This is a genomic window from uncultured Salinicola sp. (assembly GCF_937921195.1).
Lineage (GTDB): Bacteria > Pseudomonadota > Gammaproteobacteria > Pseudomonadales > Halomonadaceae > Salinicola.
The window spans coordinates 1-53,290 of record NZ_CALFQK010000033.1; the positions used below are offsets into that span (position 1 = coordinate 1).

At 58.5% G+C, this 53,290-nt stretch carries 63 protein-coding genes, 3 tRNA genes and 1 pseudogene; 61 read left to right on the forward strand and 6 right to left on the reverse strand.

What is annotated here, in order from left to right; genetic code table 11:
- Window positions 1–273 precede the first annotated feature (273 nt).
- The 48 genes from Q0602_RS02855 (at window position 274) to Q0602_RS03090 (ending at window position 37,090) form a co-directional block, all read left to right on the forward strand.
- Window positions 274–349, forward strand: a tRNA-Asn gene (locus Q0602_RS02855).
- A 27-nt stretch (window positions 350–376) separates the two neighbouring features.
- Window positions 377–452: transfer RNA gene (locus Q0602_RS02860), tRNA-Asn, on the forward strand.
- Window positions 453–486: 34 nt separating this feature from the next.
- Window positions 487–562, forward strand: a tRNA-Asn gene (locus Q0602_RS02865).
- Window positions 563–634: 72 nt separating this feature from the next.
- Window positions 635–1,507: a ParA family protein gene (locus tag Q0602_RS02870; RefSeq protein WP_298838632.1), complete on the forward strand. Its 873-nt coding sequence runs from the start codon at window positions 635–637 to the stop codon at window positions 1,505–1,507.
- Window positions 1,497–2,903, forward strand: coding sequence for a replicative DNA helicase (gene dnaB / locus Q0602_RS02875; RefSeq protein WP_298838635.1), 1,407 nt, complete (start codon window positions 1,497–1,499; stop codon window positions 2,901–2,903). Before Q0602_RS02870 ends, dnaB begins: the two co-directional genes overlap by 11 nt.
- Window positions 2,900–3,454, forward strand: coding sequence for a hypothetical protein (locus tag Q0602_RS02880; protein WP_298838638.1), 555 nt, complete (start codon window positions 2,900–2,902; stop codon window positions 3,452–3,454). The genes dnaB and Q0602_RS02880 overlap by 4 nt, the downstream gene beginning before the upstream one ends.
- Window positions 3,451–3,651 (forward strand): hypothetical protein, encoded by a 201-nt coding sequence (locus tag Q0602_RS02885; RefSeq protein ID WP_298838641.1) that lies wholly within the window; start codon window positions 3,451–3,453, stop codon window positions 3,649–3,651. The genes Q0602_RS02880 and Q0602_RS02885 overlap by 4 nt, the downstream gene beginning before the upstream one ends.
- On the forward strand, window positions 3,644–3,874 hold the full coding sequence (locus Q0602_RS02890; RefSeq protein WP_298838644.1) for a type II toxin-antitoxin system HicA family toxin: 231 nt from the start codon (window positions 3,644–3,646) through the stop codon (window positions 3,872–3,874). Before Q0602_RS02885 ends, Q0602_RS02890 begins: the two co-directional genes overlap by 8 nt.
- Window positions 3,871–4,212, forward strand: a complete 342-nt coding sequence (locus Q0602_RS02895) for a hypothetical protein (protein WP_298838647.1) — start codon at window positions 3,871–3,873, stop codon at window positions 4,210–4,212. The genes Q0602_RS02890 and Q0602_RS02895 overlap by 4 nt, the downstream gene beginning before the upstream one ends.
- On the forward strand, window positions 4,209–4,898 hold the full coding sequence (locus Q0602_RS02900) for a DUF2786 domain-containing protein (RefSeq protein WP_298838650.1): 690 nt from the start codon (window positions 4,209–4,211) through the stop codon (window positions 4,896–4,898). The genes Q0602_RS02895 and Q0602_RS02900 overlap by 4 nt, the downstream gene beginning before the upstream one ends.
- Window positions 4,891–5,394 (forward strand): hypothetical protein, encoded by a 504-nt coding sequence (locus Q0602_RS02905; RefSeq protein ID WP_298838653.1) that lies wholly within the window; start codon window positions 4,891–4,893, stop codon window positions 5,392–5,394. Before Q0602_RS02900 ends, Q0602_RS02905 begins: the two co-directional genes overlap by 8 nt.
- A gap of 2 nt (window positions 5,395–5,396) precedes the next feature.
- Window positions 5,397–7,439 carry a ParB family protein gene (locus tag Q0602_RS02910; RefSeq protein WP_298838656.1) on the forward strand — a complete coding sequence of 681 codons (2,043 nt, stop codon included), beginning with the start codon at window positions 5,397–5,399 and terminating at the stop codon, window positions 7,437–7,439.
- Window positions 7,436–8,050 (forward strand): DUF2857 domain-containing protein, encoded by a 615-nt coding sequence (locus tag Q0602_RS02915; RefSeq protein WP_298838659.1) that lies wholly within the window; start codon window positions 7,436–7,438, stop codon window positions 8,048–8,050. Before Q0602_RS02910 ends, Q0602_RS02915 begins: the two co-directional genes overlap by 4 nt.
- A complete protein-coding gene (locus Q0602_RS02920) occupies window positions 8,050–9,276 on the forward strand; it encodes an STY4528 family pathogenicity island replication protein (protein ID WP_298838662.1) in 1,227 nt (408 codons plus the stop codon). The genes Q0602_RS02915 and Q0602_RS02920 overlap by 1 nt, the downstream gene beginning before the upstream one ends.
- Window positions 9,277–9,352: 76 nt before the next feature.
- Window positions 9,353–10,120 (forward strand): PFL_4669 family integrating conjugative element protein, encoded by a 768-nt coding sequence (locus tag Q0602_RS02925; RefSeq protein WP_298838663.1) that lies wholly within the window; start codon window positions 9,353–9,355, stop codon window positions 10,118–10,120.
- A 187-nt stretch (window positions 10,121–10,307) separates the two neighbouring features.
- A complete protein-coding gene (locus Q0602_RS02930) occupies window positions 10,308–10,595 on the forward strand; it encodes a hypothetical protein (RefSeq protein ID WP_298838668.1) in 288 nt (95 codons plus the stop codon).
- Between the two features lie 36 nt (window positions 10,596–10,631).
- Complete coding sequence (locus Q0602_RS02935; RefSeq protein ID WP_298838671.1) at window positions 10,632–11,096, forward strand: DUF3158 family protein; 465 nt, start codon at window positions 10,632–10,634, stop codon at window positions 11,094–11,096.
- A 109-nt stretch (window positions 11,097–11,205) separates the two neighbouring features.
- Complete coding sequence (locus Q0602_RS02940) at window positions 11,206–11,697, forward strand: single-stranded DNA-binding protein (protein ID WP_298838674.1); 492 nt, start codon at window positions 11,206–11,208, stop codon at window positions 11,695–11,697.
- Window positions 11,694–12,095, forward strand: a complete 402-nt coding sequence (locus Q0602_RS02945) for a hypothetical protein (RefSeq protein ID WP_298838677.1) — start codon at window positions 11,694–11,696, stop codon at window positions 12,093–12,095. The genes Q0602_RS02940 and Q0602_RS02945 overlap by 4 nt, the downstream gene beginning before the upstream one ends.
- Before the next feature lie 3 nt (window positions 12,096–12,098).
- Entirely contained in the window at window positions 12,099–12,686 is a 588-nt protein-coding gene (locus Q0602_RS02950; RefSeq protein ID WP_298838680.1) for a PH domain-containing protein, read from the forward strand.
- A 19-nt stretch (window positions 12,687–12,705) separates the two neighbouring features.
- On the forward strand, window positions 12,706–13,284 hold the full coding sequence (locus tag Q0602_RS02955) for a hypothetical protein (RefSeq protein ID WP_298838682.1): 579 nt from the start codon (window positions 12,706–12,708) through the stop codon (window positions 13,282–13,284).
- A 165-nt stretch (window positions 13,285–13,449) separates the two neighbouring features.
- Window positions 13,450–15,492: a DNA topoisomerase III gene (locus Q0602_RS02960; RefSeq protein WP_298838684.1), complete on the forward strand. Its 2,043-nt coding sequence runs from the start codon at window positions 13,450–13,452 to the stop codon at window positions 15,490–15,492.
- An 812-nt stretch (window positions 15,493–16,304) separates the two neighbouring features.
- Window positions 16,305–16,838, forward strand: coding sequence for an STY4534 family ICE replication protein (locus Q0602_RS02965; protein ID WP_298838686.1), 534 nt, complete (start codon window positions 16,305–16,307; stop codon window positions 16,836–16,838).
- Between the two features lie 128 nt (window positions 16,839–16,966).
- A complete protein-coding gene (locus Q0602_RS02970) occupies window positions 16,967–17,209 on the forward strand; it encodes a hypothetical protein (RefSeq protein ID WP_298838688.1) in 243 nt (80 codons plus the stop codon).
- 274 nt (window positions 17,210–17,483) lie between these two features.
- Entirely contained in the window at window positions 17,484–18,068 is a 585-nt protein-coding gene (locus Q0602_RS02975; protein WP_298838690.1) for a hypothetical protein, read from the forward strand.
- 75 nt (window positions 18,069–18,143) lie between these two features.
- Complete coding sequence (locus tag Q0602_RS02980; RefSeq protein ID WP_298838692.1) at window positions 18,144–18,386, forward strand: hypothetical protein; 243 nt, start codon at window positions 18,144–18,146, stop codon at window positions 18,384–18,386.
- A 79-nt stretch (window positions 18,387–18,465) separates the two neighbouring features.
- Window positions 18,466–19,260, forward strand: coding sequence for a hypothetical protein (locus Q0602_RS02985; protein ID WP_298838694.1), 795 nt, complete (start codon window positions 18,466–18,468; stop codon window positions 19,258–19,260).
- A gap of 142 nt (window positions 19,261–19,402) precedes the next feature.
- Window positions 19,403–20,026 carry a PilL N-terminal domain-containing protein gene (locus Q0602_RS02990; protein WP_298838699.1) on the forward strand — a complete coding sequence of 208 codons (624 nt, stop codon included), beginning with the start codon at window positions 19,403–19,405 and terminating at the stop codon, window positions 20,024–20,026.
- Window positions 20,027–20,029: 3 nt separating this feature from the next.
- The gene (locus tag Q0602_RS02995; RefSeq protein ID WP_298838702.1) at window positions 20,030–20,815 is read left to right on the forward strand and encodes a hypothetical protein; all 786 of its coding nucleotides are present in this window, start codon (window positions 20,030–20,032) and stop codon (window positions 20,813–20,815) included.
- A gap of 17 nt (window positions 20,816–20,832) precedes the next feature.
- Entirely contained in the window at window positions 20,833–21,555 is a 723-nt protein-coding gene (locus Q0602_RS03000; protein WP_298838817.1) for a TIGR03759 family integrating conjugative element protein, read from the forward strand.
- A 62-nt stretch (window positions 21,556–21,617) separates the two neighbouring features.
- Window positions 21,618–22,355 (forward strand): hypothetical protein, encoded by a 738-nt coding sequence (locus Q0602_RS03005; protein ID WP_298838705.1) that lies wholly within the window; start codon window positions 21,618–21,620, stop codon window positions 22,353–22,355.
- A 19-nt stretch (window positions 22,356–22,374) separates the two neighbouring features.
- Window positions 22,375–22,950, forward strand: a complete 576-nt coding sequence (locus tag Q0602_RS03010) for an integrating conjugative element protein (protein WP_298838708.1) — start codon at window positions 22,375–22,377, stop codon at window positions 22,948–22,950.
- A gap of 22 nt (window positions 22,951–22,972) precedes the next feature.
- The gene (locus Q0602_RS03015; RefSeq protein WP_298838711.1) at window positions 22,973–23,443 is read left to right on the forward strand and encodes a hypothetical protein; all 471 of its coding nucleotides are present in this window, start codon (window positions 22,973–22,975) and stop codon (window positions 23,441–23,443) included.
- Window positions 23,433–25,574 carry a type IV conjugative transfer system coupling protein TraD gene (gene traD / locus Q0602_RS03020; protein ID WP_298838714.1) on the forward strand — a complete coding sequence of 714 codons (2,142 nt, stop codon included), beginning with the start codon at window positions 23,433–23,435 and terminating at the stop codon, window positions 25,572–25,574. Before Q0602_RS03015 ends, traD begins: the two co-directional genes overlap by 11 nt.
- A gap of 3 nt (window positions 25,575–25,577) precedes the next feature.
- Window positions 25,578–26,282, forward strand: a complete 705-nt coding sequence (locus Q0602_RS03025; protein WP_298838716.1) for a TIGR03747 family integrating conjugative element membrane protein — start codon at window positions 25,578–25,580, stop codon at window positions 26,280–26,282.
- A 266-nt stretch (window positions 26,283–26,548) separates the two neighbouring features.
- Window positions 26,549–26,908: an RAQPRD family integrative conjugative element protein gene (locus tag Q0602_RS03030; protein ID WP_298838718.1), complete on the forward strand. Its 360-nt coding sequence runs from the start codon at window positions 26,549–26,551 to the stop codon at window positions 26,906–26,908.
- Complete coding sequence (locus Q0602_RS03035; RefSeq protein ID WP_298838721.1) at window positions 26,908–27,123, forward strand: DUF3262 family protein; 216 nt, start codon at window positions 26,908–26,910, stop codon at window positions 27,121–27,123. Before Q0602_RS03030 ends, Q0602_RS03035 begins: the two co-directional genes overlap by 1 nt.
- A gap of 92 nt (window positions 27,124–27,215) precedes the next feature.
- A complete protein-coding gene (locus Q0602_RS03040) occupies window positions 27,216–27,599 on the forward strand; it encodes a TIGR03745 family integrating conjugative element membrane protein (protein WP_298838724.1) in 384 nt (127 codons plus the stop codon).
- Window positions 27,600–27,611: 12 nt separating this feature from the next.
- Window positions 27,612–27,989, forward strand: coding sequence for a TIGR03750 family conjugal transfer protein (locus tag Q0602_RS03045; protein WP_298838727.1), 378 nt, complete (start codon window positions 27,612–27,614; stop codon window positions 27,987–27,989).
- Complete coding sequence (locus tag Q0602_RS03050; protein ID WP_298838730.1) at window positions 27,986–28,639, forward strand: PFL_4703 family integrating conjugative element protein; 654 nt, start codon at window positions 27,986–27,988, stop codon at window positions 28,637–28,639. Before Q0602_RS03045 ends, Q0602_RS03050 begins: the two co-directional genes overlap by 4 nt.
- Entirely contained in the window at window positions 28,636–29,541 is a 906-nt protein-coding gene (locus Q0602_RS03055; protein ID WP_298838733.1) for a TIGR03749 family integrating conjugative element protein, read from the forward strand. The genes Q0602_RS03050 and Q0602_RS03055 overlap by 4 nt, the downstream gene beginning before the upstream one ends.
- On the forward strand, window positions 29,538–31,010 hold the full coding sequence (locus tag Q0602_RS03060) for a TIGR03752 family integrating conjugative element protein (protein ID WP_298838738.1): 1,473 nt from the start codon (window positions 29,538–29,540) through the stop codon (window positions 31,008–31,010). Before Q0602_RS03055 ends, Q0602_RS03060 begins: the two co-directional genes overlap by 4 nt.
- Entirely contained in the window at window positions 30,997–31,437 is a 441-nt protein-coding gene (locus Q0602_RS03065; protein WP_298838820.1) for a TIGR03751 family conjugal transfer lipoprotein, read from the forward strand. The genes Q0602_RS03060 and Q0602_RS03065 overlap by 14 nt, the downstream gene beginning before the upstream one ends.
- The gene (locus Q0602_RS03070; RefSeq protein WP_298838741.1) at window positions 31,437–34,361 is read left to right on the forward strand and encodes a conjugative transfer ATPase; all 2,925 of its coding nucleotides are present in this window, start codon (window positions 31,437–31,439) and stop codon (window positions 34,359–34,361) included. The genes Q0602_RS03065 and Q0602_RS03070 overlap by 1 nt, the downstream gene beginning before the upstream one ends.
- Before the next feature lie 26 nt (window positions 34,362–34,387).
- A complete protein-coding gene (locus tag Q0602_RS03075; protein WP_298838744.1) occupies window positions 34,388–35,131 on the forward strand; it encodes a hypothetical protein in 744 nt (247 codons plus the stop codon).
- On the forward strand, window positions 35,128–35,658 hold the full coding sequence (locus Q0602_RS03080) for a DUF2726 domain-containing protein (protein ID WP_298838747.1): 531 nt from the start codon (window positions 35,128–35,130) through the stop codon (window positions 35,656–35,658). Before Q0602_RS03075 ends, Q0602_RS03080 begins: the two co-directional genes overlap by 4 nt.
- Window positions 35,658–36,314 carry a hypothetical protein gene (locus Q0602_RS03085; RefSeq protein ID WP_298838750.1) on the forward strand — a complete coding sequence of 219 codons (657 nt, stop codon included), beginning with the start codon at window positions 35,658–35,660 and terminating at the stop codon, window positions 36,312–36,314. Before Q0602_RS03080 ends, Q0602_RS03085 begins: the two co-directional genes overlap by 1 nt.
- Window positions 36,311–37,090: a DsbC family protein gene (locus Q0602_RS03090; protein ID WP_298838753.1), complete on the forward strand. Its 780-nt coding sequence runs from the start codon at window positions 36,311–36,313 to the stop codon at window positions 37,088–37,090. Before Q0602_RS03085 ends, Q0602_RS03090 begins: the two co-directional genes overlap by 4 nt.
- Window positions 37,091–37,105: 15 nt before the next feature.
- On the opposite strand, the gene Q0602_RS03095 is transcribed toward Q0602_RS03090, so the two are convergent.
- Complete coding sequence (locus Q0602_RS03095) at window positions 37,106–37,558, reverse strand: hypothetical protein (protein WP_298838755.1); 453 nt, start codon at window positions 37,556–37,558, stop codon at window positions 37,106–37,108.
- Between the two features lie 79 nt (window positions 37,559–37,637).
- On the opposite strand from Q0602_RS03095, the gene Q0602_RS03100 reads away from it, so the two are divergent.
- Genes Q0602_RS03100 through Q0602_RS03120 form a run of 5 tightly spaced genes read left to right on the forward strand, consistent with a single transcriptional unit; the run spans window position 37,638 to window position 42,388 of the window.
- On the forward strand, window positions 37,638–38,075 hold the full coding sequence (locus Q0602_RS03100) for a TIGR03757 family integrating conjugative element protein (protein ID WP_298838758.1): 438 nt from the start codon (window positions 37,638–37,640) through the stop codon (window positions 38,073–38,075).
- On the forward strand, window positions 38,072–39,040 hold the full coding sequence (locus Q0602_RS03105; protein WP_298838761.1) for a TIGR03756 family integrating conjugative element protein: 969 nt from the start codon (window positions 38,072–38,074) through the stop codon (window positions 39,038–39,040). Before Q0602_RS03100 ends, Q0602_RS03105 begins: the two co-directional genes overlap by 4 nt.
- 2 nt (window positions 39,041–39,042) lie before the next feature.
- Entirely contained in the window at window positions 39,043–40,488 is a 1,446-nt protein-coding gene (locus tag Q0602_RS03110) for a hypothetical protein (RefSeq protein WP_298838764.1), read from the forward strand.
- Window positions 40,485–40,862, forward strand: a complete 378-nt coding sequence (locus tag Q0602_RS03115) for a hypothetical protein (protein ID WP_298838767.1) — start codon at window positions 40,485–40,487, stop codon at window positions 40,860–40,862. The genes Q0602_RS03110 and Q0602_RS03115 overlap by 4 nt, the downstream gene beginning before the upstream one ends.
- Entirely contained in the window at window positions 40,859–42,388 is a 1,530-nt protein-coding gene (locus tag Q0602_RS03120) for a conjugal transfer protein TraG N-terminal domain-containing protein (protein ID WP_298838770.1), read from the forward strand. Before Q0602_RS03115 ends, Q0602_RS03120 begins: the two co-directional genes overlap by 4 nt.
- A 26-nt stretch (window positions 42,389–42,414) precedes the next feature.
- On the opposite strand, the gene Q0602_RS03125 is transcribed toward Q0602_RS03120, so the two are convergent.
- The 5 genes from Q0602_RS03125 to Q0602_RS03145 all read right to left on the reverse strand — a co-directional run bounded on the left by Q0602_RS03125 (window position 42,415) and on the right by Q0602_RS03145 (window position 47,315).
- On the reverse strand, window positions 42,415–42,747 hold the full coding sequence (locus Q0602_RS03125) for a hypothetical protein (protein WP_298838773.1): 333 nt from the start codon (window positions 42,745–42,747) through the stop codon (window positions 42,415–42,417).
- Window positions 42,748–42,876: 129 nt separating this feature from the next.
- Window positions 42,877–43,191 (reverse strand): helix-turn-helix domain-containing protein, encoded by a 315-nt coding sequence (locus tag Q0602_RS03130; RefSeq protein ID WP_298838778.1) that lies wholly within the window; start codon window positions 43,189–43,191, stop codon window positions 42,877–42,879.
- Window positions 43,188–43,532: a toxin gene (locus Q0602_RS03135; RefSeq protein WP_298838781.1), complete on the reverse strand. Its 345-nt coding sequence runs from the start codon at window positions 43,530–43,532 to the stop codon at window positions 43,188–43,190. Before Q0602_RS03135 ends, Q0602_RS03130 begins: the two co-directional genes overlap by 4 nt.
- A gap of 339 nt (window positions 43,533–43,871) precedes the next feature.
- On the reverse strand, window positions 43,872–46,538 hold the full coding sequence (locus Q0602_RS03140; RefSeq protein WP_298838784.1) for a TrlF family AAA-like ATPase: 2,667 nt from the start codon (window positions 46,536–46,538) through the stop codon (window positions 43,872–43,874).
- 54 nt (window positions 46,539–46,592) lie between these two features.
- On the reverse strand, window positions 46,593–47,315 hold the full coding sequence (locus tag Q0602_RS03145) for a hypothetical protein (RefSeq protein WP_298838787.1): 723 nt from the start codon (window positions 47,313–47,315) through the stop codon (window positions 46,593–46,595).
- 636 nt (window positions 47,316–47,951) lie between these two features.
- Here Q0602_RS03145 and Q0602_RS03150 point away from each other — a divergent pair.
- The 8 genes and pseudogenes from Q0602_RS03150 to Q0602_RS03185 form a co-directional block, all read left to right on the forward strand.
- On the forward strand, window positions 47,952–48,176 hold the full coding sequence (locus Q0602_RS03150) for a hypothetical protein (RefSeq protein ID WP_298838790.1): 225 nt from the start codon (window positions 47,952–47,954) through the stop codon (window positions 48,174–48,176).
- Window positions 48,177–48,280: 104 nt separating this feature from the next.
- Window positions 48,281–48,808 (forward strand): hypothetical protein, encoded by a 528-nt coding sequence (locus Q0602_RS03155; protein WP_298838793.1) that lies wholly within the window; start codon window positions 48,281–48,283, stop codon window positions 48,806–48,808.
- An 84-nt stretch (window positions 48,809–48,892) separates the two neighbouring features.
- Window positions 48,893–49,285, forward strand: a complete 393-nt coding sequence (locus Q0602_RS03160; protein WP_298838796.1) for a hypothetical protein — start codon at window positions 48,893–48,895, stop codon at window positions 49,283–49,285.
- Between the two features lie 106 nt (window positions 49,286–49,391).
- Window positions 49,392–50,546, forward strand: a complete 1,155-nt coding sequence (locus Q0602_RS03165; RefSeq protein WP_298838800.1) for a DUF3275 family protein — start codon at window positions 49,392–49,394, stop codon at window positions 50,544–50,546.
- 75 nt (window positions 50,547–50,621) lie between these two features.
- Window positions 50,622–50,900 carry a hypothetical protein gene (locus Q0602_RS03170; RefSeq protein WP_298838803.1) on the forward strand — a complete coding sequence of 93 codons (279 nt, stop codon included), beginning with the start codon at window positions 50,622–50,624 and terminating at the stop codon, window positions 50,898–50,900.
- A gap of 84 nt (window positions 50,901–50,984) precedes the next feature.
- Entirely contained in the window at window positions 50,985–51,575 is a 591-nt protein-coding gene (locus tag Q0602_RS03175) for a hypothetical protein (protein WP_298838809.1), read from the forward strand.
- A gap of 15 nt (window positions 51,576–51,590) precedes the next feature.
- A pseudogene (locus Q0602_RS03180) lies at window positions 51,591–52,691 on the forward strand (DUF6094 domain-containing protein); the annotation flags it as partial.
- Between the two features lie 170 nt (window positions 52,692–52,861).
- Window positions 52,862–53,290 (forward strand): SNF2-related protein (locus tag Q0602_RS03185; protein WP_298838813.1); only part of this gene is annotated, 429 nt, incomplete at its 3' end.

Sequence of the window (53,290 nt, forward strand, 5' to 3'; positions counted from 1 at the left end):
GAGCACATCACTCATAATGATGGGGTCCCCTGTTCGAATCAGGGCGTAGCCACCAACGCTTATCCTCCCTATTCCCGCGAAACCGTCTCCGCGAAATCCCTTCGTTCGCCCGGATGCGCTCTGCACGGTCATCAGGCCTGTCGAGGAGGGGAGAGGGGATGCGCAGCGTATTGATTGTGTTCGATTATTCCTTTCCGGCAATTCGAGAAATCCTGTACCCCGGCCTTGACGCAAAAGACTCAACGCGTATACTACGCCGCGTGCTGAAGATGGTCCCCGATAGCTCAGTTGGTAGAGCAAATGACTGTTAATCATTGGGTCACAGGTTCGAGTCCTGTTCGGGGAGCCAACATCATCAGCCAGCGGTGAACGACGATCCCCGATAGCTCAGTTGGTAGAGCAAATGACTGTTAATCATTGGGTCACAGGTTCGAGTCCTGTTCGGGGAGCCATCGCTATCATCGCGTCGAAAAGTGCTCACATCGATCCCTGATAGCTCAGTTGGTAGAGCAAGCGACTGTTAATCGCTGGGTCGCAGGTTCGAGTCCTGCTCAGGGAGCCAACTCCTCCGCAATACAACGCCTCTGCATGCCCTGCACTCGCTCCATTCATGGTTTGGACGAGGTGCGAGTCAATGCGTGTTCTTGCAACAGTTTGTTCCAAAGGTGGCGTCGGTAAAACCACCGTCACAGCCAATCTTGGCGGCCTTTTGGCCGATGCGGGCTTCCGGGTACTCCTCATCGACCTGGACTCCCAGCCGACCCTCTCTACCTACTACGACATCACCGATACCGCGTCCGGCGGGGCCTACGAACTGCTCGCCACCGACCTGGTGGATCTCGATCAGATCATCTCCCATACCGCCATTGCCAACCTCGACATCATCATGTCGAACGACCACCAGAGTCAGTTGCAGCAGTTATTGCTCAACGCCCCCAATGGTCGCTTTCGCCTGATCGGGCTACTGGAACGGTTCGCCGAACGCTATGACACCATCCTCATCGACACACAGGGCGCACGCTCTGTCGTCCTCGAGATGGCCGTCATGGCCGCCCACCAGATTGTCTCTCCCATTGTTCCTGAGTTACTGACGGCTCGTGAGTTCGTGCGTGGCACGCAGGGGTTGATGAAAGAGCTGCAGGAACTGTCGCAGTACACCCGATTTGACGTCCCACCCCTCGCGGTCCTGCTCAATAAAATGTCGGACCAGCTTCGCGATGCCCGAGAGATCGCGGGCAGTATCCGCAGCATGTTCGCCGAAGGTAATGATGCCGGGATCCGAGTTCTCAATGCGTCACTGGTTAACCTGTCGGCGTATCGCACCGCTGCCCTGAGAAGCCTGCCAGTCCACCGCATAGAGTCCACCAAACCCTATCGCCGTAAATCGCCCGCTTGTGGAGACCAGATCAAGGCCGTCGCCGCCGAGCTCTACCCCGAGTGGGCGGAGGCGATCCAAGCGGTCGGCGCGTCATCCAGCAAAAACACGGGGGTGGGTCATGTCCACTGAGACGTTCACTCCCGCGAATTCCACCGAATGGATGGGGCTGGTTCCGCCTCACAACATTGAAGCCGAGCAGTCCGTGCTGGGCTCGCTGATGCTCGACAACGATCGCTTCGATGAGATCGTCGAAATCCTGTCCGTCGAAGCGTTCTACGGCATCGCGCATCGCCGTGTTTTTGCCGCGATGCACGCGCTTGCCCAGGACAATCAGCCGATCGATGTGGTGACGCTTTCCGAACACCTGGAACAGGACGGCCAGCTTGAGAGCGTGGGTGGCCTGGCCTTCCTGGCCGAGTTGGCTCGCAACACGCCGTCAGCGACCAACATCGTCGCCTATGCCGGCATCGTGCGTGAGCATCAACTGCGCCGGCAGCTCGCCAAGATGGGCAGCACCCTCAACCAGTCAGCGACCGAGGGCAAGCTGCCTAGCAAGCGCTTGATCGAGGACAGCGAACGTCACCTATTCGAGTTGGCCGAAGATCGCCAACAGAAAGCCTTCGATCTTCGCGCGGCGATTTCGGGGGCAGTCGACACCATCGATCGCGCCTTCAATGCCAAGGATGGCATTACCGGCACCCCGACCGGCTTCAAGGATCTGGATGCACTGACCGGCGGCCTGCAGAACAGCGACCTGATCGTCATCGCTGGTCGTCCCTCCATGGGCAAGACCACCTTCGGGCTCAATCTGGTCGAGAACGCCTTGGTGCTGACAGAAGGGCGAAGCGACAGGGCGACCGCGCCGGCCTTCGTGTTCTCACTGGAAATGCCCGAAGACCAGTTGATGCTCAGAATGTTGGCCAGCCAGGGGCGGCTGAACCTGCGCGGTCTGCGCACCGGCAAGCTGGAAGACCATGAGTGGGACAAGCTGACGCTGGCCACCAACAAGATGCTGTCGTTCGAGAACCGCCTGGTGATCGACGACCAGTCAGGCTTGACCGCGACCTCACTCAAATCCCGCGCTCGCCGCCTGATGCGGCGTCACGGCAAGCCGTTACTGATCCTCGTCGACTACCTCCAGCTGCTGGAAGAACCCGGTAGCGAAAACCGCACCAACGAAATTTCCAAGGTGTCGCGCATCCTCAAGGCGACGGCCAAGGATCTCGATTGCCCGGTCGTCGCGCTCTCACAGCTTAATCGCGGTCTGGAGACGCGCCCCAACAAGCGTCCCGTCATGGCCGATCTGCGTGACTCCGGCGCCATCGAGCAGGATGCCGATGTCATCGCCTTCGTCTACCGCGATGAGGTCTACAACGCCCAGAACCCCGATAACCAGGGTTTGGCCGAGCTCATCGTCGGCAAGCAGCGCAATGGTCCGCTGGGCACTGTCCACTTGGCCTTTCTTGGAGAAAGTACACGCTTCGAATCCCTGGCGTGGAAGCAGACACAGGAGGGTGGGGCATGAGTTTCATCACCACGCATTCCGGTCTTTCGGTCCACATGGCGAGTCCCACGCCACACATGATCGATCCTTCCGACATCGGGCGGTCCCTGAGTCGTATCTGTCGCTTCGGTGGTCATACCCGTCAGCACTACAGCGTGGCGCAGCACTGCGTGCTCGCCAGTCAGTTCGTGCCGGCAGAGCACCAGCTCACCGCACTGATGCACGATGCGACCGAAGCCTATGTCGGCGATATGGTCTCTCCCCTGAAAGCCATGATCCCGGCCTTCAAGGATGTCGAGGAGCGCTTCTGGGCAGCCATCGCGGCGCGCTTTGGCCTGCCCGGCAGCATGGACCCGTGCATCAAGAACATCGACTTGATCTTGCTGGCCACCGAACGGCGCGACCTGCTTTGCGAAGGGGAGGCATGGGATTGCCTGGCGGGGGTGGTGCCGCTGCCCGTCCACATCCAGCCCTGGTCGATGGATCACGCCTACCAGCAGTGGATGGCGCGTTTCGAGGAACTCTCCTTGCGTCGCCAGGCCGACATGGCGGCAAGGAGGATGGCGTCATGACACTGGCAACCGACATTCAATCGTTGGATCTCCAACTGGTCAGGAAGAAAGCCGAGCTGGTGTCTCTGACGCAAGAGTGCCGCCAGATCCGGCAGGAACGAGACCGCCTGCTGCGAGCGATCGAGGGGCAATTGGATCTGTTTCGTCAGGAGATCACCGCTAGCGCTCGACGACTCGGGGAGGTGCGTCATGGCTGATTCACTCCCGATTCGCTGCTCGAACCGGTCCATGAAGCGTGTGGTGAGTTTCGCGGTGCATCACGGTTGGGACGTCGAGCGGACCCGAGGCGGTCATCTGCGATTCCTGAAAGCGGGCTGTCCACCGGTGTTTACCGGCTACTCACCCAGCGATGCCAGAGCCGAAAAGAACGTGCTGGCCAGGCTTCGCCGGATCCAGAAACAGCAGGAGGGCGAAGCATGAGTGATCAACGTAACGCGGCACTGGAAGCACTCTCTCCTCGGGTGCGGGGATTGTTGGCGGATCTGTTGCAACCCATGTGCACTTCCAGCAAGCCGATCTACGACTTGCCCAACTGCACGCGGCATTGGTACCGCGCACACCACGCGTTTCCGGGCATGCGCGGTCGATGTGCGTTAAGCGTCGATCAGATGATTGTTCTCAACGGTGACGTCAGAGACGTCCTGGCATTTCTTGGTATCACTCCGGAATGGATTCGTCAGCAGTTAGCAGGACGGTCACCCAGTGATGTTGAAGATCCTCTCGTCACGCAGAGCTATCCGGTGGGAGGTGGCCAATGACTTCCGACCGCATCCTTCGCAAGATCGAGCGCTGCCTGGCCCTATCCCGCTCGGCCAATGAGCATGAGGCGGGTATCGCCCTACGTCAGGCTCAGCGCCTGATGGTGGACCACGGCATCAATGAACTGGATGTTGCTGCGTCCACGATCGGGCGCGCCACCACGCAGGCGGCAGCGGGGCGCAAGCCGCCCAAGTGGCTCGATCGACTCGCGGCACTGGTCAACGCGGCGTTCGGCACGTTGGCCGTCTACGAGGCCAGGCCGACCTTCACGGGTTGGGAAGGTTTCTACGCCTTCCTGGGCGAGCAAAGTCATGCCCGCATCGCGGCTTACGCCTTCGAGGTGCTGCAGCGCCAACTCGTCACGGATCGGCGTGCCTTTCTGTCGGGCATGAGCAAACGCGCCAAGCGGATCACCAAGATTCGACGTTCCGATGCCTTCGCTTCGGCCTGGGTGCTGGGCGCCTACGAGCACATCGTGCCGGTCGAGATAGCAACCGACACCGTTACTGCGATCGATCACTACAAGCAGCGCTACTACACCACGCTCAAAGAAATGAACGCCATCGATCGAGGGCAGCAAGCGGCAGACCACAAAGCCATGTCGCGCGGCTTCGAGGCCGGTCGTCGGGCGCGACTGCACTCGAGCGTTGCCCAGGACGAACGGAGGGCCTTGTCCCATGGCTAGGATTCTCAACTTCCCTTATCGAGAGGCGACGGTGATGGGTGTCGAGCGCTACTTGGATCCCCGTGAGTGTTTGGTGCTGGGCGCGATGGACCCCTTCGCAGACTGGTCGCGTGTGCTCGACGAATGGTTCACCAACCACCCCGAGGTGTGTTCGGGACGTGATGATGACTCGATCCGTTCGCGACTCGCCGATACCTGGCTGGTGTTCCATATGGCCTGCGACAAGGCCAGCCAGTTGGAGATGCAGCCGCATCACAGCCTGCGCTGGACGCAGTGGCAGTATCACTCGCTCAGCGATTTCGAGCTGCTGGTGATCGTGAGTGACAACCTGTCCGATCTGCGTCGCAGCCTGACGGCGTTAGCCCAGCGTCACCCGCCCGAGACCCGACAGGACTTGAATCTTTTCCGTTTGATGCAGGGCATCGATCGGCTGAGTCGGCAGTTGGACCACCTGTTTACCCGTGATGTGTTCCCGTCACGGCAGCCGGAGCTTTGATCATGAGTAAGCACACAGTGACTCCCGACGAGATTACGGCAAAGCTCAAGCAGCCGGGACCGGCGCTAAATTCCAAGCCGGCGGATCGGTTGCCGGCCCCAACGGTCGAGATGTCGATGACGTTGACCCTGGACCAGTTGCGGCCCTACGACCGCAATCCCCGGACGCAGCGCAATCCCGCCTATGACGACATCAAGGCGTCGATCCAGGCGGTGGGACTCAAGCAGAAGCTGACCGTCACCCAACGCCCCGGTGACGACAAGTTCATGATCTCCGATGGCGGCAATACGCGCCTGTCGATTCTCAACGAGCTCTACCAGGAGACGGGGGACGAACGGTATTTCCGGCAGGACTGTCACTACATCCCGTGGCAGGGCGAGATCCACGTGCTCGCCGGTCACCTGGCCGAGAACGACAACCGGGGCCAGCTCTCCTGGATCGAGCGGGCGCGGGGCATCTTCGAGGCCAAGCGAATGATCGAGGAGACGGAAGGCAAGGCGGTGTCTCAGCGGGAGCTGACGAAACGCCTGCAGGCGCTGGGTTACACCATCAACCACAGCCATATCAGCCGGATGCTCTATACCATCGAGCATTTTCTGCCCACGATTCCCATGACACTGGAGAGTGGTTTTGGACAATCACAAGTACGGACTCTGATTTCCTACCGCCAATTCTGCGAAGAGTGCTGGGGCCGCTGCCGGGACTTCTGGCAGCGTCATCGGGACGACCCCGGTGAGGGACAGGCGTGGCTGGACAGCGTGCTCCACGGTGACTTTGCCCAGGCATGGCACGACGAGATGTCGCATCTCGATTATGAAGGACAGACCGAGTTTGCCTGGAACCTTGTCGAGGACCGCTTGAAGGGCATGCTCCATGAGCAGACCGGCCTGCACTTCAATCCGATCGACATGTCGTGGAAGAACTGGTTCACGGTGCGTAAGCATGGGCACTCGGCCAGCGAGGACGACAAGGCCGATATCTGGACCACGGTCGATGCCGAGCTCGAGCGCCTGCGCAACCCCATGGCCCGCCATCTCTATCCCCCCGTGCCGGAGAAGCCCAAGCCGGGTGTGGCACCGACCCCGCCTACCGGGAACGCGCCGGTGCTTCCGTCGCTGGATGCCGACGACAGCCGCGATGACAACGACGATTTCGGGTTTCCGAGCTTCGACGATGGCGAGACTGACCTCTCACCAGTCGACACGACACCCGCTCCCGACCGCCGCCCGGCGGTGCCCCGAGCCGGCGGCGTCGATGAGTCGTTGGAGATCAAGAAGATGCGGGCGCGCCTGGCGGAGCTGGAAGACCGCAACGCCGAGTTGGAGGAGCAAGCCGCGCTACCTCAACCCCAGGGTGGCCAGACCGAGGGGGGCGGCGCTCAGGATGATGGCTTTGGGGGACTGTTCGATGCCGATGGGTTGATGCGAGAGCACAATCCGCACCCGGAGCGATCGCCGGAAGAGCAGGCGACACTAGTCGATGACCTGACGCTGGATCCCTACAACGAATCGCCTGGACATCGCCAGCTTCGCCACATGATGGCGAGAGAGCATGGCGAAGACGCGATCGATTTCGAAGCCGCTGCCCTCAAGAGCGTGCCGCTGCAGTCGGGTGGCCCCGTGGCACCGATCACGGACTTGTGGAGCGTACCGGCCTGGCGGCGTAGCCCACGGGATCTGCGTGTCCAGATTGGCGAGATGATCAAGGCACTGGGCGAATGGGCAGGCATCGAGGTCAGTGGCACGAACACCGAGGCCGCCTTGCATCTCAATGCCAACCAGGGGCTGGGTTACGAGGTGAATCCCCTGGCCGGGGAAGCCTCGGTTCGCGCTCAACGGGTTTGGCAACTCCTGGCCGGACTCCAGGGCACCTTCGACCCCCAGATGCCGGCGGAAGTCTCACTGTTGGGCGAGCTGGTCGGCAGCCATGGTGAAGACACGCAAGCGTGTCTGCCGGACGGCCTGCTGATTCGGGTCTGGTGGCTCATTCGACTGATGCGGGTGTTGCGGCAGACGCCCGAGAACGCAGGGGAGAACGCATCATGATGACACCACAATTCAATCATGCGCTGTTTAACCAGGCGCTGATCCTGATTCGGGAAGGCGACATGCGCCGTGCTCGAGCACTGGGCTTCAATGATCAGGAGCTGCAACGTCTCAGCCGGTTGCAGGCCAGTCAGATCGAAGCCTTGATCCATGAGTTTCCTGCCGTGGCCCGGTTTGAACTGGATCACCAGACGTTCGATGCGGCGCTACGGCGTATCGATCGTGACCAGGATCGGGATGTGCAGGTCGATCAATGCATCACGCTGGGGGCCAGCGTCCAGATGCTCTCCACCTTCTTTGGCATGACACCGAACGACTGCTCGTCTCGGCGGGTACTGCTGGGCGTACCCAGTCGCCAAGGGCGTTTGCCCATGCCCGAAGAAGCGGTGGAACACGATGCCTGGAATCGGTGGCAGACGATCAGCCACGATCCCGCGAGTGTCGATGCGGTAGATGACTTGCGCGGCATGATCGTGCTGGCCGAAGAGACGGGATTGGCGCTGGCCGTGATCTGGAGCTTGATCAAGCAGTGGACCACGCCCGAGCAGGCCCGACAGGATAGCGTGCCAGCCGAGGAACATGAGGGTGTCATGCGCGTAGGAGTTGCCTGATGAAGCACTACCAGGCGCTCATTGGACGCGCCGCCTCCTCAATGACTCAGCGCCGTGGTGATGCTACGGCGTCTGACGTGGAAGGGCTCGACGGTCTGTTATTCATGGGCAACCCCCATGAGACCGTGCCGCGAGCCCTACTCCTCGATCGTCGGCTGGGGGCTGTCGACGTCCTCGGATGGCAGGTCATCCGGCTACTGTCCAACACCGATCGCACCACCGCCTTTCCCACCTACGACGAGCTTGAGCCACTACTGCGATCCGGTGCCAACCGCAGAGCATCGCGCAAGACGGTGGCACGCGTCATCGCGATTCTCCGATTGACTCGTTGGATGACGCTCGGCATGAAGGCCAGGAACACCGACAACGGTCGGATGATCGGCAATGTCTATGTACTGCATGACGAGCCCCTGGCCGCCGGTGAATCCCTGGCGTTGGATCCCGATTATCTGGCCTACGTCATCCAGTGCTCACACCACGGCAATCAGGCCGTGGCAGCGGTCGCCGAATGCGTTAAGCAGGAGCTGGCTGATAGCGGCGTGCTGGATACACCGACGCGGCTGGCCTGGCTCGATCGGCGGGCAAAGCAGCAAGTCGATACAGAGTTTCCTATGGAAACTCTGTCCCCCGAAGCCCAGTTTCCTATGGAAACTCAGCCAGATTCCCCCAGTTCCCAACGGAAACTCAGTGAGTTTCCCAGTGATGCGATCCCCAGTTCCCAGCGGAAACTCATGCGAAATTCAGTGGGTTACGACGCAGTTTCCGACGCATCGCGCGGTACTACAGTACGGTGTAATACAAATTCTGTTGGTAATACTACGGCGCGCGAGGCATCCGTGACGCCGCTGGTGTGGTCATGGCCGCTCGAACTGTCCGGTGATCAACGTGAAGCCGTGTCGCTCATGCTGACCGGATTGCCAAACGATGTTCGGCAAGCGGTAGTCGACGAGGCCGCCGGTCGTCTCGATGCCGGGAAGGTGAAATCTCCCATGGCGTTTTTGCACACGCTGGCCAAGCGCGCAGTGAGCGGGGATTTCCAACTCACCCAGTTTGGACAATCCGTCGCGGACAAGCGGCGTAGCGCGGCACCGCCCCAGCCGCGTCCCATGCCAAACCGTGTGGTGCCGTTGGCAACACCGCAGCCCCTGTCCGAAGAAACCGAAGCGAAGCGCCAAGCCATGCTGACGCGGCTGGGGATACGAAGAAACCCGACGAATTCCATTTAACGTTTTCCCTATGGTGTTGACCCGGTGTTCGTCAAGGATGGAGCCCCATCCAGTGCATTGACCGAGGTAAGGATCCATGGCCAGCACCGAGCCCCGTGTTGGGCAGCTACGAAGCAAGATCGAGATGACCCTGCATACCTACCCATCGGTGTTGCTATGGCACGGCCGGGGCGTCGAAAGCGGCAAGACCCAGATCATTGGGCTCAAGCAGTACCTGCTGTGGTGTGGGCGGATCCACATTGCCGCTGGCAAGGATGATCCTTATGCCGATGACTGGCTGCTACGCCTGGAACAGAAGCTCGATGAGACCAAGCAAGCGCTGGATCAGGTGCGACAGCGCGTCGACAACATCCTGGAAGCCATCCCGGAGGGATTGGACGTCAGCCGTAACATGAGCCAACAGCCGTACGTGACCCCAGTTTTCACGGGCGGGCAGTTTGGTTGGAAGGCCGTGATGCTACTGATGGATTACGACGGGATCGTCAGAGATGTCTTGCTGGCACATCACATTGGGCTCCTCGGCAACAACCAACGACAGCAGATGATCCGCGTGCAGGGCGGCCACGCCATGCGCTCCCTGTGCAACTTCCCGGTCAAGTTTCCTGGTTTCAGCGGCGCGACGAGAGATGACTTCGCTGCGAACAACGCCAAGGCGCGGGCGGCGCGAGAGAAATTTGGAGAGTTGCCCCAGGACATTTTGGAAGGCACACGGCGAAGCGAGTTTGCCCCAGCGATTCATCGGGACGGTGAGCAAATTGAGCCGATGGGGTTGCTTGGGGATGACTCAGACGAGGAGGCGGAGGCAACACCGGCCCAGCCTCAATCGGACGAATCCTCACGATGAGGCAGGTGTTGGCAGTGGAAACACTCCAGGACGATGAGGCAGGTGTTGGTGCCACCAACACGCCAGAACGATGGGCCAGGTGTTTCCAGTGGAAACACTCCAGGACGATGAGGCAGGTGTTGGTGCCACCAACACGCCAGAACGATGGGCCAGGTGTTGGCAGTGGCAACAAAGGAGGAACTATCCAATGTCCCCCAAGGACACGGAAACGACTGGTAGCGCCTCAAAGCCGATGATTGTCGGTGTGGTTTGCGTGGGAACACTCGGGCTGCTGATGGGCCTGCATTTCGGTTTTGCATGGCTTTACGACACCGCCGGACTGACAAATCCTGGGGACAGTCGGATTGCCAATGGCCGCCTGACGCTGGATAGAGAACAATTTCAGCGGTGGTTTTGGATGGTGTCTTTCCCGGCGTTTGTCATCACGCTCGGCCTTCTGGGGCTCGGGTATCGAATACTCAAAGTTGAGCACTGACGCAGCCAGCCTATTAACTCCCGACAGGACATGACCATGACCGCCACGCCTGCACTGGAACGATCACGACATTTTGCACTGAACCAGTACGCAAAGGGCCTTTTAAAACCCTTTAAGGGTAAGGGGGAGGTTCTTCGTTTTCGGGATGAGCTGTTGGATGAATGCCAGGCGTTGTGGCAAGAGTCAGCCGACATCGCCAATCGGCACAACCCAACCGTGGTCCAGGTCGGGCTGTGGCTGAAACCGCACAATACTCATGGCGGACGAGTCCGTCCCATTCAGTGGCGAGATAAAGCGCAGACCCAGATGGGGCGCAAGTTACTCGAGGCTGTTTTGGAGTACGGCGGCATCTCCAGCGGTATGCGCCGAAAGCTGATCGAGATCGAGACCGAACGTCTGGTCTTCAATGCCAAGACGGCGGCAGTAACCCGGCAAGTGACTCGCTTGAATCGGCTGATCAAGGAGATTGAGGCCGTCGAAACGATTTACGCCAAACACTGATAGTAGTGAATCAGTGCAGAAACCATGCCGATCCTGATTAACATTCTTGACTGATCGATGGGCAGGTTTTGGACACAGTGTCATGACACCCCCTTATCGAGGTTTTGTCATGAGCACCCGCTTCTACGGTGAAGGCAACATCGGCACCCAACCAGAATTGCGTACCTTTCCCGGTAACGGCAATGACGCTCCGAGAGCCTTGCTGCGTGTCAACGTCCGTTTCGACAATCTGGTCCTGACCGATTCCGGCATGGTCGATCGAGGGGGCTTCTGGGCCAACGTCGAAATCTGGCATCGCGATGCCCAAGCCTGGGCAAATCTGTACCAGCAAGGCATGCGGGTCATGGTGTCAGGGCGGATGGTGCAGGATACCTGGCAGGACCGCGAAACCGGCGAAGATCGCTCGGCCTTCAAGGTCCAGGCCGATCGCGTCGGGATCCTGCCTTACCGAGTATCACAAGTCGTCCTGGAGCCCGCTCAGGGACAGTCCACTCGACAACCATCTTCGCCAGCCACACAGCAGGGGGCTTATGCCAAGGCGGCTGGGCCGGAGGGCGAGTGGACGAATCCAGCGGGGAGCGGTCAAGGGGATGATGAATGACAGGTGCGGAAATTGGCTATTTCGTGGCGGTCATCTTTGCCCTGACCGGCCTTGCTCTCATCGTGTGCGGGTGCGTTCTCCGCTCCTGGCGCAACGCCGTTATGGGAGTTGTGATGATGGGACTGTCTGGATTCGGGGCTGAGGGAGTCTACGATTCCCAACCGTTGCCAAGGGCTGACGTTCGCCAAGCATCAATCGGTGACGGATGTGTCGCAAGAACTCTGCGATCGGGACTCGCGGAGCTCGATGAACCAATGACTCGCCAGGGGCTATCCGATATCGAGGATGACTGCGAGCGTCAGGCAAAGAGGTTGGCGAAGTCCGAGGCTAAGCAGGCGGTGTTGGAACAGCAGCGCCAGGCGGCTCATCAACCCGAGGCCGAGGTCGGCAAGGAGTGAACGGTGGACCCGAACCTAGTGGATCCCGACACCGATATGGCAAACCTGGTGGCAGGAAACTCGGCCACGCAGGAAGTCTCGCTCGTCACGGTGAAACCGTCGGTCAAAGTGCTGATCGCGCCATTCATCAGCTGGGTCGTGATGGGGGCGTGTCTGACCTTCCTGGTCCTCTATGCCCTGGGGGCGTATGGGTTTCTCGCTGACATGGCATCCGAGAGCGTGGTCGCCGGCTTGCTTATTGTGATCTGGGCTGTGTGCTTGCTTCCTGTGGCATTCCAGCTTCTTGTCCTAAAAACCTCCTCCTATGCGTTCTCCAATCAGCGTCTCGAGTACACGCGCGGCATCCTGAGTCGTCGGCGAGACCAGATCGAGCTGGTGCGGATCCGGGACATCACCACCAACCGCTCGCTAACGGAGCGTCTGCTCGGATTGGGGACGGTGGTTCTGGATACCGTCGACCGTTCTCATCCCATCTTGAAAATCCCTGCTCAGCCAAACGCCTATCAATTGGCCGACTGGATACATCAGCTCAATACCTCAGAAAAACACCGCCTCAACTATCGCGAGTTTGAAGGCACGCAAGCCCTCTAACTGGACGGGAGACACGGACATGGAAATCAAGATCGCGGGGATGGCTGTTGTGATTGGGCTGGCACTCTCTGGTTGTGCCGCCAAGGATCACTACTACTCCAATGGTGTCTGCGTGACCTGCATCAACAATCCGATCACGGGTGAGCCACTCAACTATGACCCTAACGAGACGCCGCAACAGGTGGCGACGAATGCTCAGGGCGAATCCGTGGATGTGAACGCGTTAGGGCCACAGCGAGGCTCGGTCGACGTGGAGAGCTCGCTGGATGTCGACACGGCTTATGCACGCATCAAGCCCGCCTTTGGATTCCGTGCGGAAGGCGATTTCGAGCAGGGGAACACGATGTCCAAATGGCAGATGGGGGATGCCGCATGGCGACATACCGTAACGCCAGGCTCGTTCTATGACCTGGGCGATTACGGCACCCAGACCCTCGGTGGCACGCAATATTCGATCCTGCAGCGGGTGCAGATTCAGAAGAACGGTTCGGGGTCCAGGATCCACTACAGTTGGGCACCGGCTGATGACCGTTTGCCTTACGATGGCAATGCCATGGAGTCAGCGCTGACCCAGCGACTGAATGCGACATTGAACTGACTGCCCATGCCCATGCCCATGATGTGGCGTCATTTCGGATTGGGGTGGGTATCTGCTTTACGGGAGAGTCATTTTGTCGCCATGGTGAGAATTAACGTTTTCTGCTGATTCGATCGGTCTTCTCCGTCACGCTGGGGACATACACATCCTGTGAGGCCCGGTGACATGTCTCGATTGTTCCTCTGCGAAAAACCCTCTCAGGCTCGCGATATTGGCGCGGTGCTGGGTGCGACCCGTAAAGGCAATGGCTGCCTTCAGGGCGATGGCGTGGTCGTCACCTGGGCTTTCGGCCATCTCCTTGAACAAGCTCCACCCGAAGCCTACGACCCGGCACTCAAGCGCTGGTCGCTGGACTCGCTACCCATCCAGCCCGCGCAGTGGAAGAACACGGTGCGCAAGGATGCCAGCAAGCAGTTCAAGGTGATCCAGGGGCTGCTCAAGCAGAGTAGTGAAGTGGTGGTGTCGACCGATGCTGATCGCGAGGGTGAAACCATCGGGCGTGAAATCCTCGACGCTTGTCGATATCAGGGCCGCGTCTCCAGGCTCTGGATCTCCGCGCTGGATGAGGCATCGATTCGAAAGGCGCTGGCCAGTATCCGTCCAGGAGAGTCGACGTATCCGCTGTATCAGGCGGGACTGGGCCGTTCCCGTGCCGACTGGCTGGTCGGCATGAATCTGACCCGCGCGTTTTCGGTACTGGCTCAGCAGCAAGGACACCAGGGCGTATTGTCAGTAGGGCGGGTTCAAACACCGACACTGGCACTGGTCGTGAGGCGCGACCAGGAGATCGCGAAATTCGTGCCGAAGCCGTTCTGGGAAGTGGTTGCGGACCTACAGGCGGAAGGTGGAGCATTCCGGGCGAAGTGGCTGCCGGCGAACGAGGACTGGCTCGACGAGGAAGGGCGTTGCATCAACCAGGATTCGGCGCGGGCGGTGGTGGCCCGCTGCCAGAACGGCCCGGCAATAGTGGCGTCGGTCCAAACATCACGCAAGCGCGAGGCGCAGCCGTTGGTGATGGACCTGGGTACGCTGCAGCAAGCGTGCTCGAAGCGTTTTGGCTTTGGTGCCCAGCAGGTGCTCGATATTGCCCAGTCACTCTACGAGACCCATAAGGCAACAACCTACCCACGTACCGACTGCCGCTACCTGCCGACGTCGATGCTCTCCGAAGTTGGGGTGGTCGTGAAGGCGCTCCTGCAGTCGGATCAGAAGCTCTCTCCGTTGATCGAACGTCTGGATCAGACGCTCAAGAGCCACGTCTGGAACGACAGCAAGATCACGGCCCACCACGGGATCATTCCTACCACGGCACCTTGCCGGATTGATCGCATGAGCGATGACGAGTTTCGGGTTTACGATCACATCCGGCGGCATTACCTGGCACAGTTCCTGCCCGCCCATGAATACGATCAGACCGATGTGCGTCTTGATCTATCCGGCGAGACATTCATGGCATCGGGACGCCAGGTGCGGGTCGAGGGTTGGAAAGCGCTATTCCCCCGAGGGAAGGGCAAAGGGCAGGACGGTGACGACGATGAGCAGGAGGGTGCCGGTGCGCAGGCGCTCCCGCCTCTCCGTCAGGGGGAGCGCTGTTCTGTCAGGGATATCCTGGTCAAGGATCGTCAGACTCAGCCACCCAAGCCTTTTACCGAGGGGGCGCTGATTTCAGCGATGAAGAATGCCGCTCGGTTCGTTACGGATGAACGGTTGCGAGCCCGCCTTCGAGAGAGTGCCGGCATCGGCACCGAGGCGACCCGTGCCGGTATCATCGAGACCTTGCTCAAGCGGGGGTTTATTCGCAAGAAGGGCCGGACCATCGTTTCTACCCCCGTAGGGCAGGGGCTGATCGCAGCGTTGCCGCCGCAGATCAGCAATCCGGGCATGACAGCGCTTTGGGAGCAAGCGCTGGACCTGGTGGCCGAGGGGCAGATGACATTGGATGATTTCATGTCACGCCAGACGGTGATGGTGAAGAAACTCGTCGACCTGGCGCTCCAGCGGCCTCAATTGAATCTCCCGGAAGCGCCGAGCGAAACCTGCCCGAAGTGTCAGGCCAAAATGCGCCAACGCAAGAGCAGCATTGGCCCCTTCTGGTCGTGTTCCCGCTACCCGGATTGCGATGGCACCAAGCCGATCGGGAAGAAGGGTAAGCGGAAAGGAGGTTCTCGTCAGAAGACCAAGACCACCACGGCAGGAAGAGGTCGATAACATCTTGTCAGGTAGGCAATGCTGCTGGATAATCAGAGCCGTACCCCGTTGCCGACTGACGGTTATCAGCCGGTCCCTTTGGATCCTCAGTGGTCCAATCCCAAAGCGCGACGCCTGGTGAGACCGCGTGCCCCCCGCAAGTTACTTTGCACTGTATTGGCGTACATAGGGCTCCAGGTTCATTGTTAGACAGGCCGACCGGTTGTCGGCCATCTCTTGTTCTTCCCGTTTTGACCGGTCAGCAAGGCATCTCTCCAGGGATGTCTTGCTGACCGGTTGGACTTTGTTTTTCATCGGCGAGGCCCATCGCCTGACCCCTGGGCTCCTTTTGTGCGGGGATCCGCGCACAATCCTACCGGTCCAACGCCATGAGTCGGGACTGGATGCTGTGGCATCGCGATGCATGTTTACGAGGGCATGCCTAGCGTGCTGGCATAATGGCAACCTGATCTCGCCGCCCGATACCGGTTTTGGTGGCACCCTTACGCGCAGTTCTGGTCCTCAATCCCAAGGCGAGGCGGGCGATCCTGATCGCTTGCCCCACCTTGCGATTGATGATCCTGGGTTGACGCCATCGATCGATGGCGTAATCTGATGGTGTACCACGTTGGCTGCTGACGGTAATAGCAGCGCCCTTAGCCCTTTGGGGCAATCCCAACGCCGCAACGCATCCTGAGACGCGGCGCTCGCAAGAGTTGGATGCTACCTCCAAATTCACGGCACTCGCCGTACCTCCCACCGGGGATTCACCTCCCCGATGGGGATGGTGTGTCTCCCGGATTCCGTCGACTCAATCCGAAAGGAGCAACACCATGTCTAACGATACTCAATTCTTCGACCTGCACATCACTGGCGTCGGTTACGTAAACCGGATCCGCGAAGTGACCCCGAAACGTGGCGATGCCTTCTGGGCTTGCGACATATCGGCACTCACCGGTCCTGCCGATGATGTGGACTATCGTCGCTTCGACTGCCGCGTTAGCGGTCAGGAAGCCCAGAAACTGGTCAAGAAGTTCAGCGCCACCGTGGCCGATCGTCAGGAGAAGGGGCTTGCTGAGCCCAAGATTCTGATCGGTTTCAAACTCGGTGATCTCTATACCGATACGTTCACGCGTACCAAGGGCGACCGCGCAGGTGAAACTGCCGTTAGCCTCAAGGCGCGTTTGCTGTTCATCAACTGGGTGAAGGTCGATGGCGAGAAAGTCTACGAAGCGCCCCGGCGCGACGAGACGGCCTCGATAGAGACCAACACTCAGCAGGATGAGGCTCGGTCATCGGATGCCGGCACTGCGCCGCAGACCGGTGACATGGGCTCGGTAGGGGCTGCCGAAACGGTCGCCGCTTGATCTCACCTTACTCGCCGCGCTGATCGGGAAGTTCGCTTCCCGTCAGTGTCGGTTTTCATTCCACCCGCTTGGGGATTCACTCCCCAAACGGGCGGTGTTTCTCCGCGCAGTACTCTGGAGATATGCCGATGAATCAAGATCCTTTGTTCCGCCTGCAGCTATGGCGAGCTCTGTCAGAGGCGCTTGAACGGATCGCATCAACCGTGCTGGCTGCTTGTGTCGTGGGTGCCGTGATTGGTCCCGCTGGGAGTGCCTTAAGCGGTGCTGTTGCAGGAACACTGGCGCTGGTCATTGCCTTGTTGAGCTGTTATGGCAAGGTTAGACTGGATCTACAAATTGCGGACACAGCCAAGGAGGCTGATGGTCAATGAGCAATTTCTCGTCTTACGCGCTTGTCATGCTGCCATTCCTTGTGGCATCGGCTGTCATCCTGACGGGTAGCTTCCGCGCTATCCATCGGGAAGACAATCGGCGCAAAGAACTCAAGACACAGTAAATCGGGAAGAAGCCACCAGGTTTCGCCCTCCCTCGATCAGAACGCCCCTTGGGGCGTTCTGTCGTTTCACACCCTTCATGACCCATCAGGGGAGATCGCTCCCTGTAGGGGACGTCTCTTCTGATGCAACCACACTCAGGAGAACTCCCATGGGCTGGACTGTCCCCTACACCACGACATCTCGCGACGAACTGGTTCGCCACATCTTCGATGAGCATAACGAGCCGGGACGATTCGAGATCATAGACCACTCCCTTCGGGGCAACGTGCTCTACCTGCTGTACTTCAAGCCGGAGCAGAATTACCGCTTTATCACGGTGTATCTGTTGTCGGGGCCATCTCCCTGCAGCCGTCGCGAAGGTGATCGAGGCTGGGGTTACAAGGACATGGATGAATCCATGCATCCCTACTACTACGACTGCCCGGAGCGGCTTTTGAAACAGTCCGACGTGCAGTCAGAGTTTGCTGTGGCATGGCGCGAGGCTTGCCGTCAGCATCGTCTGAAAATCAAACGTCAGAAGACGCTCGCTAGCGAGATGCCTGCGGGTACGGTGATTCAGATGGCGGCTGGCTGGGATGCCAATGGTCAAAGAACGACGCCGGTCACGTTTGTGCGTGCCCACACGGCGACGTTTTTCATTGGCAAGGATGGCGACGGCAAGCTATGGCGGTATCGCTGGAGCAACGTCGTTGGAGATCCGACCGAGAGCGCGTTGAAGTATAGCGCCGCCTAGCGGACTTAACATTATCCCTCCCACTCGGGGCCATTTCCCGGTGGGATGGCTCCGTTCTTCACTGGAGCCATCCGCATGAAACCTTACTGCCTGCAGATTTCGGCAAACGGTAAATCTCACAGCGTCTATGAAGGCGCTTCTGCCGGGCCAGCGTGTCCTATCGGTCACTTGCGCCAAGCGTACGACGTGGAACGTAAAGATGGTCACGGTCCCTGGATCGAGTTCGATACGCAGGATAGACCCTTCTCAGGGGATTCCCCTGAGAAGGCGCTCGATGCCTTCGCCACGCGTTCGATGACGCGGCTCACGCTGATTTGAATCTCATCTGAAATCATTCACCCAATCGGGGCCATTCCCGATGGGGTGGCTCCACCATTCGACATGAAGGAGCTACCTCATGTGCAAGTCTCTCAAATACACCCTGGCGAGCCTGGATATCGACGTCATTCTCGCCGCCCTGCGATTTCTGCAACGGGCACCGGAGGATGACATACCGTCGGAAATTCTGGAGATCGCGGGCGATAGCCTGCAGGTCGTCAACATCGACTACCTCTGTGAGGAACTGAACTGCGGTGGTGATGATCCCTTGGCCCCGACCGAGGATCAGGTACTGCTGCAGCGGATCCGAGCAGAGCTGTCTGGCGATGAGTGGGACAGTGAAACCCCTCAAAACATATACCACGCGTTGATCGATGGCGGTTATGCCCCGTTTCCATCAGACGAGGAGGGCTGGTCGTTGGCAGTGGTCGACAATGCCTACGCGGTCGTGGCTTTCGAGCATGGCCCATACAGAACCAACGCTCAGGCGTTAGCGGCCATCGCGCGGCAATGTGCTGCCGGTAGTCAATGGCACGGTGAGGTGCTGGATGTCGTGGGCTTGAGAGCCTGTGGATCCGTGCCTCCTGGGCTGGTTATCGCGGGGCGCGGTCCCAACGGCGATGCGATCGTGGCTAGCGCTGCCGATGCCCAAGCCAGTCTGGAGGTGGGGTATCGAGACGAGTGGAACATGATGGCGGTGTATGTGCGGCCACCAACCACCAATCTCGCGACATTCCTGAAGGACTTCAAGACGACCGAGCAGGCATTGACGTTCTGCGCGGGTTATCTCGGGTGCGGGTGGAGTGCCCGAAAGCCCCATGATCGGCAGATGATTGCGACGATAAACGACATGACGGAAGTGATCCCATACTGAATCCAGCGCCCTCCGGGGCGCTTTTTTTGTGCCTGCAAAAAGGACCGCTGGTGCAATTAACATTTCCCGTCGCAGCGTTTCCCCGCCTCCGGCACGGTGAACCTGATCATGATCATTCCGGTTTCCGCGCGAGGCTCCACCCATGACTTTCCCGAATAAAGCCCGGCTGTTCCCCTTAGCATTCCTCGTTGCGTTGATGGCTGGCTGTGCCCAGCAGCAAACGCAGCCACCTTCCGAAAGCGAGCGCCTCGCTGCGCAGTACCCCGATGCGGACAAGGTGACCATCGACATCACCAAGCCGGCCCAGCCTGGATCCTCCTCGCAGGTTGTCACGACCGGGATGGATCAGCCGACGCATGATGTCGAGCCGGATGTCTATAGGGATCGCCGATATAACCGTGACGATCGTGTCGAGGTGCTTCGCGGTGGACGCTACTCCCTGGTGTCGGCCAAGGCGACGTTGCAACAGCGTGAACTGCTGGAACAGGTCGTCGATATCTCGATTCCCGCGTCACTCAATCCCTCTGTCGAGGACGGAATCCGCTACACGTTGCAACACACGGGATTCGGCCTTTGCCGAGCGCAGGGAGAGCCACAGCAGTTGCTCTATAGTCGCCCGCTACCGGCTGCCCACTTCGACCTGGGGCCGATGCCGCTTCGCGAAGCGTTGCAGGTACTAGGTGGCCCGGCATTCGAGGTGCAGGCCGATCCGATTGCGCGGATGGTGTGCTACCAGGTTCGCGACCAGCGTCTGGTCAAGGGGTAAACCATGGCAGACAAGATCATTCCTGATATGCCCGAAGGCATGGAAGACACGGCGAAAACGCAGGGTTTCACACCTGTTGGCGAGCGCAAGACGCGTTTCGGTCTGATGCGCGTGTTGATCCTGGTTGTCCTGGTACTGGTCGTGTTGGGCGGGGTGTTTCTGTGGGTGAAAGGCAACGCTCAAGACACCGGGCCGACACTCTCATCAGTGGTGCAGGAGCAGCAACAAACGATCGACCAGCTTCGGGATTCCATCAACTCGCTGCAACAGGCGAGGGATGCCCAGGCACAGTCACAGCAAGACCTTTCCGGGGAGCTCTCTACCGTTCGAGATGCGTTGTCACAGCAAGCGGATCAGTTGGCGAAGACGCCGTCAGTGGATCTAGTGGATCTCACGGATGAGCTGAAAGCCTTGTCGCAACGCGTTAATGAGCTCTCGGCGTCGGTCGATACCCGTTTCGCAGCGGCGCTCGAGAAGCAGCAAGAGTTGGAGAAGGGCATCGAAGCGGTACGCAAACTGCGAGCGACGACCAAGCCCCGCCAATCGGCATCAACGCCAACACGCCAGCGGCGTCCCGAACCGCCTTCTCCTTCGTTCTCCATTGCCGGAAGTGAGCTGCGCGGCGGACGACACTACCTGGCGATTTCATCAGGACCGGCTGCCAGCCTTCGCGATCTGCGTTTGCTTGGGGTCGGGGAGCGCCTTGGGAACTGGCGTTTGTCATCGATCTCTGGCCATTCGGCTGCGTTTTCCATTAATGGCCAGACGGTCGTCATGCCCGTTCCATAAGGAGGATTCCCGTGTCGATGATTCCAAGGGTTCGGAGAGAGTGGATTGGCTCCATCGCCTTGCTGGCCGCCGTGTCGGTTCCAGTCTGGGCGCAACAAGGGCAGGAGACTCAGGCAACACGGATTGATCAGACACAGATCGACCAGAGTGCCCAACGCCCGGCACAAGCCTGGGGCCTCGATCAGCAAGAGTACCAGCGCTATCAGTCGATCATGCTGGGGCCGCGCGGCACCTGGTCCCCGGACTTGGATCCGCTGACCGCGCTGGGTCTGGAAGCGCAGAGCGACGCCGAGCGTCAGAAATATGCCGAGATGTTGGTCGAGGCCGAACGCAAGCGTGTCGAGGCCGAGCTGGCGTTTCAGCGTGCTTACGATGACGCGTGGACTCGTCTCTATCCCAACGACCGGCCGGTGCATCCGTTCACGACCAAGGGGGGGCAAGATGCAACGCAGTCGGTCTTCGGTTCCAGTGCTGGGGTGTCGTCGCAACGTTTGAATGTCGTCGTGGCCACGCAAGGGTGTGAGCAGTGCGTGGCCACGGTCAAGCGACTGATCAGCCGGGGCGCGGCCATGGATATTTGGGTGGTCGATGCTAACGGCGATGACCGCCGGATCCGCGCTTGGGCAGCCAAGGTGGGCATCCCTCCCGAGCAGGTTCGGGCAGGCGGCATTACCTTAAACCACGGTGGCTCGTTGGACGTTGACACGTCCGAGCTTCCGCGTGTCGCGCCGAGGGGATGATGAGATCACGGAAGGGGGGGCGTCTCGCGCTGTGTCTGATGGCGACAGCGGTAGGATTGGCATTGTCGACGCCTGCACTCTGCGCACCTCGCGTCGATATCCCATCGGCCTATGTCGTGGCAGCCGAGGATAATGGCATTCCCCCCGAAGTCCTTTATGCCGTTGCCAGTGCCGAATCCAAAACGCGTTTGGACGCCGGGGTGCGGCCCTGGCCCTGGACGTTGAACGTTGCCGGCAAATCAATGCGTTTCGGTGATCGTCAGTCCGCGTGTCAGGCGCTACGCGATGCGCTCGAGGCGACACAGATCATTGATGTGGGCATTGCCCAGCTTAACGTTCGCTGGCAGCCCCAGTTGTTCGGCCAAGGGCGTCGCTTCGCCGATCCCTGTGAGGGGCTGAATCCCTACGCGAACCTCGATGAAGCGGCACGGCTACTACGGCAATACCACGATGACTCCGGTGATTGGGTCGTTGCTGCCGGTCGCTATCACCGTCCGGCGGGTGGCAAGCCCGCCGCCCGCTATCGCGCCATCGTCAGCCGTGAGCTCGCGGCACTGGGTGCCACACCTTCCTTGCAAACGCCCTCGGTAGCCGTGCTGGTTGCACGGGCTCAGCCCTCATCCTCGGCTCGTGAGTCTGGTGGTTTTACGCCGCCGTCCAAGGTCGTTGCAGCACGTCGCTCGTCGGACCCCGACGATCTCACCTGGGTGACACCGGAACCCCTGGCCACCGATGACAGTGCCGTCACCTGGGTGACGCCAACACAGCGGCAGTGGATGGCCGAAGTCGCGAGCCGTTGATCTTTACAGGAGTGAAACCATGACCGTCAGGATCATGAAACGCCGCATCTGGCTCACGCTGGTGTTGATGTCGGGGCTCTCTCTGGCACACGCCCAAGCGCCGGTTCAACGTCCTCCTGGTCTCCCGGATCTTGAGGTAGTGGCCGATCATGGCGGTGAGCCGACACGTCGCTATTTTGCGCCGATTGGTGGTGCGGGTGTCTCGGCATCCGAGAGTTACTCACCTCAGATCGGTGTGACTCAACGGCGTACCCAGCCATTCAGCGAAGCGGACATGTTGCCTGTGGCGAGCGAGCGGCTGACGCCGGGCACCGTGACGCCCCGTGAGCTGCAACTGCCAGGAGGCTTCACGCCCATTTTCTTGATCGGTGACGACGCGCTCTCGCGCGACTGGTTAGCCCAGCGTGGAGACATCCTGCGTGACATGAACGCGGTGGGGTTGGTCGTTCAGGTCCAGGACGAGCCATCTCTGCAGGCGCTTCGCGCCGAGGCGGAGGGTCTGGAGCTGCGCCCTGTGTCCGGTGATGGTCTCGCCGGGCGATTGGGGTTACAGCATTACCCGGTGCTGATCAGTGCTCGCGGTCTTGAACAATAACTTTATCTAGGAGCTCAACGCGATGTCGGTCGTAAGCTGTTTTGTTCACGAGCGATGGCAGGATATCGATGCGCTCGCACTCATGCCTGGAGTGATCTTCCATCGAGACGGTAGGCTTTATGAGCTGATGGCGCCGGCTTACGTCAAAGGGGGCGTGACGCATCTGCCCGCCCAGGCTCTGCCCGCTGATGATGTGCCCATCAAGGTGATGGTCGGCGAGTTTGCCAAGGGACTCGATCATATCGGAATGGCCATGGATATGACGGGAGGGGACCTGCGTGAGTATGAAGGGGGCGATGCCCAGATCCTGAATCTGGAAGCCGGACCAGGCCATGTCTACTCGCCCCGATTGCCCTTGGCGCAGTTAGAAATCTTTTGCCAAGCCCATCTCAATGGCTACCAGGCGTTTTTCGACCAGCATGAGGTCTCTCTGGATCACGGTGAGGTCATTCCGATGGAGACCTGGTGGGAGGGGAATACGGATGAGCCATAACCACCCCCTGGAATCCCTGCTGCGACCTGCCGTCGAGCTCTATACCTTTTGGGTCTGTCTTGGCTGTGCCGCCTTGTCGCTGTGGGCTCCCTGGTCGTTGGCATTGGCACCTAGCGTGGGTCTCATTACCGCCGCCGGCTTTCTGGCGTTTGGCCTTTGGCGCTTACGCCAGGCATGGACCGTGCTGCGCTACCGCCGCAATATGCGTCGGCTGCCACGCTTCGCGCTCTCAAGCCGCCAGGTGCCCGTCAGCAAGCGCCATCTGTGGCTGGGCAAGGGATTTCAGTGGCAGGCGCGACATACGCAGCGCGTGCATGAAGCGCGACAGCCCGCCGCCGAGTCCTACGTCAAACCCAGCCCTGCCTATGATGCTGCACGACGTTGGGAACACCGTCTGCAGCGAAACCCTCTCGGTGAAGCCATTGCCCGAGTAATGAGAGCGGATACGCCCCTGAATCCGGTGCGGCCACTGCCGCCGGTGGGTGGCAGCCCTATTCTTCACGCGGTGGAGTGGAAGGAACGCGATGTCTGGTTGCCGCTGGGAGAGCGGGTAGGGCATACCCTGGTCGAAGGGACCACGCGCGTGGGCAAAACCCGCCTGGCCGAGATCCTGATTACCCAGGACATTCGCCGGGGCGACATCACCATCTGCTTTGACCCCAAGGGCGATGCCGACCTGATGATGCGCATGTACACCGAAGCGCAGAAGGCGGGGCGGGGTGATGAGTTCTATATCTTCCATCTGGGCTGGCCGGATATTTCGTGTCGCTATAATGCGGTGGGGCGCTTCTCTCGGCTATCCGAGGTCTCGACCCGCGTGACAGGGCAGTTATCGGGTGAAGGCAATAGTGCGGCTTTTCGGCAGTTCGCCTGGCGCTTCGTCAATATCGTGGCGCGCGCGCGCCACGCCCTTGGCGAGCGCCCGACCTATAACCAGATTCTGTCCGATGTGGTGAACATCGATGCGCTGTTGATGCAGTACGTCCAGACCACCCTCGAAGCGCAGATCGCTGGGGCCAATCAGACGATCACCGAGATCGAGGGCAAGCTCAACGATCGCAACATGCCGCGCAACATGGTGGGGCGTCACAAGCGGGTGGTGGCGATCGTGCAGTACCTGCAGCTCCCCGAGGTGATCGAGACGCTGACTGATCCGGTGCTGGATGGGCTCTTGTCGGCGGTGCGCTACGACAAGACGTATTTCGACAAGATCGTCGCCTCGCTGTTGCCTCTGCTGGAGAAGCTGACCAGCGGCAAGATCGCCGAGCTTTTGAGCCCCGATTACACCGATATCGAGGACGAGCGCCCGATCATCGATTGGCAGCAGATCATTCGCAAGAAGGGCATCGTCTACGTGGGGCTCGATGCCCTATCGGATTTCGAAGTGGCGCAAGCGGTGGGTAACTCCATGTTCGCCGACATCGTGTCGGTGGCTGGCCATATCTACAAGTTCGGGACCGAAGATGGCTTGCCGGGAACCGGAGGCAAGAAAGCCTCGATCAACCTGCATTGCGATGAGTTCAATGAGCTCATGGGTGATGAGTTCATTCCGCTGATCAATAAGGGCGGTGGTGCCGGTATTCAGGTCACGGCCTATACCCAGACGCTCTCCGATATCGAGGCGCGGATCGGGAATGCCGCCAAGGCCGGCCAGGTGGTGGGTAACTTCAACAACGTCATCATGCTCCGGGTCCGGGAGGAGAAAACCGCGCGCCTGCTGACCGATCAACTCTCCAAGGTCAACGTCAGCACGCGGTTGATGGTCTCCATGGCTAGCGACAATGCCGATGTGAACAGTGACCAGGATTTTTCCAGCTCGGCGGGCGATCGTATCGGCACCGAGTCCGTCGAGATGATCGTACCCAACGATGTGATCAACTTGCCCAAGGGACAGGCATTCGCGCTACTCGAGGGTGGGCAGTTGTGGAAGCTACGCATGCCGCTCCCGAAGTACGACAAGACCGAGGATCTACCCAAGGACGTCGCGGACATCGCTGCTCGCATGCGTGACCAGTACAGCACCGGCGAACAGTGGTGGGAACCGTTGCGGCCCGCGCCGATCGACCTCGACGCCTTGACTGACGAGGCGGCTTTGGCCGCGTTGGAGTCTGTCGTTGCACAGGAGGAGTGATTCATGGCAACAGAACAAGCTCCGGCGCAGCGGGCCGAGCAGAAGCGAACCGGCTTGGTCGGCACCCTGATCAAGTTACCGTTCACCCTGTTGTGGATCCTGATTCTCTCGATCCTGACCTCGATCGTGATCGAGTGGGTGGGGATCTATTTCGGCTGGTTCAGCCAAACTGGATCCGAGCATGCCCGAGAGACCATGGTCTCCGAGCTGGGTTACCTCGACAGCCAATTCACGCGCTCGCTGTTGGTCTCGTCACCGGTCCAGTTCGCGCAGACCTTCGTCGACACCACCTATCAGTGGTTGTTCGTCAAGACCGGCATCGCCGGCTGGGTCGAGTATGGCGCTGACGAGGTGGGTTGGGCGGGTACGTTCAAAACCTATCTGCAGGCGGCGATGTTCGTCACCCTGATGACGATGACGCGCTGCGTGATCCTTATTCTGACCTCGCCGTTGTTTCTTCTCGCGGCGGTGGTGGGGTTTACGGACGGCCTGGTGTCTCGCGATCTTCGGCGATTCGGCGCGGGGCGAGAATCCGCGTTCATCTATCATCATGCCAAGCGGCTTGTGACGCCGATCTTTTTGACCGGCTGGCTCATCTACTTGTCCTTGCCATTCTCGATTCATCCCAACCTGTTTCTACTGCCCTGTGCCTTGCTGTTCGGGCTGATGATTGCGGTGGCAACCTCGAGCTTCAAAAAGTATCTGTGACAGCCGTAAAGCGCGATGTCGACTTCCCCGTTTGGCCCTGCATTTGCGGGGTCTTTTTTATTCTGGTCTAGTGAGTGGGGAGGGGGCATTCGCAGCCCCTTTTCTCAGTGTTACCTGCATACGTTCCCGCTGGCTTGCCAGCGGGTTTTTTCTTGCTGTTCTCCTGAAAAATACCTATCCGATCGGCTTAACGTTTCCTGCTGATCCCATCGACTTTCCTCTCGACACTGGATCCATGTCGTCAACATCTTCGACGGGATCCCAACATGACGCTGCACTCGCAATTCCGACGCTCCTCCCGATGCCTGGCTGTCGCCACTGGGCTTGTGGTGGCTCTGGGCGGGCTGTCTCCCGTCTTCGCCAATGACATCGATGAGATCCAACGGCGTGACCTGGCGCTGATCCAGACCCAGATCGAGCAGATCAAGGTCGTGGTCGATCGCATCGATGCGCGTCAGTCCAATGCGGATCCCGCTACCACTCGCGTCTATTTCGACATCCCTCGTCTAAGAGTCGATCTCGAGGCCATTAGTCATGGCATCGATGGCTACCTCGCGCCGGATCGGCTGTTGCCGCGCGAGTTACGCCCGCTCGATGGCGACTATCTCGATGACCGGGGGCGCTGATGGAGGCGTTCGAAGCCGGGTCGGGTATGGAGGTTGGCCCGCTGTACTGGATGTTGGCGGGACTCGGCTGCGTGGCTGTCCTGCTGTGCGTCTCCTGGATTCTGATTTCGGCCTATCGCGGGTTCGCGAGAGGCCGCGTCGATGGCGACATCTTCGGCGTTGTTTGGTGGCGAGCACTGCTGCTGCTCGTGCTGTTTCTGTGGCTGTTCCTCTGACGAGAACGGCCAGGAAAACCCCAAGTTGGGGTCACGCCTTCGGGCATCGCAAGTCGTAACGGGCAAACACACCCTCAGTGAGGACATTCAAGATGCAACTTCGATCAGCACTCATGAAACCGGTCCAGTGGGCCAATCAGGGCGCTCGCCGCCTGGTGGTAGCATTCAGCGTGGCGACGACCCTGCCGAGCCTGGCGTGGGCGCAGGGTCTCCCTGAACTGGAAGAGCCGACGCAGGGGGGCGGGGGGATTCGTTCGACCGCCCAGGGCTATCTCTATGACTTTGCCATTCTGGGCGGGTTGATCGTGGCGACGGTCGCCTTCCTGTTCGTGGCCATTTCCGCCATTGCCGCCTTCCGTGAAGCCCAGGCACGCGGGGAGTGGAGCAAGTTCGGGATCACCTTCTGCGCCGGTGTCATCCTCATCCTCGCCGTCATCTGGCTGGGAACCGAGGCTGGCCCGATCCTCTCGCAGTAACGGGACGGGGCCATGGCGAGCATCGATTTTCTCCCGAAGCGGATCAACGATCCCCCGGTGGTTTTTCGAGGCATGACGATGCGTGAAGTCATGTTGATGGCGGGGACGGGCTTCCTTTCGTTTCTGGTGGTGGGGATTCCGGTTGCCATCGTCTTCGGGATGCCCGCCCTGGCTCCCTCCATTGCGGTATTGGGGATGGCCTGTGCGCTGGGGGCCGGCGGCACAATCATGCGCCGCCTGCGTCGTGGCAGGCCAGCTTCCCTGCTGTATCGCCAGATTTCCTGGAAGTTAGCTTCCCGTGGCATCTCGATGGGTGGCGAACGACTGATTACCCGTTCCAGCGTCTATCGCATCGGTCGAGAACGGCGGCCCCAAGGAGGACTTCGATGAGTCGTCATCGCAACGCGCAGTCCGCGCGAGACGCGCATATCTCGACCCTACGCGCCATTGTCGCGGTCCTGGCAGTGGCCTCTGGAGCCATGTGGTATGGCTGGCAGGCAGCACCCAAGGATCTCACGATCACCATCCCGCCGGACCTGAGAACGGGCTCGACCCAGAAGTGGTGGGAAAAGCCGCCATCATCGGTTTACGCCTTCACCACCTACGTGTGGCAACAGATCAATCGCTGGCCGACCGATGGCCAGAAAGACTACCGCCGCAATCTGTATGCCTATCAGCCCTTCCTGACACCGTCGTGCAAGGCCGAGCTCAACGAGGATTACCGCTACCGAAATCAACGCCATGAACTCGAAGGGCGTGAGCGCAGCATTTTCGAGATCCCAGGGCGAGGGTTTAGCAACGAGCCAACGGGGCCGGGATCCGTTGAGATCATCTCCCGTGACGAATGGATCGTGAATCTCGATCTCGCCGTCAAGGAGACCTATTCAGGCACGTCCATTCGCGATGTCTATATGCGTTTTCCGCTGCGTGTCGTGCGCGCCGACGATGATCCGCAGCACAACAAGTGGGGGCTCAAAATCGACTGTCTGGCTCGCCCCACCGAGCGCCTGGAAATCCCGGATCAGGAGGGGAACTCATGACTGGATTGGCCACAAAAATCTGGCGAGGCAGCGTGTGTGTGTCACTGCTACTCGTCGCCGCCCAGGCCCAGGCGGTCGAGATATTGCACTGGGATCGACGACCGTTGCCCATCGATCTCCCTGTCGGCCAGGAACGCGTGATCGTGCTGGATCGTAATGTTCGGGTCGGGTTGCCATCCGAGATCGCCGATCCCTCCGTGCTTCGGGTGCAGAGCGCCGGCGGGGCCATCTACCTCAAGGCTGACAAGGCATTCGATACGCAGCGTGTGCGCATTCAGGACGTCGAGACCAATGAGGTGGTGCTGTTTGATCTCACCGCCAAGACGACAGGGGCCAGCGATGAAGAGATTCAAGTGGTCATCCCGGAACAAAACGCGGGGGCTACCGACTCGCAAGCTGGCGCAACTGGTGGGGTTGAGAAGCCAAAGGCGGATGAAGGTGATGCACCGGCGTCGGGAACACCGCCCCCGGTCATTCTGACTCGCTATGCGGCGCAGTCCCTCTACGCGCCCTCCCGGACTATTGAGGCGGTGCCCGGACTCAACCGGGTCGCCATGCGTCTGCCTGACAGCATGCCATCCCTATTGCCGTCGCTACCGGTGAGCGCGACGCCATTGGCGGCCTGGAAACTCAATGGCTGGACAGTCACGGCGGTGCGCCTCACCAATCGCGATCCGTCGCGCACCTTCGAACTCGACCCACGCTGGTTGCAGGGCAAGCTCTATAGCGCTGCCTTCATGCATTCGACACTCGGGCGTCGAGGCAGTCTCGAGGACACCACCACGGCCTTCATCGTGACGCAGGGGACGAGCCTGTCCAAGGCGCTGCCTCTGTCGCATGAGGGAGGCAGTGCCTTCTCTGCCTCGTTTGAGGATGGCGTTCGCCTGGGAGGTGACTCATGACTTTGAAGGGGAACAAGCTGCTGCTGGTTGGCGTTCCCGTGCTGCTGTGTGTGGTGGGTCTGGTGCTGCTCAAGAGTTGTAGCGGCGGAGACAGTGGCGGTGCTTCGTCGCAATCGCCTGTTGATCCAACGCGGCAGCTCTCTCAGGAAGAGCTGGATGCCCTGGGCATCAGCGGTGACTCTCCCCGCGATACGGTGGCCACCCTGGTGGGCAAGATGAATGCCTGGGAAGCCCAAAAAGAGCGGGATGAGGCGCAGCGTCAACAGCTTCTTGAAGAGAACTCTCGGTTGGCCGACAAGGCCACCAATGTGGATAGCGCCGTGCAAGCCGCTATCCGTGAAGAGCGCCGCCGCGCGCGGGAAGAGCGCGAGCGCAGTGAGAAGTCTCTGGTGTCGCGGATCGAGCAGCGGGTTAACCGGATGTTGCCCGAGTCTTCCAACGATACCGCAGATGACGACCTGCCGATTGGGCTGGGTCTGGAAGGCGGTGGTGGTCCGAGTGGATCCTATAGCGGTGGCAGCAATCTCGCCTGGGTCGAACCGATGGATCGCCGTCAGGAGGAAGGCCGCTATGGCCAGCGACAGGAGGGGCCGGCGTTTCCGACATCATTCAAGGCCGCGAGCGGGGCGGTAGGGGATGCCGCGACGCGCACCGCCAATGCGGTCGAGTCGCGCGTGACCGGCAAGCCTGATGCCTCCACCGTGGATCCGGTCTACACCATCCCTGAAAACTCTACCCTGATGGGCTCTCTCGCCATGACCGCGCTACTGGGCCGGGTGCCCGTCGATGGCACGGTCAACGACCCCTATCCCTTCAAGGTGGTGATCGGCAAGGACAACCTGACGGCCAACGGGATCGAACTACCCGAGGTGCAGTCCGCTGTGGTCAGCGGCACCGCGACGGGGGATTGGACCCTATCGTGTGTGCGCGGAAATATCCGTTCGATGACCTTCGTCTTCGAGGACGGCACGGTTCGCACGGTGCCGACCCCGGATGACGTCGATCAGAACACCAGTAACCGAAGCAACCAAAACGATCAGACCTTCGGGGGTGGAAACTCCATTGGCTGGATCAGCGATCAATACGGCATTCCCTGCATCAGTGGCATGCGTCGTTCCAACGCTCAGCAATACCTGGGCACCCAAAGCCTGCTGACGGCGGCCGGTGCCGGGGCGGCCTCGCTACTCTCCGACGACGATTCCGGATCGGTCACCTCGATCGGTGCCGATGGCACGATCTCCCAGGCGGTATCGGGCTCCCAGGCCGTCGACCAGATCCTGACGCAGGGCGTTAACGACATGAGCGATTGGGTCAACAAGCTCTATGGCGAAGCCTTTGCCGCCGTCTATGTGCCGCCCGGTAAGACCGTGGCCATTCATATTAACAAGCAGTTGCCGATCGATTATGAAACCGAGGGGAGGAAGGTGCGCTATGACACGTCAATCGCGACCCAGCATGCGCTCGATTAAGGTCAGTGCGGCCATGGCGCTGGGCCTGGTCTTGCTCTCGGGCTGCGCAACCTCCAAGGATGAGCTGCTTCCGCACGGGGACGTCACCATGCAGCAGTTGTGGGAACAGGGCTCCTCGAGCGGCGGTAGCGCGATCGGCAGCGCCGGCAAGCAATCCGTGGCCGAAGCTCGGGGCCAACTGCGCCGTCCGATCGGTGATCGTCAGATGGTCGATGAGCGTACCCACTACACCCGTGACGCGGCCAACGAGATCCACAGTCAGTTCTCGCGGCTGCCCAATCCCGACCTGGTGATGTTTGTCTATCCGCATCTGGCCGGCGATGAGCAAGTGCCGATCCCTGGCTACTCCACGCTCTTTCCGCTCTACAGCCAGCCCCAATACGCGATGCCCGGTGAAAGCGCACGACCGGCTGGGAGGACGCGCTGATGTCGGCATTCGATTCCTTTATGAACGGGCTATTTCCGTCCAAGGACAAGGTAGGGGGAACCGGCCAGATAACCGCCAACGACAATGGTCCGCGCCATGAGGCCGTCAACGAGCGCACGTTGCTGACTGACGAGACAGGACGCCCGTTGTCGCTGCCTCGTGGCAAGGCGCCTACCATGGCAGATATCCGCGAGTCCTATCAGCGTGCGCCGTCATTTGCCAGCCGACTGCCTTGGGTGGAGTACCTGCCCGAAAGCGGTTGTTTTCTGCTGGAGGATGGTTTGTCTCTCGGCGTCGTGGCGGAGGTGACACCCGCGCCCTCGGAGGGGCGCTCCGCCGAAGCGTTAGAAGCCATTCGCGACCAGATCGAGTCGGCTCTCCAGGATAGCGTGCCGGAGCTCGACGAAAACCAATGGGTCGTCCAGCTCTACGTCAAAGACGATACCGATCCCCGCGAGGATCTCGAACGCATTCGCGAATCGATTCCTGCCGAGCTCAGAGAGACCGAATATACCCAAGCCTGGCTGGCCAGCATGGAGGCGCATTTCAAGGCGATCTCCAAGCCCGGCGGCATGTTCGTCGATGATGTGATTACCCAGACGCCGTGGCGAGGGCAGACTCGGCGAACGCGCCTAGTGCTCTATCGCTGGGCGGGCAACGGCAAGGCCAAACTCGGAGAGCGCCGTAGTCGTCTCTCCCCCGAAGACTTGATCAACCATGTCTACGGCAAACTTGAGGCCAAACTCGCCAGTGCTGGGCTACCCGTGCGTCGCTATGACGGTCGTGACTTTCATCGCTGGATGATGCCGCGCTTCAATCCGTGCCCCAAGTTCTCACCCAAGGATCCGCAGCGCTTCTACGACATCTTCGACTATCCCGGCGACGATGATGCGTTGTGGTCCTATGACCTTGCCGAGGGCATGCTGGCGAGCTCGCCTCGCGCCGATGCCGAGTCGGGGCTGTGGTTCTTCGATGACCAGCCGCAATGCGTGATTCCGGTTGAAGAGATCCGCAAGGTGCCGAAGGTCGGGCACCTGACGGCGGAAATCTCTCGCGGGCGAAACGCCATTCGCAACGCCACCTTCGATGTGCTACCGCTGGGCGTCGAAGCCTGTCTGACGATCGTCGCCATTCCCCAGGAGCCGCTCGAAAGTCATATCGACCTGCTGCACAAGAAAGCGGTCGGGGACAGTGTGCTGGCCGAGAACGTCCGAGAGGACTGCCAGCAGGCCCGCAAATTTCTGGGTAAGGACCACAAGATGTATCAGTCGGCCCTGGCATTTTTTGTCAGTGGTCGCGATGAAGCCGAACTGAGTCAGCGGGTCATGGACCTGACGACGCAACTGAGTACCGCAGACCTGAAACCGGTGGAGCCGGAGAACGAGGTGGCAGGTCTCAATACCTATCTGCGCTGGCTCCCCATGAATTTCGATCCCGAGATCGATCGCAAGAATCGCTGGTACACCCGTTTCAACTTCGTTCAGCATCTGGCCAACCTCGCACCGCTGTATGGCCGTGATCGCGGCACGGGGCACCCTGGCATCAGCTTCTTCAACCGGGGTGGTGAGACATTGACCTTCGATCCGCTCAACAAGCTCGACCGCGCCCAGAATGCACACATGTTCGTGTTCGGGCCGACCGGGGCGGGTAAGTCCGCCACGCTCAACTCGATCATCGCCCAGGTCACGGCCATGCGCCGCCCGCGTTGGTTCATCGTCGAGAAGGGCAACAGCTTCGGCCTGCTGGGCGATTATCTCGAGCGCATGGGACTCTCGGTCAACAAGGTCAAGCTCGCGCCGGGCTCCCAGACCCGCTTGCCACCGTTCGCCGACGCACACCGATTGCTGGATCCTGACGTCCTGGCCAAGCGAGCCGCGCGCGATCGCCAGGACTACGGTGAGTTCGATGAACCGGCCCAGACCCCGGATGATCTGCTCGAAGCCATGGGACCGATCACCGGAGACGAGGACGAGGACGTGGAGCGCGATCTTCTCGGCGAGATGGAGATGATGGCGCGACTGATGATCACCGGTGGCGATCCCAAGGAGGAGGCCGACTACCGCCGTGCCGACAATCGTATGGTCCGCGATGCGGTGATGATCGCGGCGGAGAAGGCCCACGACGAAGGGCGTCAGTGCCTCTCCCAGGATGTGCGTATGGCATTCCGGCAGATCGCTCAGGACGAGACGATTCCGGAGAAGCGCCGCGAACGTGCGTTCATGATGGGGGAGGGGATTGGCATGTTCTGCGATGGCTTCGATGGCCAGGTGTTCAACCAGCCGGGCGACGCGTGGCCGGAGTGCGATGTGACGATCATCGACCTGGCGCATTACGCTAATCCGGGCTACGAGGCGCAGTTGGCGCTCTCGGTCATGTCCATCACCAACATGATCACCACCATGGCGGAGCGCGATCAGTACAGTGGCCGCCCGATCGTTCAGGTCATCGACGAGTGCCACTTGCTGACGGCCAATCCATTGCTCGCACCGTTTCTGGTCGGTGTCGCCAAGATGGGGCGCAAGCTCAACCATTGGCTGTGGCTCGCCACCCAGAACGTCAAGGACTTCCCGGATGTGTCGGCCAAGATGCTCAACATGCTGGAGTGGTGGCTGCTGCTCAACATGCCGCCGAATGAGATCGAGGAAGTGCGCCGCTTCAAGACGCTGACCGAGGATCAGCGGCTGATGGTTGAATCGGCCACCAAAGCCTCGGGGAAGTACACCGAAGGCGTGGTACTGGGGGGGCGTCTTCAATCGCTGTTTCGTGTGGTGCCGCCGAGTCTCTACCTGTCCCTGGCGGGTACGGAGCCGGAAGAGAAGGCCGAGCGGGCTGAGATCATGCGCGAGTTCAACTGCAGTGAGTTGGATGCGGCGATCAAGGTCGCTGAGAAGCTCGACCGTCTCCGTGGGCTCGATGCGGCATGAGAGGGCGACCGCTCCCTGGCGTCAGCGTGATAGCGACCGCGAAGGGCGCGATCGCTATCCTGCTGCATGCACCGGTCTTGATCACCATCGGTTTGGCGCTGACGCTACTCTACAGTGCCGTACTCAAGTTCCACCCCAGCATACTCTGGTGGGCCTTCCCACCCGTGGCGTTTTTCCTGCAACTCTGGGCGACGGCGCTGACCCGTGAGGTCCGCACGTCCCGTCAGGCCACGCTCAATGACCTGCGAGCGTTGTGGCAGATGTTGGTGCTGTGGTGTGCCTGGGGCGCGGTGCTCCTGGCCATCGGTGGTGCGCTATTCGGGCTGCTGTTGATGGCGGATCCGGCCCAGCGACTGAGTGATAGCGACAGCCTGCCATTACCCCCTGGCGCAGGGAACGATGGTCTACCTCCGCTCTCCACGGTGACGCTTGCGCCATGGCACAAGGCGCATGCCGCGATGCTATTCATGATGGCGGCCTCGCTGGTCTGCTGCCGATGGGCCTGGGTAGCGGGTTACCTGGTCTTGACGTCTCGTCAGACCCTGGTCGGGCTCGTCAAGCAGTGTTGGCAGGCCAGCCAGGTTCTGCAGGGGCTTTTGGTGCCAGCCTGGGCGATTAGCGTACCTCTGGTCGTGTTGGCTCTGTGCTCAGTGCAAACACCGTGGTTATCCATTCCCGCCTTTCCGTTGCTGGCCTTCTTCGCCGCCTTTGCGTTTTCTCTAGGCGATAGGCTCTACTCCGATCCGAAGCTAAACGGAGAGAGCGCATGATCACTGAACTAGTCACCCTGAGTGTGTTGATTGCCCTGCTCGTCGCCAGCGGCCTGTGGCTGCTCAAGCGACAGATGAGCGGCAAGATCAAGCTACCGTACAAGCGTCGAGACACGCTCAACACCCCCATGGAGCGGGCGTTCTATCAAGCTGTCTCGCGTGCGATCGGTGCCGATTATTACCTTGCCTGCAAAGTCCGTATCGCGGACGTCCTGGACGTCGCGTTTCGCCAGCGTCATGCGAGGGATCAACGCTGGTGGCGTCATTTTCGGGTGATCAGCTCAAAGCACGTCGACCTGGTGGTCTGTGAGCCGGGCGGTGGACGCATTCTCCTGGTCATCGAGCTCGATGACCGCAGTCATCGGCGCGGCGATCGGAAGCGCCGCGATCGTTTCATTGATCGAGCCTTTTCATCGGCGAAGCTGCCGCTCCTGCGTTTTCCGGCGCAGGGGCGGTTCGATGTCGACGACATTCGTCAGCAGCTTTCGCCCTATCTTGCTAGCTCGAATACAGAAGGATCGGACTGATGCAGGATCTCTCTCTCCCTGACGCAGTGCGCGTTGATGCGCGGGAGCGCACGCTCCACTTGCTGCCGGTCCTGCAGGTGGATCCATTCGACCGCATCGACGTCGAGGACATCTCGTTGAGTGTATCCGTGAGTTGGCGTGACGACCCGATCTCTCCAGCAGACGGTTGGTCGATTCGCCAGCCCTATCCCAACCGGCTCTACTTCGTGGGCGGCTCTGCGGCGTGCCATCTGGGGGCGCTGATTGCGCTGCCGGCTGATACCGACCGTGGCGAAGTGACCTTCCGCTGGGCGGTGGCAGGGGAGGTGACGAAGCGGATGCCGGGGCGCTTTCAGGTGACGCACACACTCGACCTGACGTTTGGTGGCGGACCGGGCATGACCTATTCCATGGACGTGGCCAACTGGTGGGCATTGAGTGAATTCGCCGGGACGGGGAAGTCCCCGGAAATTGGCCGTAACCGCGTGTCTCGGCTACAGGCGACGGGCGTTTCCCCGACTCGCCAGGCGAGGGTCGAGAGCGGGTCTCGAGACGATGCCTGGCAGCTGAGCATACGGGAAGCGTTGACGCTTCCGGCGATCACGCTGGGAGAGTGTTGGACGCTGGAAACCTATGGCGGCGAAGCCGCCTTGTCATGCCTGGAGGCGCTGCAATGAAACGTCTAGCTAAGTCACTCTTGGCGGGGGTTGGGCTATCACTGGTCTTGATGGGGTCGGCTGTGGCCGACGAGAGTTCGCCGGTCGCTGCATCGTCATCGGCTGTCCCTGAGTCCTTTAAGACGCTCACGATCAATGGCCAGACCCTCACGCCAGATTCGGTGCGCTCTGTGCCGCTCGAGGGACCGATCTATGAGGTGCGATTGAAGAACGGCGATACGGTCTACAGTGATGCCGATGGACGCTACATGGTGCTCGGCAGTCTCTTTGATAACGCCCCGCAGGGACTGATCAACCTGACCGAGCAAAGTGATCGGGAAGCGCGGTTGGCTCAACTATCCAAACTGGATGCCAATGAGACGGTGGTGTTTCCGGCCCAAGGGGCGTCGATCGGCACGATCACCGTGTTCACCGATACGACCTGCCACTATTGCCAAATGCTGCATCAAGAGATCGATCAGTTGACGGCTGCCGGCGTCGAGGTGCGTTACGTGCCATTTCCTCGCGAGGGCAGCCAGTCCCCAGGCGCACGTCAACTGGCTCAGGTGATGTGTTCGACATCCCCCCAGGACGCCATAACCGCTGCTTTCCAGGGGCGAGCGCTGGAAGACACGCCGACGGAGAGCTGCTCGGCGGCTGTGTCGAGAGGCTTTGCGCTGGGGCAGCAATTTGGGGTGAAGGGAACTCCCTCGATCGTGCTACCGAATGGCGAGATGGGCGAGGGGTATATGCCCGCCGACAAGCTGGTGCAGGGGATTAAGAGCGCGGGTTCTTAGGCCGCTGTCGGGTCCTCAGTGGGCAAACCCAATTGCGGCCAATGCCATCACAAACATCCAGACCATGCCTATTTCCACAATCGCGTAAATGGCGATCTTGGTTATCACGTATTTTTTGTGGCTGGGTAGCTCGCGAAGGAACGCGGGGAGGTTATCCCGAAGGCCCTGCATCCCTTTTGACTCCAGCAAGGGCTTGAGTGGTTTTGGTGTTGAGGGGACTGGAACGACTGATTTGGCAAACGCCGTAACACTGGAAACCATGGCGTAAATAGCAATGGCCAATAGTGGGAGCAGAAGCAGCTTCAAAAAACACGAAATTGATGGCGTTGTCAGAGTGCGAAGTGCGAACGCGGTGACGGCGGAGGCACACGTCGCACGGGCCAGGAAACTATGAACGGCTTCATTGAACGGAGTAGTCAACGCTTTGGCTCCTTGCCGGGGAATGGCGTTAAACCCTATCCAATCCATTTAACATTCTCTACTGCCGACTCCCGCTCACCCCGGTACACCTGATGGCTGCATCCATCTGCTGCGCGTGGAGTCAGCCATGCCTCGATCACACCTACGGCGTCTGGCCGTTAGAACCCTTTGTTCTTTCACCCTCATGAGCCTGGCTGGCGCTGCGAGCGCCGGTGTCGAGGTATTCACCATCGCGGGTTTGCCCGTCACCAATGCACCGGAAAACACCCCTATCGTGGAGTTGGATGCGCCTGCCCGACTGGATGCGCAAATCTCCCAGGGACTGCCCGGTGATCCCGATCAGGCAAGACAGGCCATGAGGGAGCGGGTTTCCCGACCGGATTGGCCTGAGATGAAGGCCCGCTACCAATCCGCCTATACCGGTCTGACCCGTGCCTGGATGCTGGGTATAGAGAAGGTACCTGCCGTGGTCGTGGATGGTCAGTACGTGGTCTATGGCGAGCCCAATGTGGCAAGAGCGCTTTCGACCATCGACCAGGCCAAGCGCCAGGAGGCTGGCCAATGATCCATCAATGGCAACGCTTCGTGATGGGGTTCGGATTGGTAATGGTGCTCACCTTTGCTGGGGCGTTGTCTGCGCCGCCGGCCAAGGCGATTACGACACCGGAAATCGCGGCGTCCGCCCTGAGCTTCGATTGTCTCGAGTACGAAGTGATCGGTATCTGCGCGTGGCTGAATTGTGGCATCTGGGGCTGCACGGTCGTGACGTCGATTCGCGTCAAGAACTATGTGCCGGAAATGGTGGTGTCGTCTTACGAGAATACCGGCGATAACCCCTGGACGGAGATCGCTTACCTTTCCCCGCCACTGGGGGATGCACTAGGTGGTGGGCGTACCACCGAAGAGGCGGCGACGCGCCACTCGAATACGCACTTCAAGAATGTCGATGTGCTGGGGCATCCAGGGAATCCTGGGTTCTACAGCTACTTCCAGGGTAGTCCATATGACTTGGGCTACATGTGTAGCGGCCCGACTGTTCCGTTCAACCCCTACTTTATCTCGACGCTGGATGCGCTCGCCTGGCGATCGGGAATTCCCGAGTCAGCGTACCCCGAGGCGCTGACGCCAGGCGTGAGGGAGATGGGCGCGCCTGGCGATCTGTGGAGCCCGATCTACCCACGTAGTGGGTTTGTGTCGCAGTACCACGACTACAAGGTTGCGGCCACGACTGCCCAGCGTGCGGCGGACATCGTGACGCGAGAAGGGCAGCCTCATGTCTATCAGCCGCTGACCCCGCATGACTCCCCACAAAGCGGTTTCTGGGCACCGGATCCGGTGATGGAGGGAGATGACAATACTCACAAGTGGCAGCGCCTCGAACCCAATCTCACGATGTCCTGCTCGCTGTTCCCGGACGGTGGCCAGGACCATAACCTTCGCGAGCCCGGTGATTACGTGTGGGCATTGTGGCGTCCCTATCGGTGTTGCCAACGCCGGGGACAGGAACTGCTGTGGTTCACGGGAGAGTAACCATGAAACGACCTTTTCGACTGTCTCGTTGTGTTGTTCGCGCTTTGTCTCTCTCCGTGGCCCTGGGGGTGCCGACAGTCGCCGTGGCCCAATCCAATGACGCGCTCTATTACGACATCGGGTGCGCTGCACCCTTCGGTGCATCGGCAGGTCTGGGGCACAGCCCCAGCGTGACCGGAATCGGGGTGGGTTGGAACGTCAATGCCTCCTGCGGCAACTTTGATATTGGCTCGACGGTGAGCAACCAGCTTAACGGCGTGACCAACGGCTTTCAGGACATGATGGGGAATGTGGTTTCCAACGCCACCGGCGCGGTGGCGAGCCTTCCCGCGATGATCATTCAGCGCGCCAACCCGGCGCTTTACGACTTGCTGACCAACGGCGTCCTGCAGGGACGCTTGGACTTCGACAAGAGCAAGTTGTCTTGTCAGCGCATGGCGAATCAGTTGGCTGACGCTACCTTGGGCGACCGCATGCAGCAAGCCGCCATGGCGGAGAACTGGAAAGACGTCGCCTCATCCAATACCGATGCGGTGTCTGCTCAGGAAACCGTGGAAGAGGAAGCAGGCAACAATGGCCGCACCTGGGTCGGTGGCCAGCGCCGAGGCGGTGCTGGCCAGGAGCCGGTTCGCGTCGTCGAGGACACCGCCAAGGCCGGCTACAACCTGCTTTACGGTCGTACCGACCCGACATCCGACGAAGCCGTCTCGGGCGGCGGTGGTGGCTGGGGATCTGTCGCCACGTCCAGCGGTGACTGGATTGGGGGCGGCGGTATTTCTGGCGGCGGCGGCGGAGGCGGCGGCGGTGATTGCCAGGGCGGTATGTGTACGATCTGGGGCTCTCCCGAAGAAGCCGCCGAGTGGACCAAATCGATCGTGGGGGATACCGAACTTCGCACCTGTAACGGCTGCGAGAAAAGCCAGAGTGTCGCGGGGACGGGGCTGGTTCGTGAGCTTGAAGAGGAGCAGCAGGAGATCCACGAAAACCTGGTGGACATGCTCAATGGAGGCGAGATCACCCAGGCCAAGCTCAATGAGGTCTCAGCCGGTGATGGATTAGCCGTTTCCCGAGGCGTGATCGAGGCAATGCGTTCCGATCCCCAGGGCCGCCTGCTCGCCCAGCGTCTGGCGAGCGAGATGGCGCTGGCCAGGACGCTAACCAAGGCGATGTGGGGCCGACGCATGCTGATGGCCGGCACCAGCGATCCGGGGATCGAGAATAACGAGGAAGGGATGACGGCGCTCGATCGCAAGATCGACGGCTTCAATCGCGACATTGCCCTGCTCAAGAGCGAGATGGAGATTCGTCAATCCCTGGCAAGCAACGCCGCCATGTCGGCGCTCAAGCGTGCCGCGAATCGGGCGGTGGGATCCAGCCCGGATGAAACGACCCTGCCGACACCGGCACTCGATGAGCGAGGTCGTCCGACTGAGGGGGACGGTTCATGACCCTCACTCGCTTGCTGAATCCGCGTCAGTGGCCGTCGTTCGTGGTCTTTGGCCTGACCCTGATCGGAGCCTTCGTGGTATGCGGCGTCATCGTCGCCCTGGGTGTTCGCATGATGGGCAGTCAGGCTGCCTTCCAAGCCGCTTGGGGCCAAGCCTCACCCTGGCTATTTCTGTGGCGATGGATCTGTTATGCCGGGGTGATCCTGAGCTGGTTACGGCTCTGGCGACCCCGAGTGATTCGCCGGCTGAAGGAAGATGCCGATGGCGGTGTAGAAGCCCGATCGCGCTTGAAGCGACTGGAGCGATACGCGATCGGCGTCATGGTGGCCATCGAACTCTTTAATCTGCTCGACTGGATGGGAGGTGGCCAATGACCGCCGATCTCAACGTCTCCGACTATCTGGAGATGGTGTTTCTGTTGATGGGCTGGGTCATCAACAACGCCTTGTGGTCCGTGATGATGCAAACGGGCATCGCCTTCGTTCCGTTCATTGCCTTGATCGCGTCCGAGTGGTTCAAGGTGCGTCAGGAGGGCGAGGACGAGGGGAACAAGGGGGTGCTGTTGGTCGCCCGTCTGGAGACGCGGCTAATCGCCATGGTGATCTGCTACGCCGTGACCTGTTTGCCGGTGATGAACCTATCGATCAATCCGGTCAACAACATCGAGCGCCAGAACGCGGACGGCTCCCAGTGTAGTGTCGCCGTCATCGGGCAGGGCGAGTGGGGGAGCAACACGCTGAACGCGATCGATGGAGAATCCGCCGATATTCCGCTGTGGTGGGCCTTCGTGCATGCCATTTCCAAGGGAATGACCAATGCTGCCGTTTCCAGCATTCCGTGTAGCCCGGATCTGATCGCTGTAACGTCCGAGGTCGATGCGCAATCGATTACGGATCCGGGGCTCAAGCGCGAGGTCGGGGAATTCCAGCGTCAATGCTATGGCGCAGCGCGCAACCGGCTGTTCCAGGAGGGTGGCACGATCAATGCCACCGAGGGGATGGATGTCGACTGGTTGGGCAGTGAGTATTTCATCGACACGCCGGGGTATTACGACTCGTTCTACGCCGGCCGCCCCGTGGAGGGCTTTCCGTACAACGCTAGCCGTGACCAGGCGCGTCCTAGTACGGGGCCGGGGCAACCTGGCTATCCGAGCTGTCGTGAGTGGTGGACAGCACCAGGTAGTGGCCTCTATGCCCGTCTGCATGAGCAAGTCGAGCCGGGGTTCTGGGACAGCTTCGGATCCGTATTCTCCAGCAGCGATGCGGAAGACTATGTGATCCGCCGCATGATTAGCGAGCGAGCGGGATCGGCCAACGGTAATCAGTCATCGGCCATCCGGGGCTATGGCAACCTTGATGGTGGGGCGCTGGATGATGTTGGTGACGTCCTTTCCACGGCGGTGGGTGGCATTGGTGGTGCTGTCGCAGGGGCTACCGGCAAGGTCGGGATGGATATGGTGAAACGAGCGCTGCCGATGGTGCAGTACCTGCTGATCATGGCCGTGGTGATTTGCCTGCCATTCGTGATGACGATCTCGGGCTACTCGTTCAAGGTGGCTGGGACAGCGACGTTTGGGCTGTTTGCCCTCTGGTTCCTGACGTTCTGGTGGGAGCTGGCCCGCTGGCTCAACTCGAACCTGGTGGATCTGATCTACAACTCCGAGGCCACCAAGATGAGTTTCCTCGCGGCGGCACAGAACACCTACGACCGACTGCCGCTGCTGTTCGTGGAGTGGGCAACGTTTTTGATCCTGCCTGCGATATGGGTTGGAGTGCTTTCGTGGGCCGGACTGAGTATCGGTAGTGCTGTATCGACTGGCATTAAAGATGGGACTTCTGGCGCCAAGAATGCCGGAGATCAAGGCGCTGATATTGCTAAAAAAGCAGCGACGAAGGGCTAGTCGAGATTTGAGTCAAGATGGGGTAGTTAATCCCCCATCTTGAAACCATTTTCATAGTAGCCAGGCCCTTCGGGGCCAGATGCATGATATCCATCTGATAGGGGAGTAACCGTGGCGTCGGCCCACCAATCCTCGTCAGACTTCCGTGATGGCGTAGACGCTGCCGCACTCGCCAGCGCGCCCAGCGCCATACCTGCTGCCTTGAAGGCTTCACGGGTGATCTGCTTGGCCATGGGGGCGTGCTTACGCACGGCTTCGCGAGCAGCGTCCAGGTGCTGTTCGTCGATTACCCTGCCACCGCCCCGGCGGTTCACCAGGTCAGAGGCATTGTCGTTCCAGAGCCATTTTTTGATGCTCATGGGATACCTCCTTGCATTAGACGCATCTGATTATCAGGTTAGGCCGTTTTCTGGACCAGTGCAATTTTAGCTGTGTTCGTGGGAAAATTGTTTTGTCGTGAGGTTTTACCTGGATAGGCTTCTATTGTGTCAATCTAGTTCGGCGAGATGCTCGATCGTCTGCGGGTATCGCTGTACCAGCCGAATTAGGGTCTGCGCCTGTGCATTGGGCTTCGATCGACCCTGCTCCCAGTTCTCCAGCGTCCGCTGGTTCGTACGTAGGTAATGGGCAAAGACGCCTTGAGACATATTCAGCTTTTCGCGTGTTTGAACCAGGTCTCGGGCGGTAATGTCCGGCAAGCTGGATGGTTTGACTGAGTGCGATCTCAGCGTCCGCTTTCCTTTCCGCGAATCGGCAAGGGCCTCAAAGCCTTCAAGTACCTCATCGAAGATATTCCTGGTCATTTTCGTTTCCTCGCGTCGATCTCGACTTCAAGTAACTGCTTCAACACCTTTCTCTGCTCAGGTGCAAGATCGTCCTGGACATCCTTACCATAGATCGTGAATAGCCAAAATTGCTTCCCGCCGTCCCACCAGTAGTAGATGACTCGGACGCCACCGCGTTTACCTTTTGAGCGAGAGGGGTCTTGAAAGCGGACCTTGCGTAGTCCTCCCGTACCTTGAATCACCTCGCCCGCATGAGGCTGCTTGAGGAGGTACTGCTGGAACTCACGGAAGGTCTCGTCAGCCCAGTAGTGGGCCATGACTCGCTGGAAAGGCGGTAGTTCTATGAAGAGTGCATTCATGTACTGTACGCTATCTGCGTATGGTTTGGAAGAGACCGTCCGCTAGAGTATCCCCTGTCTAGCATCACTGTGTCATGGGCTCGATCATTGGTCGCGGCAACGAGGGAAAGGGGAAACGGCTCAGGCAAAGGGTTTGAAGGGAAGGGGGAATAAGGGGAAGGGGCTTACCCAGTTGGTGGTCAGGGCAACCCCCAAAGGGCTGGACGAGGGAAAGGGCCAAAGGGCTGCTACCGGCCAGAAGCGGACGTTAAGACCATGCTGATATAACGCACGCATCAACCGCAGCTTTGTAGTGGAGCCGAAAGCGTAACGAAAACGCCGTCAGCTTGCCTGCAATTGTTAGGCTAACTCCTGTATGCCGTATTTGCGTTCTCTTTTCTCAAAAGCATAGCTGCCACCCTCTAAAATGTTGCATATGTCAGATCTTATTCCTGTATTCGTTTTAACATTTCCATCTTCAACAGAGCCGGCTATGTAGCGAATATTCTCCCCTTGATTTACAGCAATAATCACTTGCTCAGCATCTGTATTAACTACCAAATTAGCATTATGAGTCACAATAATCACTTGGCGATACTTTTTGATTTTTCTAAAAAGAGGCACAAGCTGCGACATTATAAAGTCATTATCTAAATCATCTTCTGGCTGATCAAACACAAAAGGACTACCAAATGGATCTGTCGCTAATTTCAAGCAGACGTAGAATGTACCTCGTTGACCAGCTGACAGCTTATTGACCGTTTTACCTTTGTACTGAAAATCAGCATTAGCATAAAGATAATTTTTAATACTTGCAGGTGAAAAGAGGTAATTCAATAATTCGAAGCGCCCACCTTTATTGAAAAACTCAGACTTCCAAAAGAAATCCTCTATGTTGATTGGCTCACCATCACAATTGATAATTTTTTCATTAGCCAAGAGATTAAAGAAATCTTCCGCTGAATTGACGCAAAATGTTTCTTGCAATCTTTCAAAAGTCGATCTCTCACTTGTACCCCTAAATTTACCTCTATTCACGCATTCTTCGATGCCTTGGTAAAAACGAGCAGCATTGAAAATTATGCGGCCATCAATATGTATATCAGAGAGTATACTTTGAACAAGCTCATTCTGCTCACTATTCCAGCTCGGCTGTTTAGCTTTAAGTTTTTGAAAGGCGTAATCTATATTCTCTTTTTGGATATCCAAATGTTGCTTGTATAACAAGGCCAGATCACCACGCCTTTTGATGTACTCGTGGTAATTAGAGGTCTTTTGATTTATTTCCTCCAATTTCGCTGACGCCTGATCTATAGACTTTTGATACTCAGTTACTTTGTTAAGCAACGATGATATATCTTGATTAATACCTTGCTGCCGAAACTGTCCAGCAATATCATCATTACTCTTTTTTAATTTTTCAATCGCAGCATTACAGGACTCAATGTTTTTGCCAATTGGATCTTTGAGAGCAAAGTCATCAATTAAAACTGATTTCTCTAGAGAAAGAACGTTTAAGTTTAAATTTGTGATACTCTGATTGATCTCTTTCACGTAACGATTTATGAGCGCTAACGAAGCTCTTGCTTCATGAATGTATTTATTTTTCTCGTTAATGCTTTTGGAATTACTCTGGTACTGTTCAATTAGCAGCTTGTTCTGCGGGTTGGTAAGAGTACCGATTAGCTGGGTGTTACTATCAATAACATTTTGCTGATATTGCTGTGTGTTAATACGCTGCCCTTGAGAATCAATATCTTCCCAGTATTCAACGAATGTTCTATAATCGCTCAAATTTCTTGAAATTTCTGAGCTGCTAACAGAGTCAAAGTCAACCCCATAAATTCCAAGCATTCTCTTTATTTCATCGCTTAGATCATCAGGAATTTGGCTAAAATGTTGAACATCTCCTTGAGATACATGTAAATATGAATAGGTATTAGATGAAGAATTAAACTTTAATACTGTTCCATCCCCTTGGTCCAGTTCAACACAAAGCCCTTCCCCACTCACTTTACGAGCGTTAGAGTGCTCAGCTCGATGATTAAATCTTGAATGCATTGCGTCTAGAAAAAGGCTCTTCCCAGTTCCTCTCCCGCCAATTATCGTGACTAGGTTTGGATTTAGTGGAATCGTCTGACTAAAGAAAGCAATCTCCTCTCCCGAAAACACCTTTCCGCCCAATTCAACAGATTTAAACCAAGGCTTTATGTACTGCTTTTCCACAAAGTCGTCTGTTTGTTGTACTCTAAGATCTGGTTCAATAATCGATTGCCTCAACCCCTCGAAAGTCGGTTTAGCCTTAACCCATGAGTATGTTGCGCCAACCGATTCTATATCATGTGAGTCGGAAGCATAAAAGACGGGTTTTTGTTTCGCAAACGGATATCTATCTTCATTTAAGAAAAAATCTCGATCTTGGGGTCTACCAAGTATTATTTGACATCTTTTTTCTACTTCTAAAGCAACGGCGTATGAGCGTCCCTCTGTCATATCAGGCCTAAACCCGCCATAACCATTGGGACAAGCAGCAATTAGAAAGTCTATTCCAAATTTTAAATTTTTGTTAAGATGTTTAACCAATGATTCGAAATTCACTATTGTTTCAGATAGCTTAGATTGAGAATCAGCAATAGATTGTCGAGAACAATATATGCTCTTTCTATCAGAAGTAGTATTAGATAATGCTAGTGTCGACAGAATGTCATTTATTTTCTGAGTACTAAGATCCTCCGAAAAGATACAATGGACATTTATCCATTCGCCATCTTTATTTTGCTGATCGATACGAAATTCAAGATTTCCTAAAACTGTGATTTTTGCGTTCTTTTCTCTTATTTTTTCTCTGATTTCATCCAGCTCACCAGCTTCAAAAAAGAAATAGTTTGTAACGCCAATCAAGCTTATCTCTGATGAAATTAACTTGTCCACATAATTATCAATAGTCGTGTTGCCAAACTGATTTTCTTGATGAGTATAGGGAGAATGAATATGTAAATCCCACTTGTTCCAAATTGATCCGATCATTTTATCTCCTTAAACTCAAAATGAATCTGAGAAAGTTCGCACGGCCTAACGCCACTAATCAGCCACTCCGTCCTTCGGCGTCGGCTGCATTTGATTGTTAGCTGGTTTTATTCGAGACTTACGCAGCTCTGCATTATGCCAATATCCGCCACTGTATGTTCTGCCAAGCTTGAACACGAACGAAACGCACGTAGCTACCGACAGGCCTATTAATCCACAGTAGAACCAGTTGGCCTGAGCTGCAAAGTCGAAAGGGGGGAGGGAATACCAGAGCAGTAGTACCCATAAAATAGACACATATAGGCTAATGAGCTGATTTATTTTCGAAACTGATAAAGCGCTAGGGCCAGTTACCCAATCGCGAACCTTCTCTGATTTTGTGTAATCGTCCAAATTCCGAGACAAAATGACCTTGTAGAGTGGCCCAGTGACTTCGTTCTCCAAAATATCTACGTGCTTTTCCCAATTCTCCTGCCAGAACTTGCTGCCCCGGTTAACACAGAGCCACGCAAAGGAAAACACCACACCCAAGCAGGATAGAATTACAGACAGATCCTGCTTATTCTGTGCTCCTGATGCTTGTATAGCTAGAAAGCCCGCCAAAGTGGCGCCGATAAAGGTCCAGAAATAGGTAGCCCGCTTCCAGTAGAGATCGATTTCGAATTTTCGGATATCTTGCGCTCGCTCAAGAGCCTTATCTTCCTTCCCTCGAAAATACTCTGAGTACTGTACAGGAGTAATGCTCTCGGTCGTAGTTTCTTTTTTAGTCTTGCTCATAGGCCTGAATTGCCTTGCCTGTTAACAGGTGTTAGATGGAATACTCTGATATTGAATGAACGCACAGGCACGTTCAATAATGTTATGCTGCGCGCCTTTTTCACCATAACCTATTGAAAAACAGGAAGGTTAAGTACGGGGTGGCTAATATAACACCGATCATAGTGCCGGCTGCACAACATCGATGAACATGCACGCAGACTTCGCCCAGTACGTCCGCTTTGGGTCGAAACCCGCCACGGCTACCGCGAACGCGGATGCCTATCGCGTCGTCATTTCAATACTCGTTCCCTGCATCCAATGTAGTGCAATGTCTCATTGTGTAATAGGTCGTATAGACTAATTTTCTAATCTCCACGTCTTGCTTCACTTTCGATGCGATGAACAGGGAGGGGGGCATGCTCACGAGGCCGGGTGATGGGGCAGGGGATATTGATTCCGCTATCGCTATCTGGCTATCCTTGTGCTGTACCACGTTGGCTGCTGACGGTAATAGCAGCGCCCTTAGCCCTCCGGGGCAATCCCAACGCCGCAACGCATCCTGAAACGCGGCGCTCGCCAGAGTTGGATGCTGCCTCACTACCCACCAGGGAGATTTCCCTGGCAGGGAGTCTCCCGCTTCAACAGGAGATTCCCATGAAACACGCCATACCGTTGTATGACGCCTTGCGCGACATCAACGTCTCTGCAGACAAGGCAAGAGCGGTGGTTGATGCCTTGGAGGATGATATGCGTGACCTGGCAACCAAGCAGGATTTGAAAGAGCTGGAGCAGCGTTTGTCCCAGGCTCTGACGATTCGTCTTGGCGGCATGCTGGTCGCTGCCGTTGCTTTCCTCTCGGCGATCAAGTTTTTCGCTTAAAGCCTGACTCTACGACTGGTCGACACCTGTCGATCACACCCACTTGGGGAAACACTTCCCCTGTGGGGATGGTGTTTCTCCTTGCTATCCACTGGAGATACATCATGAATCCATTCAAAGGCTCTCGCGCTTTGCTGCTATCGGTACTCGTACCGCTGATGTTGCCTTCTGTTCTGCCCGATGCACTCCGGTGGACCTGGCTGACGCTGGCGATTCTTTTCGTGCTCAAGGCTCTGGGGATCGTTCAGATGGCATGGGGCGGGGCTTCTGATTCGGAAGCCTCCGACTCGTCTTCGGGCGGGAACAAGACTCCGATCAAAGGCTCGGCTTTCCAAGGCGAGATACTCAAGCTGGGGGAAGCGCCTTTCGAGTTCGATGAGGCGAATAACCCGAGTTACTTCATTACGCTACGGCTCGACCGTGGTGCGGAAAAGACCTTGTGGGGTGTCGATTTAAAGCGCGTTGCGCATCAGACACCACTGGCGGTTGGAGATGACGTTGCCCTCGAGTTTCTGGGTCGAGAAGCGGTCGTCGTCAAACAGCCTGTCCGTAATGACCAGGGCCGCGTTGTAAATCACCGCACGGTGAATTCGCATCGCAATACCTGGAAGGCCACCGTCCTGCCTGCCTAACACCAAGCGGTATCCACCCATTGGGGAAGTTTCTTCCCCAATGGGGGAGGTGCTTCCCCATTTTTGTTCCCAAGGAGAAGCACCATGACAGCACCCTACAGCCGCAACATCCGTATCGACGTCACGACCAAAGCGCAGTGCCGAGGGCTATGTCCCCAGCGCCGCGACGTAATGGTGATGATGGAGCAGCCCCTCATCAATGAGGTGGCCATGCTCGTCGACGCGCCAGTGCATGACGACATCCTGTTGACCTTGCACTGGCTGGATCGCCTCGATGCTTTCATAGACCAAGCGCGTGAAGGACTCGCTGCTGCACCGGAGGGGAGTCGTTCGTTCGATTTCGACATAACGGCCATCCCCAGCACCGGTGATTGGCGACAGCCACTGCGTCTCGAGATCCATGCGGAGATCGAGCGCCGTTGGAACAAGCACGCATTGGTGTTCTCACTGGCTGGCCGGCAAAGCCTGGCCGCTTGAGGACACCTTCATCACAAACCTGATCCCGGCTTACCGGGATCACTCACCCCGACCGGGATTCGCTCCCGGTGGGGGTGGTCTCGGTCGTCATCATGAGGATCTGACGATGGCCGATATCTACCAAGCAATCACGGACCAAATCGTGTCGTCCCTGGAGCAGGGGAACATACCGTGGGTTGGCAAACCCTGGGAAGGCGGCAGGACGTTCGTCACGCCGTCCAACGCCATCTCCGGGCGTCCCTACAGCGGCATCAATGTGCCGCTGTTGTGGACGATGGCCGAGCAGCAGAAGTTCTCTCAGGATCGATGGCTGACCTTTCGCCAGGCGAAAGAGGCCGGCGGCACGGTCCGTAAGGGTGAGCGCAGCACGCTCGCCTGTTTCTACAAACCGATGAAGCGGGAAATCGTCGACGATGACGGTGAGCCCGTATTGGACGAGGAGGGGAACCCCAGGGAGAAGCATTTTGCCATCCTGCGGGGCTTCAACCTGTTCAACATCGATCAGTGCGATGGCCTTCCCGCCGAGATCGTGAATGCTCCTGCCAATGTCGTCGATGGCATCCAGAACATTGATGCTCTGGACGAGATGATCGAAGGCTGCGGCATCCGGGTGGTTCACTCTCGCGATTGTGAAGGGGCGCTGTATATGCCTACTCAAGATCGCGTGCTGCTGCCGGCAAAGGAGCGGTTTCGCGATGCGGAAGGCTACTACAGCACCGCACTCCATGAACTCACGCACGCGACAGGGCATGGATCGCGCCTGGCCCGTCCGGGCATCACGGACTTCAACGGTTTCGGTACGCCGGAATACGCCTTTGAAGAACTGGTGGCTCAGATGGGGAGCGCCTTCATGTGCGGTCACTTTGGCATTCGCAACGAGGCTTTCGACAACTTCTACATCGCCAATTGGATTCAGGTGTTGAAGGAGGATAAGAAAGCCATCTTTCGGGCGTCGGGTGCGGCAAGGCTCGCGGCTGAGTTTCTCAAGCAAGCCTATGCCGAGTGGCATGCACCGGATATGACCGATGCGCCTGACACCGTTGACCGGAAGACTGCCGAGGCTCCGCCGAAGCGTCCTCCCGTCGATGACCAGGACATCGAACTATTCGGCCATCAGTGGCCGCTGGGCGATAGCGTCAAGCTGGATCCCACGGTCGATCGCGGCACGTTCCGAGCCCAGACGGTTCGTCTGAAACAGCTTGGCTACGTGTTCGACGCGTCAACTCAAACCTGGAATTACGCCACAGCCGTTGCGGCGTAATCCACCTTCCCCGACGGGCGGACTCCTTTCCGCCGGGGAGGGATCGCTCGTCATTGATTCTCCAAGGAGATTGGAATGAACGATCGACACCACATGGATCCACGGTTCGTCGAACTCACGGATTCACAGCTTCAAACTATTGAGGATCTGCTTTCGAACAATGAGATCGCGACCGATCAGGAACTGGTCGCATTCTTTGTGGGAGAAGGTATACCGGAGGGGGCTGCCGAGGCCGCCATTGACTTCCGAGGGCAATACCTGACGGAGATTTATCAAGCGGGATTGACGCCGATTCGCGCGGGTAGCCAAGCCAGGCGCTACAACTCGCACGCGCGGCGCTTCGAGTCGAACTGACTCGGACCTTTCAACCAACCCCATGGGGCGACAGCCCATGGGGGCTGCTCGCCCCATCTTTGGCAACTCACGATGGAGGCGAGCATGACTGCACCCAAACTATGGCGGCTGGATGAAGCGCCGGAGCTTTTCATTGATCGCTATCTCGCCGATGGCGAGCGCGCGGTATTCCTCTCTCTATGGGGGCGGGATACCGCCATTCACGAACTGATGGCCAAGCTGACGTTGCCTATGGGCGAGGGCGGTTTAGACAGGTTGACGGTGGTGAGCGATCGCCCCGAACGCTTGTTTATCGATCGCGATCGCCTGGCAAAGCGAACGACGAGGACTTATCAGCGCACCCGGTTCGGCAGCCTGTTGAATCTCTGGCTGTTCGATCAGCGCTGCCAGGATCCCGATCGGGCGAATCGTCAGTGCTACGCCATCTTCAACGAACGTGACTCACGCCAGGACAAGAGCGCGATGCTCTGGACACGCCTGCGTGATCTCGCCGCGTATCCGCTGCTCGATCACTGGCAACCCATGGTTGTTCAGTTGCTCCTCGAGCACGGTGCGATACGCATGCTCGATCAGGCGTCAGGGAGCTTATCTGGCGTCTGGATCGATCTCTCACTGACCAGCGTCCAGGACGCCATCGGTCAGCTCATCCACTCCGGCGATCTCGCCACGCAATAAATCCAGGAGGCCACCATGGCTCTGATGTTTCCACGCCTGGCGCGCAATTTCGCCAAGAACGGATATTACCCGACCGACGAGGACACGATCGATCGTGTCCTGAATGCACTGGACACCTCGCACGATCAGCGGGTACGCATCCTGGATCCGTGTGCCGGCGAAGGCCACGCGATCCTAGAAAGCACTCACCGATTAGGCCGAGATCGAACCGATGCTTACGGTATCGAATACGATCTTGAGCGAGCTCGCCACATGCAGGGTTTGGTCGATGTCGGCATCCAGTCGGATCTGATGGATACCGTCATCTCTCAACGCGCGTTCGGGATGATGTTCTTCAATCCACCCTACGGCGATCTTGTCAGCGAGACCGGTGGCAGCAAGGGGTATGCGGGCAAAGGTAGGCAGCGTTTGGAAAAGCTGTTCTACCAGCGTTGTGTTCACCTTCTGCAGTACGGCGGGATCCTGATGATGATCGTGCCCCGATACGTCTTCGATGATGAGCTGTCGGGCTGGGTCAGCCAACACTTCGATCGCGTTACCGCGTTCGAGGCAGCGATCGACACCTTCCAGCAGGTCGTCGTCTTCGGCGTTCGCACGAAGCGTAATGCACTACTGGCCAACGATCAGGCCAAGCAGACCAGGAAGCTGTTGCAGCGGATCGGATCGGGAGAACTCAAGCCCGCGCCGTTGCCGTTGACCTGGTGTGATGAACCCTATGACGTGCCGCCGGCAACGAGCAGCACGCCACACTGCTACCGGGTCTCCCTGGAGCCTGAACAGTTGGAGCAGGAAATAGGTCGCTTAGGTGGCCTTTGGCCGAGCTTCAACCTGGCTTTCTGGACAGGAGGGGGCACGCAGCGACGTCCGTTGCGTCAGCTTTCGAGCTGGCACCTTGCGCTGTCACTGGCAGCAGGAGGCATATCGGGCGTTGTGACGGCCCGATCGGGGCGTCAATTGGTCGTGAAGGGCGACACCTTCAAGGAGAAGACGGCGAAGGTCGAGTTTAGTGAAGACGCTGACGGCAACATCAGTGAGCGTCGAATTCTGACCGACCGTTTCGTCCCAGCCATTATGGCCTGGGACGTGACGCCAAACTCTCCCGACAAGGGGCGGCTTTTCAAGATCACCTCAACGCCGGCGCAAGACGAGCCGGCACAACCTGGATCCGCCGACTCGGATACCGAAGCGGCATAAACCACCATGCTCGCTCACTGAGCGAGCCAACCCTCCACGGGCAGAACATTGCCCGTGGGGCGTGTTCTGCCCGTTTTCTTTCGGAGATGGACATGAACATGACATGCACAGCATCGGATAACCTCATCGCGCTCAACGATTTCATCGACGAGTTCGGCGCTGGGCTTCTGGATACGCTCAATCACACCCACCCCCCGGTCTATGACGGTCGAGGGAATCCCGCGCGACAGGCGGTAATGAACGCGCTGGCACGCCAACCGTTCCCGGCACAGGCAGATGTCGTTCACGCCATCTGCGCACTGCTACTGGACCAGAACGAGCGTGCCGGCGTGATCAACGCCGAGATGGGGACCGGCAAGACGATGATGGCGATCGCCGTCGCCGCCGTGATGTCGACCGAAGGCTATCGTCGATCATTGATCGTGTCTCCGCCGCACCTGGTCTACAAGTGGCGGCGCGAGATCCTCGAGACGGTGCCCGAGGCTCGGGTCTGGGTACTCAACGGGCCGGATACGCTGGCG

Excerpts from the sequence above, each read along its gene's own strand:
- Q0602_RS03040 (WP_298838724.1), top strand. The coding sequence starts at position 27,216 with ATGCAACTTCGATCAGCACTCATGAAACCGGTCCAGTGGGCCAATCAG.
- Q0602_RS03085 (WP_298838750.1), top strand. The coding sequence starts at position 35,658 with ATGCAGGATCTCTCTCTCCCTGACGCAGTGCGCGTTGATGCGCGGGAG.
- Q0602_RS03165 (WP_298838800.1), top strand. The coding sequence starts at position 49,392 with ATGGCCGATATCTACCAAGCAATCACGGACCAAATCGTGTCGTCCCTG.
- Q0602_RS02945 (WP_298838677.1), top strand. The coding sequence starts at position 11,694 with ATGACAGGTGCGGAAATTGGCTATTTCGTGGCGGTCATCTTTGCCCTG.
- Q0602_RS02925 (WP_298838663.1), top strand. The coding sequence starts at position 9,353 with ATGGCCAGCACCGAGCCCCGTGTTGGGCAGCTACGAAGCAAGATCGAG.
- Q0602_RS03080 (WP_298838747.1), top strand. The coding sequence starts at position 35,128 with ATGATCACTGAACTAGTCACCCTGAGTGTGTTGATTGCCCTGCTCGTC.
- Q0602_RS03105 (WP_298838761.1), top strand. The coding sequence starts at position 38,072 with ATGATCCATCAATGGCAACGCTTCGTGATGGGGTTCGGATTGGTAATG.
- Q0602_RS03150 (WP_298838790.1), top strand. The coding sequence starts at position 47,952 with ATGAAACACGCCATACCGTTGTATGACGCCTTGCGCGACATCAACGTC.
- Q0602_RS03155 (WP_298838793.1), top strand. The coding sequence starts at position 48,281 with ATGAATCCATTCAAAGGCTCTCGCGCTTTGCTGCTATCGGTACTCGTA.
- Q0602_RS03095 (WP_298838755.1), bottom strand. The coding sequence starts at position 37,558 with ATGGATTGGATAGGGTTTAACGCCATTCCCCGGCAAGGAGCCAAAGCG.
- Q0602_RS02930 (WP_298838668.1), top strand. The coding sequence starts at position 10,308 with ATGTCCCCCAAGGACACGGAAACGACTGGTAGCGCCTCAAAGCCGATG.
- Q0602_RS03000 (WP_298838817.1), top strand. The coding sequence starts at position 20,833 with ATGATTCCAAGGGTTCGGAGAGAGTGGATTGGCTCCATCGCCTTGCTG.
- Q0602_RS03130 (WP_298838778.1), bottom strand. The coding sequence starts at position 43,191 with ATGACCAGGAATATCTTCGATGAGGTACTTGAAGGCTTTGAGGCCCTT.
- Q0602_RS03045 (WP_298838727.1), top strand. The coding sequence starts at position 27,612 with ATGGCGAGCATCGATTTTCTCCCGAAGCGGATCAACGATCCCCCGGTG.
- Q0602_RS03145 (WP_298838787.1), bottom strand. The coding sequence starts at position 47,315 with ATGAGCAAGACTAAAAAAGAAACTACGACCGAGAGCATTACTCCTGTA.
- Q0602_RS02915 (WP_298838659.1), top strand. The coding sequence starts at position 7,436 with ATGATGACACCACAATTCAATCATGCGCTGTTTAACCAGGCGCTGATC.
- Q0602_RS03125 (WP_298838773.1), bottom strand. The coding sequence starts at position 42,747 with ATGAGCATCAAAAAATGGCTCTGGAACGACAATGCCTCTGACCTGGTG.
- dnaB (WP_298838635.1), top strand. The coding sequence starts at position 1,497 with ATGTCCACTGAGACGTTCACTCCCGCGAATTCCACCGAATGGATGGGG.
- Q0602_RS02900 (WP_298838650.1), top strand. The coding sequence starts at position 4,209 with ATGACTTCCGACCGCATCCTTCGCAAGATCGAGCGCTGCCTGGCCCTA.
- Q0602_RS03175 (WP_298838809.1), top strand. The coding sequence starts at position 50,985 with ATGACTGCACCCAAACTATGGCGGCTGGATGAAGCGCCGGAGCTTTTC.
- Q0602_RS02910 (WP_298838656.1), top strand. The coding sequence starts at position 5,397 with ATGAGTAAGCACACAGTGACTCCCGACGAGATTACGGCAAAGCTCAAG.
- Q0602_RS03060 (WP_298838738.1), top strand. The coding sequence starts at position 29,538 with ATGACTTTGAAGGGGAACAAGCTGCTGCTGGTTGGCGTTCCCGTGCTG.
- Q0602_RS03100 (WP_298838758.1), top strand. The coding sequence starts at position 37,638 with ATGCCTCGATCACACCTACGGCGTCTGGCCGTTAGAACCCTTTGTTCT.
- Q0602_RS02955 (WP_298838682.1), top strand. The coding sequence starts at position 12,706 with ATGGAAATCAAGATCGCGGGGATGGCTGTTGTGATTGGGCTGGCACTC.
- Q0602_RS03065 (WP_298838820.1), top strand. The coding sequence starts at position 30,997 with ATGCGCTCGATTAAGGTCAGTGCGGCCATGGCGCTGGGCCTGGTCTTG.
- Q0602_RS03140 (WP_298838784.1), bottom strand. The coding sequence starts at position 46,538 with ATGATCGGATCAATTTGGAACAAGTGGGATTTACATATTCATTCTCCC.
- Q0602_RS02895 (WP_298838647.1), top strand. The coding sequence starts at position 3,871 with ATGAGTGATCAACGTAACGCGGCACTGGAAGCACTCTCTCCTCGGGTG.
- Q0602_RS03025 (WP_298838716.1), top strand. The coding sequence starts at position 25,578 with ATGGCAACAGAACAAGCTCCGGCGCAGCGGGCCGAGCAGAAGCGAACC.
- Q0602_RS02995 (WP_298838702.1), top strand. The coding sequence starts at position 20,030 with ATGGCAGACAAGATCATTCCTGATATGCCCGAAGGCATGGAAGACACG.
- Q0602_RS03110 (WP_298838764.1), top strand. The coding sequence starts at position 39,043 with ATGAAACGACCTTTTCGACTGTCTCGTTGTGTTGTTCGCGCTTTGTCT.
- Q0602_RS02990 (WP_298838699.1), top strand. The coding sequence starts at position 19,403 with ATGACTTTCCCGAATAAAGCCCGGCTGTTCCCCTTAGCATTCCTCGTT.
- Q0602_RS03010 (WP_298838708.1), top strand. The coding sequence starts at position 22,375 with ATGACCGTCAGGATCATGAAACGCCGCATCTGGCTCACGCTGGTGTTG.
- Q0602_RS02905 (WP_298838653.1), top strand. The coding sequence starts at position 4,891 with ATGGCTAGGATTCTCAACTTCCCTTATCGAGAGGCGACGGTGATGGGT.
- Q0602_RS02885 (WP_298838641.1), top strand. The coding sequence starts at position 3,451 with ATGACACTGGCAACCGACATTCAATCGTTGGATCTCCAACTGGTCAGG.
- Q0602_RS02960 (WP_298838684.1), top strand. The coding sequence starts at position 13,450 with ATGTCTCGATTGTTCCTCTGCGAAAAACCCTCTCAGGCTCGCGATATT.
- Q0602_RS03035 (WP_298838721.1), top strand. The coding sequence starts at position 26,908 with ATGGAGGCGTTCGAAGCCGGGTCGGGTATGGAGGTTGGCCCGCTGTAC.
- Q0602_RS03170 (WP_298838803.1), top strand. The coding sequence starts at position 50,622 with ATGAACGATCGACACCACATGGATCCACGGTTCGTCGAACTCACGGAT.
- Q0602_RS02870 (WP_298838632.1), top strand. The coding sequence starts at position 635 with ATGCGTGTTCTTGCAACAGTTTGTTCCAAAGGTGGCGTCGGTAAAACC.
- Q0602_RS02940 (WP_298838674.1), top strand. The coding sequence starts at position 11,206 with ATGAGCACCCGCTTCTACGGTGAAGGCAACATCGGCACCCAACCAGAA.
- Q0602_RS03160 (WP_298838796.1), top strand. The coding sequence starts at position 48,893 with ATGACAGCACCCTACAGCCGCAACATCCGTATCGACGTCACGACCAAA.
- Q0602_RS03070 (WP_298838741.1), top strand. The coding sequence starts at position 31,437 with ATGTCGGCATTCGATTCCTTTATGAACGGGCTATTTCCGTCCAAGGAC.
- traD (WP_298838714.1), top strand. The coding sequence starts at position 23,433 with ATGAGCCATAACCACCCCCTGGAATCCCTGCTGCGACCTGCCGTCGAG.
- Q0602_RS02975 (WP_298838690.1), top strand. The coding sequence starts at position 17,484 with ATGGGCTGGACTGTCCCCTACACCACGACATCTCGCGACGAACTGGTT.
- Q0602_RS03090 (WP_298838753.1), top strand. The coding sequence starts at position 36,311 with ATGAAACGTCTAGCTAAGTCACTCTTGGCGGGGGTTGGGCTATCACTG.
- Q0602_RS03120 (WP_298838770.1), top strand. The coding sequence starts at position 40,859 with ATGACCGCCGATCTCAACGTCTCCGACTATCTGGAGATGGTGTTTCTG.
- Q0602_RS02980 (WP_298838692.1), top strand. The coding sequence starts at position 18,144 with ATGAAACCTTACTGCCTGCAGATTTCGGCAAACGGTAAATCTCACAGC.
- Q0602_RS02965 (WP_298838686.1), top strand. The coding sequence starts at position 16,305 with ATGTCTAACGATACTCAATTCTTCGACCTGCACATCACTGGCGTCGGT.
- Q0602_RS02970 (WP_298838688.1), top strand. The coding sequence starts at position 16,967 with ATGAATCAAGATCCTTTGTTCCGCCTGCAGCTATGGCGAGCTCTGTCA.
- Q0602_RS03030 (WP_298838718.1), top strand. The coding sequence starts at position 26,549 with ATGACGCTGCACTCGCAATTCCGACGCTCCTCCCGATGCCTGGCTGTC.
- Q0602_RS03135 (WP_298838781.1), bottom strand. The coding sequence starts at position 43,532 with ATGAATGCACTCTTCATAGAACTACCGCCTTTCCAGCGAGTCATGGCC.
- Q0602_RS02890 (WP_298838644.1), top strand. The coding sequence starts at position 3,644 with ATGGCTGATTCACTCCCGATTCGCTGCTCGAACCGGTCCATGAAGCGT.
- Q0602_RS02920 (WP_298838662.1), top strand. The coding sequence starts at position 8,050 with ATGAAGCACTACCAGGCGCTCATTGGACGCGCCGCCTCCTCAATGACT.
- Q0602_RS02880 (WP_298838638.1), top strand. The coding sequence starts at position 2,900 with ATGAGTTTCATCACCACGCATTCCGGTCTTTCGGTCCACATGGCGAGT.
- Q0602_RS02985 (WP_298838694.1), top strand. The coding sequence starts at position 18,466 with ATGTGCAAGTCTCTCAAATACACCCTGGCGAGCCTGGATATCGACGTC.
- Q0602_RS03015 (WP_298838711.1), top strand. The coding sequence starts at position 22,973 with ATGTCGGTCGTAAGCTGTTTTGTTCACGAGCGATGGCAGGATATCGAT.
- Q0602_RS03115 (WP_298838767.1), top strand. The coding sequence starts at position 40,485 with ATGACCCTCACTCGCTTGCTGAATCCGCGTCAGTGGCCGTCGTTCGTG.
- Q0602_RS03055 (WP_298838733.1), top strand. The coding sequence starts at position 28,636 with ATGACTGGATTGGCCACAAAAATCTGGCGAGGCAGCGTGTGTGTGTCA.
- Q0602_RS03050 (WP_298838730.1), top strand. The coding sequence starts at position 27,986 with ATGAGTCGTCATCGCAACGCGCAGTCCGCGCGAGACGCGCATATCTCG.
- Q0602_RS02935 (WP_298838671.1), top strand. The coding sequence starts at position 10,632 with ATGACCGCCACGCCTGCACTGGAACGATCACGACATTTTGCACTGAAC.